The organism is Pseudomonas sp. BF-RE-25 (genome assembly GCF_019956105.1).
Lineage (GTDB): Bacteria > Pseudomonadota > Gammaproteobacteria > Pseudomonadales > Pseudomonadaceae > Aquipseudomonas > Aquipseudomonas migulae.
Genome location: NZ_JAHBDB010000003.1, coordinates 1 through 54,878, shown reverse-complemented (window position 1 = coordinate 54,878; position 54,878 = coordinate 1). Strand labels below are relative to the sequence as shown.

Annotated in this window: 58 protein-coding genes and 1 pseudogene (1 of these 59 running past the window's edge); 35 read left to right on the top strand and 24 right to left on the bottom strand. The window is 59.9% G+C overall.

What is annotated here, in order from left to right:
- From KGB24_RS01550 to hisC, 10 genes are all read left to right on the top strand, one after another.
- Positions 1-508: the 3' portion of an ATP-binding cassette domain-containing protein gene (locus tag KGB24_RS01550; protein ID WP_008026926.1), read on the top strand. 302 nt of this gene lie to the left of the window's left edge; the window shows 508 of its 810 coding nt (coding positions 303-810); its start codon lies off the left edge, out of view; its stop codon occupies positions 506-508.
- Complete coding sequence (gene mlaE / locus KGB24_RS01545; protein ID WP_008026928.1) at positions 508-1,305, top strand: lipid asymmetry maintenance ABC transporter permease subunit MlaE; 798 nt, start codon at positions 508-510, stop codon at positions 1,303-1,305. Before KGB24_RS01550 ends, mlaE begins: the two co-directional genes overlap by 1 nt.
- On the top strand, positions 1,305-1,772 hold the full coding sequence (gene mlaD / locus KGB24_RS01540) for an outer membrane lipid asymmetry maintenance protein MlaD (protein WP_008026930.1): 468 nt from the start codon (positions 1,305-1,307) through the stop codon (positions 1,770-1,772). The genes mlaE and mlaD overlap by 1 nt, the downstream gene beginning before the upstream one ends.
- A gap of 11 nt (positions 1,773-1,783) precedes the next feature.
- On the top strand, positions 1,784-2,440 hold the full coding sequence (locus KGB24_RS01535) for a phospholipid-binding protein MlaC (protein ID WP_008026933.1): 657 nt from the start codon (positions 1,784-1,786) through the stop codon (positions 2,438-2,440).
- On the top strand, positions 2,437-2,742 hold the full coding sequence (locus KGB24_RS01530) for a lipid asymmetry maintenance protein MlaB (protein WP_008026936.1): 306 nt from the start codon (positions 2,437-2,439) through the stop codon (positions 2,740-2,742). The genes KGB24_RS01535 and KGB24_RS01530 overlap by 4 nt, the downstream gene beginning before the upstream one ends.
- Before the next feature lie 113 nt (positions 2,743-2,855).
- Positions 2,856-3,095, top strand: coding sequence for a BolA family protein (locus tag KGB24_RS01525; RefSeq protein ID WP_007901566.1), 240 nt, complete (start codon positions 2,856-2,858; stop codon positions 3,093-3,095).
- A gap of 22 nt (positions 3,096-3,117) precedes the next feature.
- Positions 3,118-4,383 carry a UDP-N-acetylglucosamine 1-carboxyvinyltransferase gene (murA, locus tag KGB24_RS01520; RefSeq protein ID WP_008026938.1) on the top strand — a complete coding sequence of 422 codons (1,266 nt, stop codon included), beginning with the start codon at positions 3,118-3,120 and terminating at the stop codon, positions 4,381-4,383.
- A gap of 127 nt (positions 4,384-4,510) precedes the next feature.
- Positions 4,511-5,146 (top strand): ATP phosphoribosyltransferase, encoded by a 636-nt coding sequence (gene hisG, locus KGB24_RS01515; RefSeq protein WP_008026940.1) that lies wholly within the window; start codon positions 4,511-4,513, stop codon positions 5,144-5,146.
- Between the two features lie 125 nt (positions 5,147-5,271).
- Positions 5,272-6,597, top strand: a complete 1,326-nt coding sequence (gene hisD, locus KGB24_RS01510) for a histidinol dehydrogenase (RefSeq protein ID WP_008026941.1) — start codon at positions 5,272-5,274, stop codon at positions 6,595-6,597.
- Position 6,598: 1 nt separating this feature from the next.
- Positions 6,599-7,651 carry a histidinol-phosphate transaminase gene (gene hisC / locus KGB24_RS01505; RefSeq protein WP_223415024.1) on the top strand — a complete coding sequence of 351 codons (1,053 nt, stop codon included), beginning with the start codon at positions 6,599-6,601 and terminating at the stop codon, positions 7,649-7,651.
- A gap of 123 nt (positions 7,652-7,774) precedes the next feature.
- Here the strand turns inward: hisC and algW are convergent, their stop codons facing one another.
- Positions 7,775-8,935 carry a Do family serine endopeptidase AlgW gene (gene algW / locus KGB24_RS01500; RefSeq protein WP_008026944.1) on the bottom strand — a complete coding sequence of 387 codons (1,161 nt, stop codon included), beginning with the start codon at positions 8,933-8,935 and terminating at the stop codon, positions 7,775-7,777.
- Between the two features lie 102 nt (positions 8,936-9,037).
- Here algW and KGB24_RS01495 point away from each other — a divergent pair, with 102 nt between their 5' ends.
- From KGB24_RS01495 to cysN, 3 genes are all read left to right on the top strand, one after another.
- Positions 9,038-9,796 (top strand): Nif3-like dinuclear metal center hexameric protein, encoded by a 759-nt coding sequence (locus KGB24_RS01495; protein WP_008037366.1) that lies wholly within the window; start codon positions 9,038-9,040, stop codon positions 9,794-9,796.
- Positions 9,797-10,046: 250 nt separating this feature from the next.
- Complete coding sequence (gene cysD, locus KGB24_RS01490) at positions 10,047-10,964, top strand: sulfate adenylyltransferase subunit CysD (protein WP_008026947.1); 918 nt, start codon at positions 10,047-10,049, stop codon at positions 10,962-10,964.
- A 9-nt stretch (positions 10,965-10,973) separates the two neighbouring features.
- On the top strand, positions 10,974-12,872 hold the full coding sequence (gene cysN / locus KGB24_RS01485; protein ID WP_223415026.1) for a sulfate adenylyltransferase subunit CysN: 1,899 nt from the start codon (positions 10,974-10,976) through the stop codon (positions 12,870-12,872).
- A gap of 165 nt (positions 12,873-13,037) precedes the next feature.
- Here the strand turns inward: cysN and KGB24_RS01480 are convergent, their stop codons facing one another.
- Genes KGB24_RS01480 through KGB24_RS01470 form a run of 3 tightly spaced genes read right to left on the bottom strand, consistent with a single transcriptional unit; the run spans position 13,038 to position 16,439 of the window.
- The gene (locus KGB24_RS01480; protein ID WP_223415028.1) at positions 13,038-13,940 is read right to left on the bottom strand and encodes an acyltransferase; all 903 of its coding nucleotides are present in this window, start codon (positions 13,938-13,940) and stop codon (positions 13,038-13,040) included.
- A complete protein-coding gene (pta, locus tag KGB24_RS01475) occupies positions 13,941-16,040 on the bottom strand; it encodes a phosphate acetyltransferase (protein WP_008026952.1) in 2,100 nt (699 codons plus the stop codon). It lies immediately after the preceding gene.
- Between the two features lie 60 nt (positions 16,041-16,100).
- Positions 16,101-16,439, bottom strand: a complete 339-nt coding sequence (locus KGB24_RS01470) for a DUF3565 domain-containing protein (protein ID WP_081500182.1) — start codon at positions 16,437-16,439, stop codon at positions 16,101-16,103.
- Here KGB24_RS01470 and KGB24_RS01465 point away from each other — a divergent pair.
- The 3 genes from KGB24_RS01465 to KGB24_RS01455 all read left to right on the top strand — a co-directional run bounded on the left by KGB24_RS01465 (position 16,408) and on the right by KGB24_RS01455 (position 18,818).
- Entirely contained in the window at positions 16,408-16,893 is a 486-nt protein-coding gene (locus tag KGB24_RS01465) for a peptidylprolyl isomerase (RefSeq protein ID WP_008026954.1), read from the top strand. The genes KGB24_RS01470 and KGB24_RS01465 overlap by 32 nt on opposite strands.
- 122 nt (positions 16,894-17,015) lie before the next feature.
- The gene (locus tag KGB24_RS01460) at positions 17,016-17,498 is read left to right on the top strand and encodes a glutathione peroxidase (protein ID WP_008026956.1); all 483 of its coding nucleotides are present in this window, start codon (positions 17,016-17,018) and stop codon (positions 17,496-17,498) included.
- A gap of 216 nt (positions 17,499-17,714) precedes the next feature.
- Positions 17,715-18,818 carry an NADH:flavin oxidoreductase gene (locus tag KGB24_RS01455; protein ID WP_008026958.1) on the top strand — a complete coding sequence of 368 codons (1,104 nt, stop codon included), beginning with the start codon at positions 17,715-17,717 and terminating at the stop codon, positions 18,816-18,818.
- 117 nt (positions 18,819-18,935) lie between these two features.
- Here KGB24_RS01455 and KGB24_RS01450 read toward each other — a convergent pair whose 3' ends face one another.
- Positions 18,936-20,135: a glycosyltransferase family 4 protein gene (locus tag KGB24_RS01450; RefSeq protein ID WP_008026959.1), complete on the bottom strand. Its 1,200-nt coding sequence runs from the start codon at positions 20,133-20,135 to the stop codon at positions 18,936-18,938.
- Positions 20,136-20,175: 40 nt separating this feature from the next.
- Entirely contained in the window at positions 20,176-20,928 is a 753-nt protein-coding gene (cysZ, locus tag KGB24_RS01445) for a sulfate transporter CysZ (RefSeq protein ID WP_223415030.1), read from the bottom strand.
- Positions 20,929-21,243: 315 nt separating this feature from the next.
- Here cysZ and trxB point away from each other — a divergent pair, with 315 nt between their 5' ends.
- A complete protein-coding gene (gene trxB / locus KGB24_RS01440) occupies positions 21,244-22,206 on the top strand; it encodes a thioredoxin-disulfide reductase (protein ID WP_008026963.1) in 963 nt (320 codons plus the stop codon).
- Between the two features lie 186 nt (positions 22,207-22,392).
- Here trxB and KGB24_RS01435 read toward each other — a convergent pair whose 3' ends face one another.
- From KGB24_RS01435 to KGB24_RS01405, 7 genes are all read right to left on the bottom strand, one after another.
- Positions 22,393-23,643: an aspartate aminotransferase family protein gene (locus KGB24_RS01435; protein WP_223415032.1), complete on the bottom strand. Its 1,251-nt coding sequence runs from the start codon at positions 23,641-23,643 to the stop codon at positions 22,393-22,395.
- A 255-nt stretch (positions 23,644-23,898) separates the two neighbouring features.
- The gene (locus KGB24_RS01430; RefSeq protein WP_223415034.1) at positions 23,899-24,237 is read right to left on the bottom strand and encodes a HopJ type III effector protein; all 339 of its coding nucleotides are present in this window, start codon (positions 24,235-24,237) and stop codon (positions 23,899-23,901) included.
- On the bottom strand, positions 24,230-24,526 hold the full coding sequence (locus tag KGB24_RS01425) for a DUF1244 domain-containing protein (RefSeq protein WP_008026968.1): 297 nt from the start codon (positions 24,524-24,526) through the stop codon (positions 24,230-24,232). Before KGB24_RS01425 ends, KGB24_RS01430 begins: the two co-directional genes overlap by 8 nt.
- A 68-nt stretch (positions 24,527-24,594) precedes the next feature.
- Positions 24,595-24,966 carry a dihydroneopterin triphosphate 2'-epimerase gene (gene folX / locus KGB24_RS01420; protein WP_008026970.1) on the bottom strand — a complete coding sequence of 124 codons (372 nt, stop codon included), beginning with the start codon at positions 24,964-24,966 and terminating at the stop codon, positions 24,595-24,597.
- A gap of 2 nt (positions 24,967-24,968) precedes the next feature.
- Complete coding sequence (gene folE / locus KGB24_RS01415; RefSeq protein WP_008026971.1) at positions 24,969-25,544, bottom strand: GTP cyclohydrolase I FolE; 576 nt, start codon at positions 25,542-25,544, stop codon at positions 24,969-24,971.
- Between the two features lie 21 nt (positions 25,545-25,565).
- On the bottom strand, positions 25,566-26,276 hold the full coding sequence (folM, locus tag KGB24_RS01410; protein ID WP_223415036.1) for a dihydromonapterin reductase: 711 nt from the start codon (positions 26,274-26,276) through the stop codon (positions 25,566-25,568).
- A 159-nt stretch (positions 26,277-26,435) separates the two neighbouring features.
- Positions 26,436-27,005, bottom strand: coding sequence for an antibiotic biosynthesis monooxygenase (locus KGB24_RS01405; protein WP_223415038.1), 570 nt, complete (start codon positions 27,003-27,005; stop codon positions 26,436-26,438).
- 211 nt (positions 27,006-27,216) lie between these two features.
- Between KGB24_RS01405 and KGB24_RS01400 the strand changes: the two genes are divergently transcribed.
- The gene (locus tag KGB24_RS01400; protein WP_223415040.1) at positions 27,217-28,176 is read left to right on the top strand and encodes a MerR family transcriptional regulator; all 960 of its coding nucleotides are present in this window, start codon (positions 27,217-27,219) and stop codon (positions 28,174-28,176) included.
- A gap of 1 nt (position 28,177) precedes the next feature.
- Here KGB24_RS01400 and KGB24_RS01395 read toward each other — a convergent pair whose 3' ends face one another.
- Together KGB24_RS01395 and KGB24_RS01390 are read right to left on the bottom strand one after the other, a co-directional pair.
- A complete protein-coding gene (locus KGB24_RS01395; protein WP_008026978.1) occupies positions 28,178-28,783 on the bottom strand; it encodes a hypothetical protein in 606 nt (201 codons plus the stop codon).
- A gap of 54 nt (positions 28,784-28,837) precedes the next feature.
- Positions 28,838-29,314, bottom strand: a complete 477-nt coding sequence (locus KGB24_RS01390; RefSeq protein WP_008026981.1) for a PAS domain-containing protein — start codon at positions 29,312-29,314, stop codon at positions 28,838-28,840.
- Positions 29,315-29,457: 143 nt separating this feature from the next.
- On the opposite strand from KGB24_RS01390, the gene KGB24_RS01385 reads away from it, so the two are divergent.
- The 8 genes from KGB24_RS01385 to KGB24_RS01350 all read left to right on the top strand — a co-directional run bounded on the left by KGB24_RS01385 (position 29,458) and on the right by KGB24_RS01350 (position 39,870).
- Positions 29,458-29,913 (top strand): flavodoxin, encoded by a 456-nt coding sequence (locus KGB24_RS01385; protein ID WP_223415042.1) that lies wholly within the window; start codon positions 29,458-29,460, stop codon positions 29,911-29,913.
- A gap of 222 nt (positions 29,914-30,135) precedes the next feature.
- A complete protein-coding gene (locus KGB24_RS01380) occupies positions 30,136-30,918 on the top strand; it encodes a class II aldolase/adducin family protein (protein ID WP_008026984.1) in 783 nt (260 codons plus the stop codon).
- Positions 30,918-31,820: an alpha/beta fold hydrolase gene (locus tag KGB24_RS01375; protein WP_223415044.1), complete on the top strand. Its 903-nt coding sequence runs from the start codon at positions 30,918-30,920 to the stop codon at positions 31,818-31,820. The genes KGB24_RS01380 and KGB24_RS01375 overlap by 1 nt, the downstream gene beginning before the upstream one ends.
- Positions 31,821-32,109: 289 nt before the next feature.
- On the top strand, positions 32,110-33,021 hold the full coding sequence (locus KGB24_RS01370) for an SDR family oxidoreductase (RefSeq protein ID WP_223415046.1): 912 nt from the start codon (positions 32,110-32,112) through the stop codon (positions 33,019-33,021).
- 492 nt (positions 33,022-33,513) lie between these two features.
- On the top strand, positions 33,514-35,307 hold the full coding sequence (locus tag KGB24_RS01365; protein ID WP_223415048.1) for a DUF1302 domain-containing protein: 1,794 nt from the start codon (positions 33,514-33,516) through the stop codon (positions 35,305-35,307).
- Between the two features lie 23 nt (positions 35,308-35,330).
- Positions 35,331-36,698 (top strand): DUF1329 domain-containing protein, encoded by a 1,368-nt coding sequence (locus KGB24_RS01360; RefSeq protein WP_008026993.1) that lies wholly within the window; start codon positions 35,331-35,333, stop codon positions 36,696-36,698.
- Positions 36,699-36,838: 140 nt separating this feature from the next.
- A complete protein-coding gene (locus KGB24_RS01355) occupies positions 36,839-39,394 on the top strand; it encodes a LuxR C-terminal-related transcriptional regulator (RefSeq protein WP_223415050.1) in 2,556 nt (851 codons plus the stop codon).
- Between the two features lie 140 nt (positions 39,395-39,534).
- Positions 39,535-39,870 (top strand): hypothetical protein, encoded by a 336-nt coding sequence (locus tag KGB24_RS01350; protein ID WP_223415053.1) that lies wholly within the window; start codon positions 39,535-39,537, stop codon positions 39,868-39,870.
- A 25-nt stretch (positions 39,871-39,895) separates the two neighbouring features.
- Here KGB24_RS01350 and KGB24_RS01345 read toward each other — a convergent pair whose 3' ends face one another.
- On the bottom strand, positions 39,896-40,690 hold the full coding sequence (locus KGB24_RS01345) for an IclR family transcriptional regulator (RefSeq protein ID WP_008026998.1): 795 nt from the start codon (positions 40,688-40,690) through the stop codon (positions 39,896-39,898).
- A 165-nt stretch (positions 40,691-40,855) separates the two neighbouring features.
- Here KGB24_RS01345 and hmgA point away from each other — a divergent pair, with 165 nt between their 5' ends.
- The 3 genes from hmgA to maiA are packed head-to-tail and all read left to right on the top strand — an operon-like array spanning position 40,856 to position 44,116.
- Positions 40,856-42,160 (top strand): homogentisate 1,2-dioxygenase, encoded by a 1,305-nt coding sequence (gene hmgA / locus KGB24_RS01340; protein WP_223415055.1) that lies wholly within the window; start codon positions 40,856-40,858, stop codon positions 42,158-42,160.
- 3 nt (positions 42,161-42,163) lie between these two features.
- Positions 42,164-43,468 carry a fumarylacetoacetase gene (gene fahA, locus KGB24_RS01335; protein WP_223415057.1) on the top strand — a complete coding sequence of 435 codons (1,305 nt, stop codon included), beginning with the start codon at positions 42,164-42,166 and terminating at the stop codon, positions 43,466-43,468.
- A 12-nt stretch (positions 43,469-43,480) separates the two neighbouring features.
- Positions 43,481-44,116: a maleylacetoacetate isomerase gene (gene maiA / locus KGB24_RS01330; RefSeq protein ID WP_008037321.1), complete on the top strand. Its 636-nt coding sequence runs from the start codon at positions 43,481-43,483 to the stop codon at positions 44,114-44,116.
- A gap of 109 nt (positions 44,117-44,225) precedes the next feature.
- On the opposite strand, the gene KGB24_RS01325 is transcribed toward maiA, so the two are convergent.
- Genes KGB24_RS01325 through KGB24_RS01315 form a run of 3 tightly spaced genes read right to left on the bottom strand, consistent with a single transcriptional unit; the run spans position 44,226 to position 45,697 of the window.
- Positions 44,226-44,543 carry a hypothetical protein gene (locus KGB24_RS01325; RefSeq protein ID WP_223415060.1) on the bottom strand — a complete coding sequence of 106 codons (318 nt, stop codon included), beginning with the start codon at positions 44,541-44,543 and terminating at the stop codon, positions 44,226-44,228.
- 16 nt (positions 44,544-44,559) lie between these two features.
- Positions 44,560-44,877, bottom strand: a complete 318-nt coding sequence (locus tag KGB24_RS01320; protein ID WP_223415062.1) for a hypothetical protein — start codon at positions 44,875-44,877, stop codon at positions 44,560-44,562.
- Positions 44,878-44,893: 16 nt separating this feature from the next.
- Positions 44,894-45,697: a SirB1 family protein gene (locus KGB24_RS01315; protein ID WP_008025317.1), complete on the bottom strand. Its 804-nt coding sequence runs from the start codon at positions 45,695-45,697 to the stop codon at positions 44,894-44,896.
- A gap of 172 nt (positions 45,698-45,869) precedes the next feature.
- Here KGB24_RS01315 and KGB24_RS01310 point away from each other — a divergent pair, with 172 nt between their 5' ends.
- The 3 genes from KGB24_RS01310 to KGB24_RS01300 all read left to right on the top strand — a co-directional run bounded on the left by KGB24_RS01310 (position 45,870) and on the right by KGB24_RS01300 (position 48,250).
- Complete coding sequence (locus KGB24_RS01310; protein WP_008025318.1) at positions 45,870-46,889, top strand: Glu/Leu/Phe/Val dehydrogenase family protein; 1,020 nt, start codon at positions 45,870-45,872, stop codon at positions 46,887-46,889.
- Positions 46,890-47,006: 117 nt separating this feature from the next.
- Entirely contained in the window at positions 47,007-47,822 is an 816-nt protein-coding gene (locus KGB24_RS01305) for a hypothetical protein (protein WP_223415063.1), read from the top strand.
- A complete protein-coding gene (locus tag KGB24_RS01300) occupies positions 47,819-48,250 on the top strand; it encodes a hypothetical protein (RefSeq protein WP_008025320.1) in 432 nt (143 codons plus the stop codon). Before KGB24_RS01305 ends, KGB24_RS01300 begins: the two co-directional genes overlap by 4 nt.
- A 164-nt stretch (positions 48,251-48,414) precedes the next feature.
- On the opposite strand, the pseudogene KGB24_RS01295 reads toward KGB24_RS01300, so the two are convergent.
- A pseudogene (locus KGB24_RS01295) lies at positions 48,415-48,654 on the bottom strand (YebG family protein); the annotation flags it as partial.
- 371 nt (positions 48,655-49,025) lie between these two features.
- Here KGB24_RS01295 and KGB24_RS01290 point away from each other — a divergent pair.
- Positions 49,026-49,526 (top strand): phosphate-starvation-inducible protein PsiE, encoded by a 501-nt coding sequence (locus KGB24_RS01290; protein WP_008025322.1) that lies wholly within the window; start codon positions 49,026-49,028, stop codon positions 49,524-49,526.
- On the opposite strand, the gene KGB24_RS01285 is transcribed toward KGB24_RS01290, so the two are convergent.
- The 3 genes from KGB24_RS01285 to KGB24_RS01275 all read right to left on the bottom strand — a co-directional run bounded on the left by KGB24_RS01285 (position 49,523) and on the right by KGB24_RS01275 (position 52,856).
- Positions 49,523-49,840, bottom strand: a complete 318-nt coding sequence (locus KGB24_RS01285) for a DUF3509 domain-containing protein (RefSeq protein ID WP_192417341.1) — start codon at positions 49,838-49,840, stop codon at positions 49,523-49,525. The two genes, KGB24_RS01290 and KGB24_RS01285, sit on opposite strands and share 4 nt — an antisense overlap.
- A gap of 274 nt (positions 49,841-50,114) precedes the next feature.
- Positions 50,115-51,416: an HAAAP family serine/threonine permease gene (locus KGB24_RS01280; protein WP_223415065.1), complete on the bottom strand. Its 1,302-nt coding sequence runs from the start codon at positions 51,414-51,416 to the stop codon at positions 50,115-50,117.
- Positions 51,417-51,479: 63 nt separating this feature from the next.
- Positions 51,480-52,856, bottom strand: a complete 1,377-nt coding sequence (locus KGB24_RS01275; RefSeq protein ID WP_223415067.1) for an L-serine ammonia-lyase — start codon at positions 52,854-52,856, stop codon at positions 51,480-51,482.
- A 135-nt stretch (positions 52,857-52,991) separates the two neighbouring features.
- On the opposite strand from KGB24_RS01275, the gene KGB24_RS01270 reads away from it, so the two are divergent.
- Complete coding sequence (locus KGB24_RS01270; RefSeq protein WP_008025326.1) at positions 52,992-53,939, top strand: LysR substrate-binding domain-containing protein; 948 nt, start codon at positions 52,992-52,994, stop codon at positions 53,937-53,939.
- A 213-nt stretch (positions 53,940-54,152) separates the two neighbouring features.
- The gene (locus KGB24_RS01265; protein WP_008025327.1) at positions 54,153-54,560 is read left to right on the top strand and encodes an HPF/RaiA family ribosome-associated protein; all 408 of its coding nucleotides are present in this window, start codon (positions 54,153-54,155) and stop codon (positions 54,558-54,560) included.
- A 204-nt stretch (positions 54,561-54,764) separates the two neighbouring features.
- On the opposite strand, the gene KGB24_RS29330 is transcribed toward KGB24_RS01265, so the two are convergent.
- Positions 54,765-54,878 (bottom strand): hypothetical protein (locus KGB24_RS29330; protein WP_411741941.1); only part of this gene is annotated, 114 nt, incomplete at its 5' end.

The following is a 54,878-nucleotide window of genomic DNA, read 5'->3' as shown; positions in this document are numbered from 1 at the left end:
TGTGTTCGAGAATGTCGCCTTTCCGCTTCGCGTTCATACCGAGCTTCCGGAAGAAATGATCCGGGACATCGTCCTGCTCAAATTGCAGGCGGTGGGCCTGCGTGGCGCCATCGACCTGATGCCCGAGGAGCTGTCCGGCGGCATGAAGCGTCGTGTGGCGCTGGCCCGGGCAATTGCTCTCGATCCGCAGATTCTCATGTATGACGAACCCTTCGTCGGTCAGGACCCGATCGCCATGGGCGTCCTGGTGCGCCTGATCCGCCTGCTCAACGACGCGCTGGGCATCACCAGCATCGTGGTCTCCCACGATCTGGCCGAGACGGCGAGCATCGCCGACTACATCTATGTGGTCGGCGAAGGCCAGGTGTTGGGGCAGGGCACGCCTGAGGAACTGATGAACTCGCAGGAGCCGCGAATTCGCCAATTCATGACCGGTGAACCCGACGGCCCGGTGGCGTACCACTTTCCAGCGACGGATTACCGCGCAGATCTTCTGGGGAAGCGTTGATGCGCAAGATTTCACTATTGGAGCGCGTGCGCCGGTTCGGCCACTCCGGCATCGATGTGCTGGCGGTGTTCGGTCGTTCGACGATCTTCCTGTTTCATGCCTTGCTCGGCCGTGGCGGTATCGGCGGCGGGTTCGGGCTGCTCATCAAGCAATTGCATTCGGTGGGCGTGATGTCCCTGGTGATCATCGTGGTCTCCGGGGTGTTCATCGGCATGGTGCTGGCACTGCAGGGGTTCAACATCCTGTCCAGCTATGGTTCGGAGCAGGCGGTCGGGCAGATGGTTGCGCTGACGTTGCTGCGTGAACTGGGCCCCGTGGTCACGGCGTTGTTGTTCGCCGGGCGCGCCGGTTCGGCCCTGACGGCTGAAATCGGCAACATGAAGTCCACCGAGCAGTTGTCCAGTCTGGAAATGATTGGTGTCGACCCGCTCAAGTACATCATTGCCCCGCGCCTGTGGGCCGGCTTCATTTCCCTGCCGGTGCTGGCGATGATTTTCAGCGTGGTGGGTATCTGGGGCGGTTCGTGGGTGGCCGTCGACTGGCTGGGTGTCTATGAAGGTTCCTACTGGTCGAACATGCAAAACAGCGTGACCTTTGCCGACGATGTGCTGAACGGCATCATCAAAAGCATTGTCTTCGCTTTTGTCGTGACCTGGATCGCCGTATTCCAAGGCTATGACTGCGAGCCCACATCCGAGGGGATCAGTCGTGCCACTACCAAGACCGTTGTGTACGCCTCGTTGGCGGTACTCGGCCTGGACTTTATTCTGACCGCCTTGATGTTTGGAGATTTCTGATGCAAAACCGCACCCTGGAAATCGGTGTCGGCCTTTTCTTGCTGGCTGGCATCCTGGCTTTGCTGTTGCTGGCGTTGCGGGTGAGTGGCCTGTCCCCGAGCGCAACCAACGATACTTATAAACTTTATGCGTATTTCGACAATATCGCCGGTTTGACAGTCAGAGCTAAAGTGACCATGGCCGGTGTGACCATCGGCAAGGTCACGGCGATCGATCTGGACCGCGACAGTTTCACCGGTCGAGTGACGATGCAGCTGGAAAAGCGCGTAGATAACCTGCCGAATGACTCCACTGCATCTATCCTGACTGCTGGCCTGTTGGGCGAGAAGTACATCGGTATCAGCGTGGGCGGCGAAGAAGCCCTGCTCAAGGATGGTGGAACCATCCATGACACCCAGTCGTCGCTGGTGCTCGAGGACCTGATCGGTAAATTCCTGCTCAATACCGTTAGCAAAGACGCCAAATGAGGAGCTTTTGAATGATCTCTACCTTGCGACGTGGCCTGTTGGTATTACTCGCGGCCCTGCCGTTGATGGCTAACGCCGTGGCGGCGCCTTCCGCGCACGAACTGGTACAAGACACCACGACCCGGTTGCTGGCGGATCTGTCGGCCAACAAAGAGAAATACAAGCAGGACCCGCAGGACTTTTACACGGCGCTGAACACCATCGTCGGGCCTGTGGTAGATGCCGAGGGCATTTCCAAGAGCATCATGACGGTCAAATATTCGCGCAAGGCCACGCCGGCGCAAATGAAGACCTTTGAAGAAAACTTCAAGAAAGGCCTGTTCCAGTTCTATGGCAACGCCTTGCTCGAGTACAACAACCAGGGCATCGTCGTCGACCCTGCCAAGGATGAGTCGGGAGACCGCACCAGCGTTGGCATGACGGTCAAAGGCAGCAACGGCGCGATCTATCCTGTGTCCTACACGCTCGAGAAGATCAACGGCGAGTGGAAGCTGCGTAACGTGATCATCAACGGCATCAACATCGGCAAGCTGTTCCGCGACCAATTCGCCGATGCGATGCAGCGCAATGGCAACGACCTGGACAAGACCATCAATGGTTGGGCCGGTGAAGTCGCCAAGGCCAAGGAAGCCAGCCAGAAGCAATCCACCGAGCAGCAAGCCCAATGAGTGTATCGGCCATTCGCATGAACGAATCCGGTGAACTGATGCTCAGCGGCATGCTGGACTACCTGACCGGTCCGGGCCTGCGCAAGCAGGGCCAGGCGCTGATCAAGGCCAGCAAGGCCACTGCATTGGTGGTGGACTGCTCGGCGGTGTTGAAATCCAGCAGCGTCGGCTTGTCGTTGCTGCTGTGTTTCATGCGGGATGCGCACGAGGCCGGCAAGTCGCTGAGCATCCGCGCGATGCCCGAAGACATGCGCGAAATCGCTCAGGTCAGCGAAATGACCGAGCTGTTGGCGCATCCCTAACCGCATCGACAGAGAAGCCCCCCGTCAGAGTCCTGCTTCGCGGGGTTCGCAGGCGCGGGGCTTTTTTGTATGATGTCCGACCCGCGCGCACAGGGCGCCGATTGAGGTTGAGCATGCAGGCCGTAGAAGTGAAGAGCTTCCTTGAAGGAAAGCTGCCGAACACCAAGGTGGAAGTTGAAGGCGAAGGCTGCAATTTCCAGCTGAATGTGATTAGCGATGAACTGGCGGCGTTGAGCCCGGTGAAGCGTCAGCAGCAGGTCTATGCCCATTTGAACCCATGGATCACCGATGGCAGCATCCATGCGGTCACTATGAAATTTTTCAGCAGCGCGGCCTGGGCCGAGCGCACCTGAGCCCAAGGGCGTCGAGATTCTTATGGATAAATTGATTATTACCGGTGGCGCTCGTCTTGATGGCGAGATCCGCATTTCCGGGGCAAAGAACTCTGCCCTGCCGATCCTGGCTGCAACTTTGCTGTGCGATGGCCCGGTTACCGTTGCCAACCTGCCGCACCTGCACGACATCACCACCATGATCGAGCTGTTCGGTCGCATGGGCATCGAGCCGGTGATCGACGAGAAACTCAGCGTCGAAATCGACCCGCGCACCATCAAGACCCTGATCGCTCCGTACGAACTGGTGAAAACCATGCGTGCGTCGATCCTGGTACTGGGCCCGATGGTTGCCCGTTTCGGTGAAGCCGAAGTCGCACTGCCTGGCGGTTGCGCCATCGGTTCGCGTCCGGTGGACCTGCACATCCGTGGTCTTGAAGCCATGGGCGCGGTCATCGATGTCGAAGGCGGCTACATCAAGGCCAAGGCGCCTGAAGGCGGCCTGCGTGGCGCGCACTTCTTCTTCGACACCGTCAGTGTGACCGGTACCGAAAACATCATGATGGCCGCTGCCCTGGCCAAGGGCCGCAGCGTGCTGGCCAACGCCGCGCGTGAGCCTGAAGTGGTCGACCTGGCGAACTTCTTGATCGCCATGGGCGCCAAGATCTCTGGCGCCGGCACCGACACCATCACCATCGATGGCGTCGAGCGTCTGCACACCACCACTTACAAAGTGATGCCGGACCGTATCGAAACCGGTACCTACCTGGTTGCCGCCGCCGTGACCGGCGGTCGTGTGAAGGTCAAGGACACCGATCCGACCATCCTCGAAGCCGTCCTGGAAAAACTCCGTGAGTCGGGTGCCGAAATCAACTGCGGCGAAGACTGGATCGAGCTGAACATGCACGGCAAGCGGCCAAAAGCCGTCAACGTGCGCACCGCTCCATACCCGGCGTTCCCGACTGACATGCAGGCGCAGTTCATCTCGCTCAACGCCATTGCCGAAGGCACCGGTGCCGTGATCGAGACGATCTTCGAAAACCGCTTCATGCACGTTTACGAACTGCACCGCATGGGCGCCAAGATCCAGGTCGAAGGCAACACCGCCATTGTCACCGGTACCGAGAAGCTGAAAGGCGCGCCAGTGATGGCCACCGACCTGCGTGCTTCGGCCAGCCTGGTGATCTCGGCGCTGATCGCTGAAGGTGACACCCTGATCGACCGCATCTACCACATCGACCGTGGTTACGAGTGCATCGAAGAGAAACTGCAGATGCTCGGCGCCAAGATCCGCCGCGTACCGGGCTAGTTTTTTGCTACATGGGCATAAGGATGTGCCCGTTGAATTCGTTTCAAGTCGAGGGTACTTCACCCTCGATGTGTGTCCGGCGCCGTTTGTGACCGGGCACGTACCTTGATAAGGACTGACGTTTCCCATGTTGACCATCGCACTGTCCAAGGGCCGCATCCTTGACGACACCCTGCCGCTTCTGGCTGAAGCGGGCATCGTGCCGACCGAGAATCCGGACAAGAGCCGCAAGCTGATCATCCCCACGACCCAGGAAGATGTACGCCTGCTGATCGTGCGCGCCACCGATGTGCCGACCTATGTCGAGCATGGTGCCGCTGACCTGGGCGTCGCCGGTAAAGATGTGTTGATGGAATATGGCGGCCAGGGCTTGTACGAGCCACTGGACCTGCGTATTGCCCTCTGCAAGCTGATGACCGCTGGCCGAGTCGGTGACGTCGAGCCCAAGGGCCGTTTGCGGGTGGCGACCAAGTTCGTCAACGTTGCCAAGCGTTACTACGCCGAGCAGGGCCGTCAGGTCGACATCATCAAGCTGTACGGCTCGATGGAACTGGCGCCGCTGATCGGTCTGGCGGACAAGATCATCGACGTGGTCGACACCGGCAACACCCTGCGCGCCAATGGCCTGGAACCCCAGGATTTCATTGCCGACATCAGCTCCCGGCTGATCGTCAACAAAGCTTCGATGAAAATGCAGCACGCCCGTATCCAGGCGTTGATCGACACCCTGCGCAAGGCAGTGGAGTCTCGACACCGCGGCTGATTCACCTGTGCGACCTTGAGTCGCGCCCGTCTATCCGCCTCATAGCCAGAATCTCAGGTGCCCAAGCGGAAACGACTGCTAAGTTAGGGCGCCTGAGTTTTTGCCATTCCTATGAGGCTCTCGCTATGACCGCACCGACTGCAATTCGCCGACTCAACGCTGCTGACCCGGATTTCGCACATCATCTGGATCATCTGCTGAGCTGGGAAAGTGTGTCTGACGACTCGGTCAATCAGCGGGTGCTGGACATCATCAAAGCCGTGCGCGAGCGTGGTGATGCGGCGCTGGTGGAATTCACCCAGAAGTTCGACGGCCTGGAAGTCGCCTCGATGGCCGACCTGATCCTGCCGCGCGAGCGCCTGGAACTGGCGCTGACCCGCATCACCGTGCCGCAACGTGAAGCGCTGGAAAAAGCCGCGGCCCGCGTGCGCAGCTACCACGAAAAGCAGAAACAGGATTCCTGGAGCTACACCGAGGCCGATGGCACCGTGCTGGGCCAGAAGGTCACGCCGCTGGATCGCGCCGGTCTTTATGTCCCGGGCGGCAAAGCGTCGTACCCGTCGTCCGTACTGATGAATGCGATCCCGGCCAAAGTGGCGGGCGTGACCGAAGTGGTCATGGTGGTGCCGACCCCACGTGGTGAAATCAACGAGCTGGTATTGGCCGCAGCGTGCATCGCTGGCGTCGATCGTGTCTTCACTATTGGCGGTGCGCAAGCCGTTGCCGCGTTGGCTTATGGCACCGAAAGCGTGCCGAAGGTCGACAAGGTGGTCGGCCCGGGCAACATCTATGTCGCCACCGCCAAGCGTCACGTGTTCGGCCAGGTCGGCATCGACATGATCGCCGGCCCGTCGGAAATCCTCGTTGTGTGCGACGGCCAGACCGATCCGGACTGGATCGCCATGGACCTGTTCTCCCAGGCCGAGCACGACGAAGACGCCCAGGCGATTCTGGTCAGCCCGGACGCCGGGTTCCTCGACAAGGTCGCCGCCAGCATCGCCAAACTGCTGCCGACCATGGAGCGCGCCGAGATCATCGAAACCTCGATCAATGGCCGTGGGGCGCTGATCCAGGTTCGCGATATGGAACAAGCCATCGAAGTGGCCAACCGCATTGCGCCGGAGCACCTGGAGTTGTCGGTCGCCGATCCACAAGCGTGGTTGCCGCAGATCCGTCACGCCGGCGCAATCTTCATGGGCCGTCACACCTCCGAAGCCTTGGGCGACTACTGCGCCGGCCCGAACCACGTGCTGCCGACCTCCGGCACTGCTCGTTTCTCGTCGCCGCTGGGCGTGTACGACTTCCAGAAACGCTCGTCGATCATCTTCTGCTCCGAGCAGGGTGCGTCGGAACTGGGCAAGACCGCTTCCGTGCTGGCCCGTGGCGAGTCGCTGACCGCCCACGCCCGCAGCGCCGAATACCGCATCATCGACGATAAGCAGGGGAACTGAGATGAGTAAATTCTGGAGCCCGTTCGTCAAGAACCTGGTGCCTTACGTGCCGGGCGAGCAGCCGAAACTGGCGAAACTGGTGAAGCTCAACACCAACGAAAACCCGTACGGCCCATCGCCAAAAGCCCTGGCGGCGATGCAGACCGAGCTCAACGACGACCTGCGTTTGTACCCGGATCCGAACAGCGACTTGTTGAAGAACGCTGTCGCCAAGTACTACGGCGTGCAAAGCAATCAGGTGTTCCTCGGCAACGGTTCCGATGAAGTCCTGGCGCACATCTTTCACGGTTTGCTGCAACACGATCAGCCGGTGCTGTTCCCGGACATCAGCTACAGCTTCTACCCGGTCTACTGCGGGTTGTATGGCATCACGTTCGACGCGGTGCCGCTGGACGAACAGTTCCAGATCAACCCGGCGGATTACGCCAAACCGAACGGCGGGATCATCTTCCCGAACCCGAACGCGCCGACCGGTTGCCTGTTGGCGCTGGACGCGGTTGAGCAGATCCTCAAGGCCAGCCCGGGTTCGGTGGTCGTGGTGGATGAGGCTTACATCGACTTCGGTGGCGAGACGGCGATCAGTCTGGTGGACCGTTATCCGAATTTGCTGGTCACCCAGACGTTGTCCAAGTCCCGTTCGCTGGCCGGCCTGCGGGTCGGTCTGGCGGTGGGGCATCCGGACCTGATCGAGGCGCTGGAGCGGATCAAGAACAGCTTCAACTCTTATCCGCTGGATCGCCTGGCGAACGTCGGCGCAGCCGCCGCGTTCGAAGACCGCGAGTACTTCGACAAGACCTGCGGGTTGGTGATCGAGAATCGCGAGAAGGTCGTTGCGCAACTGCAAGCCAAGGGCTTTGAAGTGCTGCCGTCAGCGGCGAACTTCATCTTCGCCCGGCATCCGCAACACGATGCGGCGGGGCTGGCAGCGAAGTTGCGCGAGCAAGGCGTGATCGTCCGGCACTTCAAGCAGGAGCGCATTGCGCAGTTCCTGCGGATTTCGATTGGCACGCCTGAACAGAATCAGGCACTGATCGACGGCCTCGGCGAGCTCTGAAACATCCACCAATCCTGTGGGAGCGGGCTTGCTCGCGAATACGGTTTTCCATTCAGCAGAGATGTTGGCTGATGAACCGCTTTCGCGAGCAAGCCCGCTCCCACAGTGGTTTTGTGTTGCGGTTTACTGTTCTTCTTTCTCTTTGACCGGCGCCGGTGGCGGGCGCAAGCCGATTTCTGCGGTGAGCTTCAGTTCCTTGCCGTTGCGCATCACCTGAACCGTGACTTTGTCGGTTGGTTTGATCCGCGCGACCTGGTTCATCGAGCGGCGACCATCACCGGCCGGTTCGCCGTCGATGGTGAGAATCACATCACCCAATTGCAGGCCGGCCTTCTGCGCCGGGCCGTCACGGAAAATCCCCGCGACCACAATGCCCGGACGTCCCGACAGACCATACGACTCCGCCAGTTCCTGGCTCAACGGCTGCACTTCGATACCGAGCCAGCCGCGAATCACCTGGCCGTGTTCGATGATCGACTTCATCACTTCCATCGCCAGTTTGACCGGGATCGCGAAACCGATGCCTTGCGAACCGCCGGACTTGGAGAAGATCGCCGTGTTGATCCCGGTCAGGTTGCCATTGGCATCCACCAGCGCACCGCCGGAGTTGCCGGGGTTGATCGCGGCGTCGGTCTGGATGAAATCTTCGTAGTTGTTCAGGCCCAGCTGGTTACGGCCGGTGGCGCTGATGATGCCCATGGTCACGGTCTGGCCGACGCCGAACGGGTTGCCGATGGCCAGCGCGACGTCGCCGATGCGGATGTTGTCGGAGCGGCCGACGGTGATCGACGGCAGGTTTTTCAGATCGATCTTCAGGACCGCGAGGTCGGTTTCCGGGTCGCTGCCGATGACGCGGGCCAGGGTTTCACGCCCGTCCTTCAGCGCGACGACAATCTGGTCGGCACCGCTGGTCACGTGGTTGTTGGTCAGCAGGTAGCCTTCCGGGCTCATGATCACGCCGGAGCCGAGGCTCGATTCCATGCGTTTCTGCTTGGGCGCGTTGTCGCCGAAGAAGCGGCGGAACTGCGGGTCTTCGAACAGCGGATGGTTCGGCTTGTTGATGACTTTGGTGGTGTACAGGTTCACCACCGACGGCGCAGCGGTGGTGACTGCGTCGGCATAGGACACCGGACCTTGCTGCATGGTGGTGGTTTGCGGGGCTTGCTGCAGGTTGACGTCGAGGCTTGGAAGCCCGACCCACTGCGGGTAACGCTGGATGATCAATAGAGCGATAAGCACGCCGGCCAACAGCGGCCAGCCGGAAAAACGCAGCGCCTTGAGCATTAAGCACGTCCTGAGAGGTTGCAGGCGGTTAGAGACCGCCCATAATGTTGCGCATTATACGAGGCCGCGCGTGCCTCTGAACGGGATATTTAGGAGTCTTTTATGGCCGTCGCCCTGAGCACCCTGGTCGAAGAAGCCGACCGTTATCTGAACAGTGCAAAGATTGCCGATTATTGCCCCAACGGGTTACAGGTCGAAGGCCGGCCGCAGGTGATGCGCATCGTCAGTGGCGTCACGGCCAGTCAGGCGTTGCTGGATGCCGCCGTCGAAGCGCAGGCCGATCTGGTGCTGGTGCATCACGGTTACTTCTGGAAGGGCGAGAACCCGTGCATCACCGGCATGAAGCAGCGTCGGTTGAAAACCCTGCTCAAGCACGACATCAGCCTGCTGTCCTATCACTTGCCGCTGGACCTGCACCCGGAAGTCGGTAACAACGTGCAGCTCGCCCGTCAGTTGGACATCACCGTCGAAGGGCCGTTGGATCCGGATAACCTGAAGATTGTCGGTCTGGTCGGCTCGTTGAACGAACCGGTGACGCCGCGTGATTTCGCTCGCCGCGTGCAGGAAGTCATGGGCCGCGAGCCGTTGCTGATTGAAGGCAGCGAGATGATTCGTCGGGTCGGCTGGTGCACCGGTGGCGGCCAGGGGTATATCGATCAGGCGGTCTTGGCGGGCGTCGATCTGTACCTCAGCGGCGAGGCGTCCGAGCAAACCTTCCACAGCGCCCGGGAAAACGACATCAGTTTCATCGCCGCCGGTCACCACGCCACCGAGCGTTATGGTGTGCAGGCGCTGGGGGATTACCTGGCGCGACGGTTTGCGCTGGAGCACATCTTCATCGATTGCCCGAATCCCATCTGAATCACCGCTTATCAAATGTGGGAGCGGGCTTGCTCGCGAAGGCGTACTGACATTCAACATTAACATCGACAGGCACACCGCTTTCGCGAGCAAGCCCGCTCCCACAATGTCCGTGTTGCCCAAACGAGGGGGTATATTCATATACCCTTTCGATCTAGCTCGCGTCCTGATTAGAAGAGGTCGCTGTGCTAGGATTCCCCGCTCGAACACGGCCCGCTGGCCGTCCATAAGATCGTTTTCGTGAGTAGCCATGGTCGACAAACTGACGCATCTGAAACAGCTGGAGGCCGAAAGCATCCACATCATCCGCGAGGTCGCCGCCGAGTTCGATAACCCGGTGATGCTGTACTCCGTCGGTAAAGATTCCGCCGTGATGCTGCACCTTGCGCGCAAGGCATTCTTCCCGGGCAAATTGCCGTTCCCGGTGATGCACGTCGACACCCGGTGGAAGTTCAAGGAAATGTACGAATTCCGCGACCGCATGGTCGAAGAACTCGGCCTGGACCTGCTGGTGCACGTGAACCCTGATGGCGTGGCCCAGGGCATCAACCCGCTGACCCACGGTAGCGCCAAGCATACCGACATCATGAAAACCGAGGGCCTGAAACAGGCGCTCGACAAGTACGGTTTCGACGCCGCTTTCGGTGGCGCTCGCCGCGACGAAGAGAAGTCCCGCGCCAAAGAGCGCGTGTATTCCTTCCGCGACACCAAGCACCGCTGGGACCCGAAAAACCAGCGTCCAGAGCTGTGGAACGTCTACAACGGCAACGTCAACAAGGGCGAATCGATCCGCGTTTTCCCATTGTCGAACTGGACCGAACTGGACATCTGGCAGTACATCTACCTCGAAGGCATCCCGATTGTGCCGCTGTATTTCGCCGCCGAACGCGACGTCATCGAGATGAATGGCACCTGGATCATGATCGACGACGAACGCCTGCTCAATCACCTGAGCGACGAAGACAAGGCGCGCATCGTCAAGAAGAAAGTCCGTTTCCGTACACTGGGTGACTACCCGCTGACCGGTGCGGTCGAGTCCGAGGCCACCAGCCTGACCGACATCATTCAGGAAATGCTCCTGACGCGAACTTCCGAACGCCAGGGCCGGGTCATCGATCACGATGGCGCAGGCTCGATGGAAGAAAAGAAACGTCAGGGTTATTTCTAAGGGGTTGTCATGTCGCACGCATCTGATTTGATCAGCGAGGACATCCTCGCCTACCTGGGCCAGCACGAACGCAAGGAAATGCTGCGCTTTCTGACCTGTGGCAACGTCGACGACGGCAAGAGCACCCTGATCGGGCGCCTGCTACACGACTCCAAGATGATCTACGAAGATCACCTGGAAGCCATTACCCGCGACTCGAAAAAAGTCGGCACCACCGGCGAAGACATCGACCTGGCATTGCTGGTCGACGGCCTGCAGGCCGAGCGTGAGCAGGGCATCACCATCGATGTCGCTTACCGCTACTTCTCCACCGCCAAGCGCAAATTCATCATCGCCGACACCCCTGGCCATGAGCAGTACACCCGCAACATGGCCACCGGTGCATCCACCTGTGACCTGGCGATCATCCTGGTCGACGCGCGCTACGGCGTGCAGACCCAGACCCGTCGCCACAGCTTCATCGCCTCGTTGCTGGGCATCAAGCACATCGTGGTCGCCATCAACAAGATGGACCTCAATGGCTTCGACGAAAGCGTGTTCGAGTCGATCAAGGCCGATTACCTGAAGTTCGCCGAAGGCATCGCGTTCAAGCCGACCACCATGGCCTTCGTGCCGATGTCGGCGCTGAAGGGCGACAACGTGGTGAACAAGTCCGAGCGCTCGCCGTGGTACACCGGCCAGTCGCTGATGGAAATTCTCGAAACCGTCGAAATCGCCAGCGACCGCAACTACACCGACCTGCGTTTCCCGGTGCAGTACGTCAACCGTCCGAACCTGAACTTCCGTGGTTTCGCCGGCACCCTGGCCAGCGGCATCGTGCACAAGGGCGATGAAGTCGTTGTGCTGCCGTCGGGCAAGAGCAGCCGCGTGAAATCCATCGTCACCTTCGAAGGTGAGCTGGAGCATGCCGGTCCTGGTCAAGCAGTGACGCTGACCATGGAAGACGAGATCGATATCTCTCGCGGCGACTTGCTGGTGCACGCCGACAACCTGCCGCAAGTGACTGACGCCTTCGACGCCATGCTGGTGTGGATGGCCGAAGAGCCGATGCTGCCGGGCAAGAAGTACGACATCAAGCGCGCCACGACGTACGTGCCGGGTTCGATTACCAGCATCGTCAACCGCGTTGACGTGAACACCCTGGAAGAAGGTCCTGCCAGCGCGTTGCAGTTGAACGAGATCGGTCGCGTCAAGATCAGCCTCGACGCCGCCATCGCGCTGGACGGTTACGCGAGCAACCGCACCACCGGTTCGTTCATCGTCATCGACCGTTTGACCAACGGCACCGTCGCCGCCGGCATGATCATCGCTCAGCCGTTGGCGCATGGCAGCAGCACGCACCACGGCAAACTGGCGCACGTTGCCACCGAAGAACGCGCTCAGCGTTTCGGCCAACAGCCGGCCACCGTGTTGTTCAGCGGTTTGTCGGGCGCGGGCAAAAGCACCCTGGCTTACGCCGTTGAACGCAAGTTGTTCGACCTTGGCCGTGCGGTGTTTGTGCTCGATGGCCAGAACCTGCGTCACGACCTGAATAAAGGTCTGCCACAGGATCGCGCCGGACGCACCGAGAACTGGCGTCGTGCCGCGCACGTTGCGCGTCAGTTCAACGAAGCCGGTCTGCTGACCCTCGCTGCCTTCGTTGCGCCGAGTGCAGAAGGGCGTGAGCAGGCCAAGGACCTGATCGGCAAGGAGCGTCTGCTGACGGTCTACGTCCAGGCCTCGCCTACGGTCTGTGCCGAGCGTGATCCGCAAGGCTTGTACGCAGCGGCCGGGGATAACATTCCGGGCGATTCCTTCCCGTACGACGTGCCGCTGGACGCCGACCTCGTGGTCGACACCCAGTCGCTGTCGCTGGAAGAAAGCGTCAAGCAAGTGCTGGATCTGCTGCGCAAGCATGGCGCGATCTAAGCGTTAGCCGCTAATGAAAAACCCGCCGATGAGTGATCATCGGCGGGTTTTTTTGTATCCCTGAAACCGCCATCGCGAGCAGGCTCGCTCCCACAAGGCCAGTGTTCACTGAAGATCAACTGTGGGAGTGAGCCTGCTCGCGATGAGGCCGGTGCAGACGTTAGATTACTTCCCGGGATACTCGCGATGCATCTGCGTCAACAACGCATCCTTGTCTAACCAAAGCTGATTGATCCACCCCTGAAACTGCAACCGATACTCCCCATCCTGGTCGTAGTTCTTGCCAATAAACTGCGGCGGAATCTTCAACTCCTGAAAGTGCACCACAACATCTTCAACGTTCCCGCATAACAGATCCCAATACCCCGGACGCCCGCCCGGATAGTGAATCGTCACGTTGACGATCGACTCCAACTGCTCACCCATGGCGTCCAGCACAAACGCAATGCCACCGGCCTTGGGTTTGAGCAGGTACTTGAACGGGGATTTCTGCTGCGCATGCTTGCCTTCGGTGAAGCGCGTGCCTTCGACGAAATTGAAAATCCCCACCGGGTTATCACGAAACTTCGCGCAGGTCTTGCGCGTGGTTTCCAGGTCTTTGCCTTTCTTCTCCGGGTGCTTTTCCAGGTAAGCCTTGGAATAGCGCTTCATGAACGGAAAGCCCAGTGTCCACCAGGCCAGGCCAATCACCGGCACCCAGATCAGCTCTTGCTTGAGAAAGAACTTCAGCGGCTGGATACGACGGTTGAGCACGTACTGCAACACCATGATGTCGACCCAGCTCTGGTGGTTGCTGGTGATCAGGTACGAGTGCTGATAGTCCAGCCCTTCAAGGCCGCTGAGGTGCCAGCGGGTGCGGCGGACCAGGTTCATCCAGGCCTTGTTGTTGCTGATCCAGGCTTCATGGGTATGGTTCATCAGCCAGCGGGTGAACCGCTGGGTGAGGGCGAACGGCAACACCTTGAAAATCGCCACGCAGAACAGAAACGAGCAGAGCAGAATCGTATTCAGTGCCAGCAACAACGATGCAATCACGCCGCGAGCGGCGGCAGGCAGGAAATCCAGCATTTAAACATCCAGAGGTCGGTTGGCAGCTTGAATCGCGGTCAACGCGATGGTGTACACGATGTCGTCGACTTGCGCGCCACGCGGCAGGTCGTTCACCGGTTTGCGCAGGCCTTGCAGCATCGGGCCGAGGCTGACGCAGTCGGCGCTGCGCTGCACGGCTTTGTGCGTGGTATTGCCGGTATTCAGGTCGGGGAACACGAACACCGTGGCGCGACCGGCGACCTGACTGTTCGGCGCCAGTTGCCGGGCAACGGTTTCGTTGGCGGCGGCGTCGTACTGCAACGGGCCGTCGATCAGCAGCGAATGTTGTTGTTCGTGGGCGAGCAACGTCGCCTCGCGGACCTTCTCGACCTCTTCGCCGCTGGCCGATTCACCGCTGGAGTAGCTGATCATCGCCACGCGCGGCGTAATGCCGAACGCTGCTGCCGAGTCCGCACTTTGCAGGGCGATCTCGGCCAGTTCCGTGGCGCTCGGGTGCGGGTTCATCACGCAGTCGCCGTAGACCAGCACCTCTTCGGGAAACAGCATGAAGAACACCGACGACACCAGGGTGCAGCCCGGCGCGGTCTTGATCAACTGCAAGGCCGGGCGGATGGTGTTGGCGGTGGAGTGAATGACACCGGACACCAGGCCGTCGACTTCATCCAGCGCCAGCATCATCGTGCCGATCACCACGGTGTCTTCCAGTTGCTGCTCGGCCATCGGCGCGTTGAGGCTTTTGGTCTTGCGCAGCGCAACCATCGGCTCGACGTAGCGTTCGCGAATCAGGTCCGGATCAAGAATCTCCAGGCCTGGCGGCAGCTCGATATCGTGGGCACGCGCCACGGCTTCGACATCCGCCGGTTTCGCCAGCAACACGCAACGGGCAATGCCGCGCGCCTGGCAGATTGCCGCGGCTTGCACGGTCAGCGGCTCACTGCCTTCGGGCAGCACGATGCGTTTGTTGGCGGCCTGGGCGCGCTGGATCAATTGATAACGGAACACCGCAGGCGACAGGCGCATTTCCCGTGGCGTGCCGCAACGCTGGTGCAGCCAGTTGGCGTCGAGGTGGCTGGCGACGAAGTCGGTGATGATCTCCGCACGCTCGCGGTCGTCGATCGGGATTTCCTTGTTCAAACCGTTCAGCTGGTTCGCGGTGTCGTAGGAGCCGGTGCTCACCGACAACACCGGCAAGCCGGCCTGCAAGGCGCCACGGCACAGGTCCATGATGCGCGGGTCGGGCAGGGTGTCGCTGGTCAGCAGCAGGCCGGCCAGCGGCACACCGTTCATGGCAGCGAGGCTGACGGCGAGGATGATGTCGTCGCGATCACCGGGCGTCACCACCAGCACGCCGGGCTTGAGCAGCTCCACGGTGTTGCGCATGGTGCGCGCACAAATGATGATTTTGGTCATGCGCCGGGTTTCGTAGTCGCCGGCATTGAGGATTTGCGCGCCCATCAGATCGGCCACGTCGCGGGTGCGCGGCGCGTTCAGTTCCGGCTGGTACGGGATGCAACCGAGCAAGCGGAAATCACCGCTGCGCAGCAACGGCGAATGCTCCTTGAGGCGCGAGGCGAAGGCCTCCATGCTCTCGTCGGTCTTGACCTTGTTGAGGATCACGCCGAGGACTTTCGGGTCTTTCGGCCCGCCGAACAATTGCGCCTGCAACTCCACGCGACCGGAGAGCTCAGTCAGCACCTCGTTTTCCGGTGCCGAAACCAGAATCACGTCGGCATCCAGACTCTTGGCCAAATGCAGATTGACCCGCGCGGCGTAACTGGCGCTGCGGGTCGGGACCATGCCTTCGACGATCAGCACGTCCTTGCCGATGGCTGCTTGCTGATAGAGCGTGATGATTTCTTCGAGCAACTCATCGAGCTGGCCGTCGCCGAGCATGCGCTCGACGTGCGCCAGGCCCAGCGGTTGCGGCGGTTTCAAACCGTGGGTTCGCGCCACCAGTTCGGTGGAGCGCTCCGGCCCGGTATCACCCGGATGCGGCTGGGCAATCGGTTTGAAAAAGCCGACTTTGAGGCCGGCCCGCTCGAGGGTGCGCACCAGCCCGAGGCTGATGGAGGTCAGACCCACACCAAAATCGGTGGGCGCGATAAAAAAAGTTTGCATGCGGATTCTCTAAGGGAGCATGACAAAGGTGATCATCTATAGCTGACGATCTACCGAAATTCAGTCGCCAAGGTTATCGCTAACCGAGCCTTGTGCGCACCAACCGCATTCAAAGGGCTGGCCTATTTTTTCAATACGTTGCGCCGGGTCCATGACCCAGGCGCGCGATTGCCACGGCGGCTGGTGGCGCAGGTGCTGCGTGTGGCCACAGGACAGCTCGGCCACCCAATGCCCGTCCTCGTCCTGATGAAAACCTGTGACCGTCGAGCCTGGCGCCGCATTCCGTCTGTCCGGGTTGTGTTCGCTTTCGGACGATTGCTTCGCTAAACTTGGCCTTTCTAAATTCTTATGCAAAAGGTCTCGCCCCATGCTGATCGCCGCCAATAAGGCTGTCTCCATCGACTATACCCTGACCAACGACGCTGGTGAGGTCATCGACAGCTCCGCCGGCGGCGCGCCGCTGGTCTACCTGCAAGGCGCAGGTAACATCATTCCGGGCCTGGAAAAGGCTCTGGAAGGCAAAGCAGTCGGCGACGAGCTGACCGTGGCCGTTGAACCTGAAGACGCTTACGGCGAATACGCTGCCGAACTGGTCAGCACCTTGAGCCGCAGCATGTTCGAAGGCGTCGACGAGCTGGAAGTGGGCATGCAGTTCCACGCTTCCGCACCAGACGGCCAAATGCAGATCGTGACCATTCGCGATCTGGACGGCGACGATGTCACCGTCGACGGCAACCACCCGTTGGCCGGTCAGCGCCTGAACTTCCAGGTCAAGATCATCGCCATCCGTGACGCCAGCCAGGAAGAAATCGCTCATGGTCACGTCCATGGCGAAGGTGGCCATCACCACTGATTTTCTGCGCTAAGCTCAGAGAACTGGAGAGGCGCCCGAGGGCGCCTTTTTAGTCCGCGGCTGTCCTTGGTGGCCTCACCAAGAGGCTGTTTCGAGAAGAACACGGGAATCTGGAGTACGTCATGAGTGCTTTTCACGACCTTAAATTGACAGCCCTGGATGGTCAGGAGCTTCCGCTGGCGCCCTTCAAGGGGAACGTCGTGCTGGTGGTCAACGTTGCCTCCAAATGTGGCTTGACCCCACAGTACGCGGCGCTGGAAAACCTCTATCAACAGTACAAAGGCAAGGGCTTCAGCGTGCTGGGCCTGCCGTGCAACCAGTTTGCCGGGCAGGAGCCGGGCACCGAGAAAGAGATCCAGGAGTTCTGCAGCCTCAACTATGGCGTGACCTTCCCGTTGTCCAGCAAGCTGGAAGTCAACGGTCATGAGCGTCATCAGTTGTACCGCCTGCTGGCGGGCGAGGGGGCTGAATTTCCGGGTGATATCACCTGGAATTTCGAAAAATTCCTGCTCGGCAAGGACGGTCGTGTACTGGCACGGTTCTCACCGCGTACGGCGCCGGATGATCCCACTGTCATTCAGGCAATCGAAAAAGCCCTGAGCTGACACCTCCCCTGTAGGAGCGAGCTTGCTCGCGATGGACTGGAGAACGCCGCGGGCTGTCAGGGCCCCAGCGTCATCGTTGACGACCATCGCGAGCAAGCTTGCTCCTACAGTTTCGTGTGACTTTTGGATCTTAATCACTGCAATGAATAGTGCTGTTCATCGCGTGGGACTCTCCATATTATCGCCGTCATAAAGTCTATTCCCGTGGAGCGTCCCATGCCTGTCAAAGCCCTGTTCAAACCGTTCCACCTCGGCACCCTCGAACTGCCGACCCGTGTCGTCATGGCGCCGATGACCCGCTCGTTTTCGCCGGGTGGCGTACCCAATTCCAAAGTGATCGAGTACTACCGTCGTCGCGCCGCTGCAGGCGTAGGCTTGATCATCACCGAAGGCACCACCGTCGGCCACAAGGCCTCCAACGGCTACCCGAACGTGCCGCATTTCTACGGTGAAGCCGCGCTGGCCGGCTGGAAGAAAGTTGTCGACGCGGTGCATGCCGAAGGCGGCAAGATCGTTCCGCAGCTTTGGCATGTCGGCAGCGTGCGTCGCATCGGCACCGAGCCTGACGCCAGCGTGCCGGGTTACGGTCCGTCGGAAAAACTGAAGGATGGTCAGGTCGTGGTTCACGGCATGACTAAACAGGATATCCAGGACGTGATCGCCGCGTTCGCTCAAGCTGCCAAAGACGCGCAAAGCATCGGCATGGACGGCGTGGAAATCCACGGCGCCCATGGCTATCTGGTGGACCAGTTCTTCTGGGAAGGCAGCAATCAGCGCACCGATGAATACGGTGGTGACCTGGCGAACCGTTCGCGTTTCGCCATTGAGCTGATTCAGGCGGTGCGTGCGGCAGTCGGTGAAGGCTTCCCGATCATCTTCCGTTTCTCTCAGTGGAAGCAGCAGGATTACACCGCGCGTCTGGTACAAACTCCGGAAGCGCTGGGCGAGTTTCTCAAGCCGTTGTCCGACGCAGGCGTGGACATTTTCCACTGCTCGACGCGCCGTTTCTGGGAGCCGGAGTTCGACGGTTCCGAGCTGAACCTGGCAGGCTGGACGCGTAAACTGACCGGCAAGCCGACCATCACCGTGGGCAGCGTCGGCCTGGATGGCGAGTTCCTGCAATTCATGGTCAACACCGACAAGATCGCGCAGCCGGCCAGTCTGGAAAAACTGCTGGAGCGTTTGAACAATGACGAATTCGATCTGGTGGCGGTGGGGCGTGCGCTGTTGGTGGACCCGGACTGGGCGCAGAAAGTGCGTGACGGGCGTGAGGGAGACATCCTGCCGTTCAGCCGTGAGGCGTTGATGACGCTGGTTTAAGCGGCGACTGCGCTGACGCCATCGCGAGCAGGCTCGCTCCCACAGGTTTTGTGCACGACACACAACCACTGTAGGAGCGAGCCTGCTCGCGATGGCTGACTGAAAATCACCGAAGATTCAGGGGACGGTCGGTGCATTCGGCACCACCAACTCCCCGACACAAGCCCCCCGCAACTGCCCCTCGAACTGCTCGATAATCGCTGCCCAACCCTGCCGACTCGCATGCTGGCGCGCATTCAGCCTTACGCATCGCAAGTTCTCGTGCTTCTCCAGCAGCCAAGCCGCGGCATCGCTGAACGCTTCCTCATCTCCCGGCATCGCCAGCACGCCGTTGTAGCCATGGCGAATATGCTGAGCCGCCGCAGCCTGATCGTAGGCCACCACGCCCAACCCTGACGCTAGTGCCTCAAGCACCACATTGCCGAACGTTTCGGTCATGCTCGGAAACAAAAACACATCCCCTGACGCATAGTGGCTGGCCAGGGCCTCGCCGCGCTGAGTGCCACAGAAAATCGCTTCGGGCAGTTCCTGTTCCAGCGCCACTCGTTGCGGACCGTCACCGACGATGATCAGCTTTAGGATTCGCTGTGGATAAGTCGCTTTCAACGTATCGAAACAACGCTTGAGCAAACCAAGGTTTTTCTCCGGTGCCAGGCGTCCTACATGGATGACTGCGATGTCCTTCTCGCCCAAGCCCCATTGCTCACGCAACGATTGCAGCCGTTTGGTTGGGTGGAACAACTGACTGTCGACCCCGCGGGACAGCAATGCCAGCCGCTCGAAATGCCGACGCTCCAGCTCCAGCCGCTGGCTGACACTCGGCACCAGCGTCAGGGTCGAGCGATTGTGAAACCAGCGCAGGTAGTGGGTCAGCAGGCGCGTGAGTAAACCGAGCCCGTACTGATTGGAGTACTGCTGGAAGTTGGTGTGAAAACCGCTGACCACCGAAATCCCCAGACGCCGTGCTGCGCGCAATGCGGACAGGCCCAGCGGTCCTTCCGTGGCGATGTACAGCACGTCCGGGCGCTGGCGCTTCCAGCGTCGCAGCAGCTTGTGCATCGACGACTGACCCCATTGCAAACCCGGATACCCCGGCAGCGGCCAGCCCCGGCACAGCAGCAATTCATCGTCGCTGCCCAGTTGTTGATCACAACCCTGGCGTGGCCGCACCAGTTCAACCTGGTGTCCACGCGCGCGCAAACCGTCGCACAAGCGGCCAAGGGTATTGGCCACGCCGTTGATTTCGGGAGGGAAGGTTTCGGTAATCAGGGTGATATGCAGAGCTGTCGTCATGACCTCAGTGTCGGCTGAGGCCATGTCGTCGTTGTGGCGTTTTGATGATGGATTTGTGACTGGCTTAGCGTTGCGTCACCAGATTCTCGGCACCGCGTTCGCGCACCCAGAACAGGGTTGCCCCGGCCACTGCAGCCGGCATCATCAGAATATTGACCACCGGAATCAGCAGCACCAGGTAAACACTCCCGCCGAAACTCATGCTCTGCCAGCGCTTCTCGCGCAGCCAGGCGAGCATCTCGTTCCAGCCCAGCTTGTGGTTGTCCGCCGGGTAGTCGATGTACTGGATCGCCATCATCCATACGCCGAACAGTAGCCACAGCGGCGCGGCGATGATGTTCACCACCGGGATGAACGAGAGGATGAACAGCCCGATCGCCCGCGGCAGGAAGTAGCCGAGTTTGCGCATTTCCCGGGCGAGGGTGCGCGGGATCATGGCGATCAGTTCACTCCAGCTGAAAGCCGGGAAGTCGTCGGTGCCGCGCACCACCACTTCGACTTTCTCCGCGAGAAAACCGTTGAACGGCGCAGCGATGACGTTGGCGAGCATGGTGAAGGTGAAGAACACCATCAACACCACCAGCACCACGAAAATCGGCCAGAGGATGTAACTGAGAAAACTCAGCCAGTCGGGCAGGGACGGCATCAGCGTATCGACCCACAGACTGAATTGATGGCCGGCCAGATAAATCAATCCGACGAACAGCACCAGATTGATTGCCAGCGGCAGCAACACGAACAAACGCAGGCTGGGGCTCAGGACCAGCTTGAGGCCTTCGCGCAGGTATTGCGGGCCGGACAGAACAGGGGCAGGCATATCGTGCTCCGAGCAGAGGGGAAACGCGCCGACCTTACCGGCTTTGCCTGACGGGCGAAAGCGCGGTCGCAGCATCGACATCAACTGTAACAAAGGCGCCTATATATAAGCGGTAACCGGATAGAGACCGCCTATGAGCTGGATTGTTAAACCGTATTTCCTTAATCTTCGCCCCCTCGATACGCTGCACCCAATCTTTTTACAGGACTGTCGAGTTCAAGCCTTCCCCAAGTGCTTTCAACGGTCCTTTTTTATTCCCGCCGGCAATCCGGCGTTCCGCGCCAGGTATTCCGGGCCGGTCAACAGGAGCAGGTCATGTCTGAAGTCCGTCATTCGCGAGTGATTATTCTCGGTTCCGGCCCTGCCGGTTACAGCGCCGCGGTGTATGCCGCCCGTGCCAACCTCAAGCCACTGCTGATCACCGGCATGCAGGCCGGCGGTCAACTGACCACCACCACCGAAGTCGACAACTGGCCTGGCGATGTCCACGGTCTGACCGGCCCGGCGTTGATGGAGCGGATGCGTGAGCACGCCGAGCGCTTTGAAACCGAGATCGTTTTCGATCACATCAATGCCGTGGACTTCGCCGCCAAGCCTTACACCCTGACCGGCGACAGCGCGACTTACACCTGCGACGCCCTGATCATCGCCACCGGCGCCAGCGCTCGTTACCTGGGCCTGCCATCGGAAGAAGCGTTCATGGGCAAAGGCGTTTCGGCCTGCGCGACCTGCGACGGTTTCTTCTACCGCAACAAGCCAGTGGCCGTGGTCGGTGGCGGTAACACCGCTGTCGAAGAAGCCCTGTACCTGGCCAACATCGCCAGCACCGTGACCCTGATCCACCGTCGCGAAACCTTCCGCGCCGAGAAGATCCTGATCGACAAGCTCAACGCTCGCGTTGCCGAAGGCAAGATCATCCTGAAGTTGAACTCGAACCTGGACGAAGTCCTGGGCGACAACATGGGCGTGACCGGTGCTCGCCTGAAGAACAACGACGGCAGCTTCGACGAGCTGAAAGTCGACGGCGTGTTCATCGCCATCGGCCACACCCCGAACACTTCGTTGTTCGAAGGCCAGCTGACGTTGAAAGACGGTTACCTGGTGGTGCACGGCGGCCGTGAAGGCAATGCGACCGCGACCAACGTTGAAGGCATCTTTGCTGCCGGTGACGTGGCTGACCACGTTTACCGTCAAGCGATCACCTCGGCCGGCGCTGGTTGCATGGCGGCACTGGACACCGAGCGTTACCTCGACGGTCTGCAGAACGCTTCGTTCTGATTCTGTTGAAATGAAAAAAACCGGCTTCGGCCGGTTTTTTTTTGTCCACGATTCCATGGCTGATCACATTTCATTGTGGGAGCGAGCCTGCTCGCGAAGGACGTCAACGATAACGCTGGCAACCTGACGCCACGCGGTGCCCTGTCTTCCATCGCGAGCAGGCTCGCTCCCACATGGGTTCAGTGATCAGGTCAGCTTTTTCAGGCACGCTTCCAGGATGTCGAGGCCTTCTTCCAGCACGGCGGGCTCGGTGGTCAACGGCGCCAGCAGCCGGATGATGTGCCGCGACTTGCCGCTAGGCATCAGCAGCAACCCCGCTTCACGGGCCAGGGCCAACAGTTGCGTCAGTTGCGCCGGGGCGGGTGTGCCGTCGGCGTTGGCCAGTTCGATGCCGCGCATGGCGCCGACACCGGTCAGGCGTCCGAGATAAGGGGAAACCTTGTTGGCGCGCCAGGCTTCGTAGCGGCTGACGATCGCTTCTTCCTGTTGCGAACCCCAGGCGTGCAGGTTGGCATCGGTCATTTCATCCAGCGTCGCCAACGCAGCGGCGCAGGCGATCGGATTGCCCGAATAAGTGCCGCCCAGTCCGCCCTTGGGCAAAGTGTCGAGCAACGACTTGCGCCCGACCACCGCTCCCAGCGGCATACCGCCGGCAATGCTCTTGGCCAGCAGGATCAGGTCCGGCTCGATGCCCAGTCGCGAGAACGCAAACCGCTGGCCGGTGCGGCCGAAGCCGGACTGAATTTCATCGGCGATCAGCAGGATGTTCTTTTCATCACAGAACTTGCGCAAGGCCTGAGCGAACTCGACATCCATCGCCAGGAAACCGGCTTCACCCTGCACAGGCTCGACGATAAAGCACGCCACGTCGTCGACATCGATCTCGACGCTGAACAGCCGATCCATCGCCTTCAACGCTTCGGCGCAGGTCACGCCGTTGTCCTTGCTCGGGTAGGGCAAGTGGAACACCGGACCGGGCAACACGCCGACCTTCTGTTTGTAAGGCGCGACTTTGCCATTGAGGTTGAGGGTGGCGAGGGTGCGTCCGTGGAAGGCGCCGTCGAAAGCGATGACGGCCGTGCGACCGGTCGCGCCCCGGACGATTTTCAGGGCGTTTTCCGCCGCTTCCGCACCGCTGTTGGTGAGCATGCCGCTGACCGGGTAATCCACCGGGATGAACGCGGCCAGACGCTCCATGAGTTCGAGGTAAGGCACGTGCGGGGCGGCGTTGAACGCGTAATGCGTCAACCGGGTGGCTTGTTCGCGAATGGCCTCGACGATGCGCGGGTGGCAATGGCCGAGGTTCAACACGCCGATGCCGCCGACAAAGTCGATGTAGCGTTTGCCCTCGGTGTCCCAGACCTCGGCGTTTTTGCCGTGGCTGAGCGTGACAGGGTGCACGATGTTGATCGACCGGCTGATGGTTTCGCTGCTCATGGATGACCGACTCTGAAGAAGGGATGCTTCTTTTTATCTAAGCCGTGAGCAGTGCTGCCCGGCAAACGAAATAAAGTTGCCGGGTCAATCTTAAAAGTCGGGATGTGGTTTGAGCGTTGTGCAAATTTTTTCGAAACAACGCAAAACCATTGTAGGAGCCGGCTTGCTGGCGATGGGGCCCTTAAGTCTTGCATCGACATTGAGGACGCCATCGCCAGCAAGCCGGCTCCTACAGTGGGAGGTGTTGCTCAGAAATCAGCGGCGGGTCAGGGGTTGCTGGGTGAACTTCACACCGGCCAATCCATGGGCAATCAACGCGCGGATGTTGCCGTGATCGCTGCCGTCAGGCGTGGCTACGACGGAGCGGTAATGCTCGCCGAATGCCAACAGCGCTTCTTCATCGCTCAACCCTTCCAGCAGCGCCAGGCCCAGGGTCTTGCACGAACCTTCGTTTTGCCCGGCGGCGTTTTCCACGCCGCCGTTGTTGAACGGCTGTGGCTGGTAGTCATAACCGGCGGCGATGAAGGCCAGGGTGTCGGCAAAAACGTGTTCGCCGCTCTTGAGGCTGGCGCGCAGGGTGTTCAAATCACTCATTGGGTTTTCCTTTGGCGAACGCCGCTTGTTGCTCGGCGCTGGCTTCTTGCTGATATTGGGCTTTCCACTCGGCGTACGGCATGCCGTAGACGACTTCACGGGCGTCGTCGAGGCTGACCTCGATCTGACGTTCGTCAGCCGCGGCCTTGTACCATTTGGACAGGCAGTTGCGGCAGAAACCCGAGAGGTTCATCAGGTCGATGTTCTGCACATCCTTGCGGCTGTCCAGGTGCGCGACCAGCCGGCGGAAGGCGGCGGCTTCAAGTTCGAGGCGTTGTTGGTCAGTCATGATGGGCTCTGTGCTGTTCAGTCGTGCGCGAGATAATAAAAGTCTGGCGAGCAATGCGCCAGACGCGGTCAGCGGCTCGCGGCCAGGGTGATCGACACTGACTCGGCGAAACGCAGGGCGTGGGGCTTGTCGACTTCGACCTCGGCGTACAGCACCGACTCATTGGCCATGACCAGATCGAGAATTTCCTGGGTCAGGCGTTCGAGCAGGGCAAAGCGATTGCCTTCCACGTGAGCGATGATCGCTTTGGTGATGGTCCGGTAATTCAGCGCGTGATCGATGTCGTTGTCACGCACCGCTTCCTGGGCTGCATACAGGATCGTCAGGTTGATCAGCACGTCCTGCTTGTTGAGGATTTCATCCTCGTTGATCCCGATGAACGTCCGCAGGCACAGGTCCTTGACCCGGATGCGTGCCATTCCTGGTTGAAGTTGTGGCATTGCTACTTGCTCCGTCCAATCAATTGCAGGAACTCCTGGCGGGTGTTGCTCGACTCGCGGAAGGCGCCGAGCATCACCGAGGTGTTCATGGTCGAATTCTGTTTCTCGACGCCGCGCATCATCATGCACATGTGCTGTGCCTCGATGACCACCGCGACACCGGCGGCACCGGTCACTTGTTGCACCGCGTCGGCGATTTGCCGGGTGAGGTTTTCCTGGATTTGCAGGCGACGCGCAAACATGTCCACCAGCCGCGCAATCTTCGACAGGCCCAGCACTTTACCCGTTGGAATATAAGCCACATGCGCCTTGCCGATGAAGGGCAGCAGGTGATGTTCGCAGAGTGAATACAGCTCGATGTTGTCGACAATGATCATTTCATCGTTGTCGGAGGCGAACAACGCGCCGTTGACGATTTCTTCGACACATTGCTCGTAACCATGACACAGGTACTGCATGGCTTTGGCTGCGCGCGCCGGCGTATCGAGCAGGCCTTCGCGATCGGGATTTTCACCGAGGCCGATGAGGATTTCGCGGTAGTTCTGGGACAGGGCGTTCTGGGGCCGGGATAACGTCATGAAATATCCTCGCGGGGCACCTTACTTGAGGTGCCGTCCGCCGTTGACGGTCAGGGTCGTGCCGGTGACATAAGGGTTGTCGAGCAAATAACGCAGGCTTTGGTAGATCACGTCGCTACCGGGTTCGATACCCAATGCGGATTTGGCCAGAGCCTTGGCGCGGTACGCCGCGTCGTCGTCAGGGTTGAACAGTAGCAGGGCGGGCGCGATGCCGTTGACCTTGATGTGCGGCGCGTACTTCGCCGCGAAGGACAGGGTCAGGCTGTCGAGCCCGGCTTTGCTGGCGCAGTAGCCGATGTGCTTGCTGCTGCCCTTGCGCGTGACGTCATCGCTGATGTGCACGATGTCCGCCGGGGTCGAGCGTTGCAACAAGTCGGCACAGTGCAGGTTGATCAGGTAGGGCGCCAGCATGTGCACGCTGAACATGCGGGTAAACGCTGCGGCGTCGGTGTCCGGCGTTTCGGCCAGCCATTCGGATGCGTTATGGATGATCGCCCGCAGGCAGTCGGTGTGGGTTTTCAGTTCGCTGATGAAGGCGAGAATCCCGCCCTCGCTGGAAAAGTCGGCGAGGATTGCCGTCGCCCCCAGATCACGCAATGCCTGTACGCCTGGGCGTTCAGTACGATAGCTGAAGATCAGCGCATGGCCGTCTTCGAGCAATCGCTGCGCGCAGTGCAGGCCGACACGCTGGCCGGCACCGGTGATGAGGATCGGGGCGGATGAAGAGGTCATGAACGGCTCGCGTCGCGGTAAGAGCAAAACTATACCAGCGACGAGCCGTGAGGTGGCTTTTGTAGGAGCGAGGCTTGCCCGCGAAGAACGATGACGCGGTCCAGGCATTCAACCGCGTAATCGTTCTTCGCGGGCAAGCCTTGCTCCTACAGGTGGCGGTCAGTGATTCTGGGTGGTGGGTTCAACAGGCAATCGCCGTGTTGGCGCGCTGTTCAACCAACCTGCCAACAAACGGGTCGACAGCGGAATAAAGAAATAGACCATCAACGGCGTCAGACACAGCGTGCTGATGAACACCCGAGGCAGCAGGCTCATTTCGCCGAGCAACGGCCCGAGCACGAAGTTGAACAGCAACGACACCGGAAAAAACGCCAGCCAGATCGCCACGGCCTGTTTCCAGCGTGGCGGACGCGCGCCGGCTGCGCCGAACCAGCCTTCGATGCCGCTCACGCGATGTTCTGTCTTATGCGCAAACAAGTCGCTGCCGCGCGCGAGCCAGGCGGTACGCGAAGCCGAATGCTCCCAGGCGTGCATGGTCTGCGCGTTGGCGAAGCGGAAAATGATCTGGAATTCGTCATCGTCGGGCGGCGGGGCGAGCACGCCTGAGCCGAGATAACCCTGGAAGTCGGTGGCCAGTTGTTCGCCTTCGCGCAACCAGGCCATCAGGTCCTGATAACGCCCATCGGCGACGCGGCGCGCAACCATCAGCGTGACGGGGGAGGTAGACATTTTGTATCTCCGGATGACAATCGCGTTACTCCGGATAGGAGTTTCGCCAGGCGCAGCGCCGGGGTGATGGGCTGCGACTTGGAACAAGCAAGGATTATTCCGGATTCTACAGGTTATGGCCGCGACAATCGTCGTCCATCAAGGTATTGAATGCTGATGGGGCAAGAGAGGTAGAATGGGATCCAATTTATGCGCGGACGTTGACTGCCCTATGCCTGTCTTGACCGAAGATGTCGCTGGTTTGCCGCGTGCTCTTTCCATAGAAAAGGAAGAACTGTTTCCGATCCGTGAAGTGTCAAGGCTGACGGGCGTCAACCCGGTCACCTTGCGGGCGTGGGAGCGACGTTATGGTCTGATTCAGCCAATGCGCACCGAAAGCGGGCATCGCTTGTACGCAATGACCGATATCGAGCGGGTCCGCAGCATCCTGGGCTGGATCGAACGTGGCGTCGCCGTCAGCAAGGTCGGCAAGATACTGGCCAAGACTGCCCCGCTTCAAGCGTTGTCCCACATCATCCCCAACGAACTGGTGCAGGCTGACTACGCGCAGTGGCAGGAACAAGTCAAAGCGGCGGTGAGCGTGTTCGATGAGGTGCAGCTGGAGCAGGTCTATGGGCAGATCTTTTCCAGTTACCCCCTGACCGTGGCGTTTCAGGACATTCTGATGCCACTCTGGAAGCAATTCCTGCAACGTCAGGAAGTGTTCGGCCAAGCCAGCGAGTGGCTATTCTTGGACGGTTTTTTGCGTTCACGGGTATTACAGCGGCTGCTGCTGGTGCGCGTCATGCAGCCACGACGGGTGATTGTCTGTCCCCTGAACGAACAATGTCGCGAACTCGAACTGTTGGTCACGGCGTTGTTTTTGAGCAGTGTCGATTCGGCCATTCAATTGCTGGCGATCGGTCAGCCCTTCGATGAGCTGGCGCTGGTCTGCGAAAGGGTCAAGCCCCAGGCGTTGGTGCTGTTTTCCAATCACGCGCCGACCAGTGATTTACCGCGACGTTTGAATCGTCTGGCGATGAGCCTGGATTGCCAGTTGATGCTGGCCGGTGACGCGTCGGAACTGGCGCAGGAGAGCCTGGACGGATCGTCCATTGGCTGCCTGGGTAACGAAGGAGTGGTGATGCGTCAGCGCCTGAAACAGTTCCTGGCAGGCAACCTGGACACCTGAATCACAGATGCAGGGTCGGATGGGTCAGTCGATGCTGCTGAAGAATGTACTGGCGCAGGCGCTCGGTTTCATCCTTGTCGCTCTGACTCAACTGATAGGCATAGAAGCCGTTCTCGGTTTCTCTCTCGAAGGTGCCGCGCAACGCTATACGTTCGTAGCCTGACGGGCTGAACCACAACGCGAAATGCTTGGGCGGTTTGGTCTTGTTGCGAACTTCCAGCAAAACCCCTTTGAACGACACTTCATGCACCCACATCGTGCCGGGTTGGCCGACGGCATTCTCCAGGGCGACCGGTTCTTCGAGGACCAGGCGCCATGGCCGGACCAGCGGTCCGTCTTCATAAATGCTGGGAACGCCGAGACGTAAATGCAGCGCGTGAAATTCGTCTTCCACCAGGTGCAGCGGGAAGGTCATTTGCTGATTTTCGAAGTTGGCCTGGATCGTGACTTGCTCATGAGCAGCAAGGCGCGTGAGCAAGTCACGAATTTGCGAACCACCATTTACAAGCAGACTCGACGTCGCATCCCGCACATTGAGTTGCGGGTTGTGTTGCATGGTCTGGATAAAATCCAGCTCATCCTGGGTCAGGAGTGCGTCGCGCTGCATGATTGGCTCGAAAGGAAAAGTAACAAAGTCATCGGTGATTGTAGTTAATGACAATCAATTATCGGTTTTGTTTGCGCCGTTCGTCGGTTTGAGCGCGGCGAGCTCGGCCTGAAGCTCTGCCACTTGCGCTTCAAGCTGCGCTACCCGCTGCTGCGCCTTGACCTGCACGGTGACGTCCTTTTGCACGCCGACAAAATACGTCTGACCGTCACTCGGGTTTTTCACCGTCGAAAGCGACAGCTCATTCCAGAAGGGCGTGCCGTCCTTGCGGTAGTTTCGCAGGATTTCCCGGCAGGAGCCGCCACTGCTCAACGCATTGCGAATCAAGGGCAGCGCTTCCTGGTCGCGGTCACCTGATTGCAGAAAGCGGCAATCCTGGTAGAGGATTTCTTCGCTGGTGTAACCGGTCAGCCGTTCAAATGCAGGGTTGACGTAAATCAGGATGTTGTCGTGTTCACCTTCTTTTTCGGCAATCACGATGCCGTCGTTGGACGCGTTAATCACCATTTGCAGCAATTGTGCGTTGATCATCGGAGAATCCTTTCCAGATTGATTGAGCGCAGCATTCTAAAAGAACTCTAGCGGCCTTCAATGCTTAATGAGAGCTAATCGCAGCTTTTTTGCTGTGGCTGTTAATATCCCTCATCTTTTTACTCAGCTTCAGGATCAGATTGATGAAAGTCGCCATCTTTTCGGGCTCGGTGTACGGCACGGCTGAAGAAGTCGCTCGCCACGCTGCGAATATTTTGAAAGCCGCGGGCTTCGAAACCTTTCACAACCCGCGCGCAAGCCTTGCCGATGTACAGGCGTTTGGCCCGCAAGCCTTTCTGGCAGTGACTTCGACCACGGGCATGGGCGAACTGCCGGACAACCTGCAACCGTTGTATTTCGCCATTCGTGACCAATTGCCGGCCGCCTGGCGTGGTTTGCCGGGCGCGGTGATCGGCCTGGGCGATGCGAGCTACGGCGATACGTTCTGTGGCGGCGGTGAACTGATGCGCGAGCTGTTCGGCGAACTGGGCATCCGCGAAGTGCTGCCAATGCTGCGCCTGGATGCCAGCGAAAGCGTCACCCCGGAAACCGATGCCGAACCCTGGCTGGCGGAACTCGTCACCGCTCTGCAGGGCTGAGTGGCCATTCGTGCCGCAAGGCGAGCCAGGATTGTGCCGCTTCGTGGCTGCTGACCGGTTCGCTGACCCCTTGTTGGCGGCGGTACTTTGACATGGATCCAAGCTGTCTGGCGCAGTGACTCGCTAGGTCATCAAGCTGGCTGCCAATGCAACTACATGAACCCCGGGGGCTGACTAGACTGCTAAACGTGAGCAAAACAATAAGAACAGGAGTTCCTTGTCGTGAGCGTAGCCCCCGTCCAATCGCCCCACAGTGTCAAAGACCAGGTCAGTGCCGCCGAGTGGCAGACCCGTGTCGATCTGGCCGCCTGTTATCGTCTGGTCGCCCTGCATGGCTGGGATGATCTGATCTTCACGCACATTTCCGCCAAGGTGCCGGGCACTGAAGATTTCCTGATCAACCCGTTCGGGTTGATGTTCCACGAGATTACCGCGTCGAGCCTGGTCAAGGTCGATCAGGCCGGCAATAAGCTGATGGACAGCCCCTACGAGATCAACCCGGCGGGCTACACCATCCACAGCGCCGTGCACGAAGTGCGGCACGATGTCGTCTGTGTATTGCACACGCACACGGCGGCCGGCGTTGCGGTGTCGGCGCAGAAGCAAGGCGTTTTGCCGATCAGCCAACAGTCGCTGTTTGTTCTGTCGAGCCTGGCGTATCACGCCTATGAAGGCGTTGCGCTGAACCACGAAGAGAAGGCGCGGCTGCAGGCCGACCTCGGTGAAAACAATTTCCTGATGCTGCACAACCACGGGTTGCTGACCTGCGGCGGCACCATCGCTGACACGTTCCTGATGATGTTCACCTTCCAGCGCGCCTGCGAAATCCAGGTGCTGGCACAGAACGGTGGTGCGGAACTCATCGCCATCGAACCGCAGATTCTGGCGGGCGCCAAGGCGATGATCGCCGGCGTCACCAAAAGTGCACAAGGGATGGGCGGCGCACTGGCCTGGCCGGCGCTGCTGCGCAAACTCGATAAACAAGACGCGGGATATAAACTCTGATGCCTCTCGCCGAGATCCCCCTGTGTGTCTGGCGCAAGCGCAGCCAGACGTTCGTCTTTCGTGATCAGACGGTGCGTTACTGGACGGCGGGGCAGGGTGAGCCGCTGTTGCTCATTCATGGCTTCCCGACCGCCAGCTGGGACTGGCATTACCTGTGGCAGCCGCTGGCCCAGCGTTATCGGGTGATTGCCTGCGACATGCTCGGTTTCGGCGATTCAGACAAACCGGTGGATCATGAATACAGCCTCTTGGCGCAAGCCGATCTGCAACAGGCGTTGCTGGAACATTTGAACGTCGAGCAGCCGGTGCACGTGCTCGCCCACGATTATGGCGACAGCGTGGCTCAGGAACTGTTGGCCCGGCATTACGAGGCGCGCATTCACCTCGCCAGTTGCGTGTTCCTCAATGGGGGGCTGTTTCCTGAAACCCATCGTCCGGTACTGATGCAAAAACTGTTGCTCAGCCCGGTGGGCTGGATGATCGGTCGCGCGTTTTCCCGTGATGCGCTGGTGAAGAGTTTCCGCCAGATTTTCGGACCGCAGAGCCGTCCTACCGAGAGTGAGATGGATGATTTCTGGAGCCTGATCGACAGCAATCACGGGCCACGGATCATGCACAAGCTGATTGCCTACATCCCCGAACGTCGGGTTCAGCGCGAGCGTTGGGTGAGTGCCATGCAGCGCGGCGAAGTGCCGTTGCGGGTGATCGATGGCGAGGTCGATCCGATCTCTGGCGGGCACATGGTTGAACGCTATCGGGAGCTGATCCCGAACCCGGATACGGTCCTGCTGCCCGGCATCGGCCATTACCCGCAAACCGAAGCACCGGCTCAGGTGCTCAAGCATTATCTGGCGTTTCGCGACCGGCTGATTTCAACGCCGCTGAAAGTGGCCTGTTCGTAGACATCACCGCAACCTTGCCGGCGAATGCGTCCTTGAGGGTTGTGGTGCCTGTCGGATTGCCATCGCCGGCAAGCCGGCTCCTACAGGGTTTTTGTGGTGTCTGATGAGTTTGGGGCACCCCGGTCCTGTAGGAGCCGGCTTGCTGGCGATGGCCCGTGACTCGGTCCACGCGCTCATCATCCCCCGGCCTTATCGAGCACCATTCAGCCTACCCCGTGTTCATTGTGACCCGCGGCGCCTTGCCTGAGACTCGGACTTATTGTCCCTCGGCCTGCTGGAGTCCCCCCTAATGAATGAGCCTGTGCGCTTCGAAGATAAAGTCGTGATCATCACCGGAGCCGGTGGTGGCCTGGGCCGCGCTCATGCGCTGTTGTTCGCGAAACAGGGCGCCAGGGTGCTGGTCAACGATCTCGGAGGCTCGGCGCAAGGTGAAGGTGCAAACGCTTCGGCAGCAGACCGCGTAGTCGCGGAAATCCGTGAGGCCGGCGGCATTGCCGAGGCCAACCATGACTCCGTCACCGACGGCGACAAAATCGTCCAGAACGCCCTCGACGTTTTCGGCCGTGTCGACGTGGTGGTCAACAACGCCGGGATTCTGCGGGACAAGACTTTCCACAAAATGGACGATGCCGATTGGGACCTGGTCTATCGCGTCCACGTCGAAGGCGCCTACAAAGTTACCCGTGCCGCCTGGCCTCATATGCGCGAGCAAAATTACGGTCGCGTGATCTTCACCGCATCGACTTCGGGGATTTACGGCAACTTCGGCCAGTCCAACTACGGCATGGCCAAACTCGGCCTCTACGGCCTGACCCGCACCCTGGCCATCGAAGGCCGCAAAAACAACATCCTGGTCAACGCCATTGCGCCTACCGGCGGCACCCGCATGACCGAAGGCCTGATCCCGCCGCAAGTGTTCGAACAACTCAAGCCGGAACTGGTCAGCCCGCTGGTGGTGTACCTCGCCAGCGAAAACTGCCAGGAAACCTCGGGGTTGTTTGAGGTCGGTGGCGGCTGGATGGGCAAGGTGCGTTGGGAGCGCAGCCTCGGCGCCGGGTTCGATCCACGGGCCGGGTTTTCACCGGAAGATGTGGCGGCGCACTGGCAGCAGATCTGCGACTTCGAAGGCGCAGCGCATCCGAAGGACAACATCGAAGCACTGAAGGAAATGATGGGCAACTTGCAGAAGTATTCCCTCTGATTCCTTCGCCTCGCGCAGGGCTCGCCTGAGTCCTGCCTCCCCAAAACCATCGCCCATAAAAAAGGCCGCTGCAAACGCAGCGGCCAAAGTAAGACGTTGGATCAAGGAGCTACAAATCAACGTCAGTGAACACGGGGCGATGAGTCGAAACCTTCGACACATCTGAAATCTGTCGCCAATGGCGCGGACTGATCACACGCCATCGCTGTGTGCTGTCAGGCTGTTGCCGTGAAAGCCCGACAAGAATAAGCGCTTGAGTCCAAAGGAAAAATAGCGATTCCAGACATGCAGTATTGCAGCCTGGGCAATAGTCTCGCGCTCATGCATCCGGCTGATGAACCTCCATCCACTTCATCCATACCTCGCGCAACTCCCCGCGCCGCAAGGCCATTCATCCTTTAGAGCGACACAACGAATACCTCCTTGGTGCGCTTATCGCTCCCGACCTGCGGCAGTAGGGTGTGGCCTTCTGTCACTCACCGGGGAAGACGCATGACAAAAACAACAATGCGCGCCATCTTCACACCGCAGGCGCTGGCCGCTGCGGTGGCCTTGGGTTGCTGTGCCCAGGCGCAGGCCGTTTCATTCAACATTGGCGAAATCGAGGGGACATTCGACTCCTCGCTGTCCGTCGGCGCGAGTTGGGGCATGCGCGATGCCGATAAATCGCTGGTGGGCATCGTCAACGGCGGGACCGGCCAGGCGTCGACCGGTGACGACGGGCGTCTGAACTTCAAGAAGGGCGAAACCTACTCCAAGATCTTCAAGGGTATTCACGACCTCGAACTGAAGTACGGCGACACCGGCATGTTCGTCCGTGGCAAGTATTGGTACGACTTCGAACTGAAGGACGAAGACCGCGAGTTCAAGCCGATCAGCGATCACAATCGCAAAGAAGGTTCCAAGTCTGCCGGCGCGCAGATCCTCGATGCGTTCGTCTATCACAACTACTCCATCGCCGATCTGCCGGGCACCTTTCGCGCAGGCAAACAGGTGGTCAGTTGGGGCGAAAGTACCTTCATCGGCAACTCGATCAACAGCATCAACCCGGTCGACGTTTCAGCGTTCCGCCGTCCTGGCGCGGAAATCAAGGAAGGCCTGATTCCGGTGAACATGCTGTTCGCCTCCCAGGGCCTGACCGACAGACTGACGGTGGAAGGCTTCTATCAACTGGAGTGGGACCAGACCGTTCTCGACAACTGCGGCACCTTCTTCGGCGGGGACGTGGCGGCAGATGGTTGCAACACGGGATACACGGTCGCCAGCCCGGCGATTGCACCGTTGCAACCGATCGCTGCCGCTTTTGGCCAAGGCTTCCAGGTCGGCAAGGAAGGGGTGATCGTGCCCCGTGGCGGCGACCGCGACGCCCGCGACTCCGGGCAATGGGGCACGGCGTTGCGTTGGCTGGGTGATGACACCGAGTACGGCCTGTACTTCATGAACTACCACAGCCGCACGCCGAATGTCGGCACCACCACTGCCGGCGCGGGGACGCTGGCACGGATTCCGGCCATCGTCGGTACCGCCAACGCCATTGCACCCGGCACCGGTTCGGCCTTGGCCCAGAGCGTGATGCTCGGTCGCGGTCAGTACTACCTCGAATACCCGGAAGACATCCGCCTCTACGGCGCGAGTTTCTCCACCACCTTGCCGACCGGCACCGCATGGACCGGCGAGATCAGCTACCGCCCCAACGCACCGGTACAGGTCAACAGCACCGACCTGACACTGGCCTTGCTCAACCCGATTGCCGGCGGCGCGGCCTCGCCAATCGCCACGACCCCCGGGGCGGATAACAAAGGCTATCGCCGCAAGGAAGTGACGCAAATCCAGAGCACCCTGACGCACTTCATCGATCAGATCGCCGGCGCGGACCGTTTGACCCTGGTGGGTGAGGCGGCCGTTGTTCACGTCGGCGGGCTGGAAGACAAAAGCAAGCTGCGTTACGGCCGCGACTCGGTCTACGGACAGTACGGTTTCCGCGGTGATACCGACGGTTTCGTCACCTCGACGTCCTGGGGCTACCGCGCCCGCGCGATCCTTGATTACAACAACGTCATCGCCGGGATCAATTTCAAACCCAACCTGTCGTGGTCCCATGACGTCGCCGGTTACGGCCCCAACGGGCTGTTCAACGAAGGCGCCAAAGCCATCAGCGTCGGCGTCGATGCGGACTATCGCAACACCTACACCGCGAGCTTGAGTTACACCGATTTCTTCGGCGGTGACTACAACACCCTGGAAGATCGCGACTTCCTGGCGCTGAGCTTTGGCGTGAACTTCTGATCTGGCTGAGAAGGATGATTTCAATGCGCAAAATGATTCTGCAATGCAGCGTTCTGGCCCTGAGCCTGTTGGCCGTTGATGTAATGGCCGCGGTGTCGCCGGAAGAAGCCAACAAACTCGGTACCAGCCTGACGCCGTTGGGCGCCGAGAAGGCGGGTAATGCCGATGGCTCGATTCCGGCATGGACCGGCGGCATCCCGAAAAACGCCGGTGCGGTGGACAGTAAAGGGTTCCTTGCCGACCCGTTCGCCAATGAAAAACCGCTGTTTACCATCACGGCGGCAACCGTCGACAAATACAAGGACAAGCTCTCCGACGGCCAGATCGCGATGTTCAAACGCTACCCGGAGACCTACAAGATCCCGGTCTATCCGACCCACCGTACAGTGGCCGTGCCACCGGACATCTACGAGTCGGCCAAGCGCAGCGCGCTGAATGTAACGCCGATCAACGACGGCAATGGCCTGGCCAATTTCACCGGCAATCGCTACTACGCGTTTCCGATTCCGAAGAACGGCGTTGAGGTGATCTGGAACCACGTCACCCGTTATCACGGCGGTAACTTGCGTCGCACCATCACCCAGGCCACGCCGCAGTCCAATGGCGACTTCACGGTGATCCGCTTCAAGGATGAGGTCGCAGTGCCTTCGCTGCTGGGGGACTTGAAACCCGGCAGCGACGACAACGTGCTCAGCTACTTCAAGCAGGAAGTCACGGCGCCGGCGCGGTTGGCGGGCAACGTGTTGCTGGTTCACGAGACCCTCGACCAGGTCAAGGAACCGCGCAAGGCCTGGATCTACAACGCCGGCCAGCGTCGCGTGCGACGTGCACCGCAGGTGGCCTATGACGGCGTCGGCACCTCGTCCGACGGGTTGCGCACCACCGACAACTTCGACATGTTTTCCGGCGCACCGGATCGCTACGACTGGAAGCTGATCGGCAAGAAGGAAATGTACATCCCTTACAACAGCTACAAGCTCGACTCGCCCAACCTCAAGTACACCGATGTGATCAAGGCCGGGCATATCAATCAGGACCTCACACGCTACGAGTTGCACCGGGTCTGGGAGATTGTCGCCACGGTCAAGCCCAACGAACGGCACGTGTACGCCAAGCGTCACATGTACATCGACGAAGACAGCTGGCAGGTGGCACTGGCCGATCACTATGACGGTCGCGGTCAGCTGTGGCGTGTGGCCGAAGGTCATGCCCAGTTCTACTACGATCACCAGGTGCCGGCCTACACCGTTGAAGCGCTGTACGACTTGATCGCCGGTCGCTACATCGCACTGGGGATGAAGAACGAGGAGAAGCGCAGCTTCGAATTCGGTATCGATGCCAAAGCAGGTGACTACACGCCAGCAGCGCTGCGGAGTACAGGGGTGAGGTAATCATTCCTACAGGCTCTACAGAAAAAGGTGACTTCGCGGTCACCTTTTTTATAGGTGTCGATAAGTGTGTTGAATACTTCTTCAACAAGCCGTGTAGAGAGGGCTAGGGTGGCGCCACAATTATAAAAAGGCGCACCACTATGACCGCCATGACCCCGTGTCTGGACCGTCCTGGACTTCTGCCCCGTTTGTCGTCCCACCACCAGTCTCGCGAGCGGCTGATCGAGCCGTTACTGGCCTCGACCGCACGCGTGAAATTGCTCTGTGCGCCGGCTGGCAGTGGCAAGAGTGCGCTGCTGATCGAATGCCTGTTGCAGGCACCGGAGCAGTGTCGGGTCTGTTGGTTGCCGTTGGCGGGGGAGCCGATGGAGGCTGCCGATTTTCGGAAGCGGCTGGCCCACGCGTTGGGATTGGCCACGGCAGACGAATCCGCATTGCTGTCATCGCTGGCTCAATGGCAGACGCCGACCTGGCTGTGCCTCGATGACTATTGCCGCACGCCCAACCCGGAGCTGGACCTGCTGCTCGACCGGTTGCTGGCCATCAGCAGCCCGATGATTACCTGGTGGCTCAGTGGTCGCCGCCGCCCGCAATGCAATTGGCCACGCTTGTTGCTCGCCGATGAGCTGTACGACTGCGAGCGCGCCACGCTGGCCTTCACTCAAACGGAAATTGCCCGACTGCTGCATCACCTGGAGCCGGAGCAGGCAGCGAAACGTGCCGGCAGGATCATCGAACTCAGCGGTGGCTGGTGCGCAGGTGTGCGGATAGCGCTGCTGCAAAAATGCGACTGGTCGCGCAACGAGTCGCTGCACGGTCGGCCGGACACCCTGCACGATTACCTCGAACACGAATTGTTCGGCATGCTGACCCCGGAGCTGGCAGAAGCCTGGCGGGTGCTGGCCCATTTGCAGCGATTCAATGCGCGGTTATGCGACCACCTGTTCGGTGCAGGCGAGGGCGCCCAATGCCTGAGCACGTTGCAGGCGTTGGGCTGCTTCATCGAGCCCTGGCAGGACTCGACCGACTGGCTGCAGATTTTCACCCCCCTCACGCAATTGATGCGCGAAGAGCAATGGCCGGCGGGACGTTCCTGGCATCGCCGCGCTTGTCAGTGGTTCGCCGCCGAACTGGACTGGAAAGCTGCGTTTGAACAAGCCTTGCTGGCCGAAGAGTTCGAGGTCGCGGTCAGCCTGTTGCAGCATTTCAGTTTCGAGCATCTGTTCGAAGAGCAGACCGTGGTGCTGTTGTTGCGTCTGCATGAGCACAAAGGCGACGAGCTGATGCTTGGCTCGCCGCAACTGGTGGGGCTGATCACCGCGGCGTTGCTGTTTGCCGGGCGGTTCGAGCAGGCGGGTGAGTGCATCGGGCATTTGTCACGCTTCGCCCCTCAGCCGTCGGCGTTGCATCAACGGCAGCTGATGGCGCGTTGGCAGGCGATGCAGGGTTGGCTGTTGCATTTGCAGGGGCGCATGGAGCCTTCGCGCGCGCATTTGCTTGAGGCACTCGACGAACTCGACCCCTCGCTCTGGACGGCTCGGCTGATGTGCCTGTCAGCGCTGACCCAGCAAGCCTTGCTCAGGGGCGAGCTCGACGTGGCGCAGGCGACCAACCGTGAGGCGTTGTGCCTGGCGCGTGCGCAAGGTTCGCTGGTGTTCGAAGGGCTGCTGGAGCTCGATCATGCGCAATTGCTCGAGCAGCGTGGAGCGTCCGGCCGGGCTGAAACCCTGCTGGCCAACATGCATGGCTTGCTCGTCCAGCAGCAACCGCTGGCCCAACCGCTGCTGGGGCGGATTGCCTTGCAGCGCGGACGCTTGAGCCTGTGTCAGGGACGAGAGACGCAGGCGGCCGCTTACTTCGAGAGCGGCCTGCAAATCTGCCTACGCAGCCAGGACAAACGCGTGCTGTACGGTTTCCTCGGCCTCGCGCAATTGGCCGCCAATCGCCAGGACTACGCCCAGGCTTTTGTCCTGCTGCGTGACGCCGAACGATTGATGCAACAGCGACGGATTCCAGACACGGTCTACCGCAGTGTTCTGTTGCAATACAGCTGCCATTTCTGGCTACAGCAGGGCCGTCCGGATTTGGCCCATGAAGCCCTGACCCGGGTGCTGCGCCACTATCACGGCGTCCATGCTCGTCAGGCGCCGCCGGCGACGCTGGAGCTGATTCCCGGCCTTGAATACCTGCTGGTGCTGACCGAAGTGTATCGAGGGCAGGCGCCAAACCCTCTGGTGCAGCTCGAGGCTCAGTTGCACTGGGCGCGTCAACGGGGAATGGCGGGGCTGCAAGCGCAATTGCACCTGGCGCTGGCAGAAGTGGCCTGGCTGACGGGCGACATGCCTGCCGCTCGCGAGGCGATGCAGGAAGGTTTGGCACTGGTCGAGCGCTGCAATCTTCAACAGGCCCTGCGCGATCTGCAATTGCGCCAGCCACGCTTGCCGGAGGCGATCGGGCGTACCGAGTCGGGTAACCCTGCTGAACCGTTGGCTTCGGTCCAGAACCGCTTGAGTCAGCGTGAAATAGAAGTGCTTGAGTTAGTCGCTCTGGGTAACTCCAATCAACAGATAGCTGATCAGTTGTTCATATCGTTACATACCGTTAAAACCCACGCGCGGCGGATCAATGGGAAGTTGGGTGTAGAACGAAGGACTCAGGCTGTGGCCAAAGCCAAAGTTCTGGGGATTGTTATTTGAAGTGTTCGGTATGTTTACGTCTGCATACAAGTTGCGGGGTGTACTAAGTTAATTGAGTTGTTTATAAAGTGGGCGTCGCCCCGTCAATCAGTGTTTATCTTTTTTGAATGTGTTTTGGCCGACTTCCATTATTAGTAAGGATGCTATTTGTGAGTAATAAGTTGCTGGAAGAAGTAAGTAAGAAGCTGGCTGAGGTGTTCGGTCATATGGGGTATTCCATCAGCGTCGATGAGACCTACCTGAATTCGGTAGTGGTCAACGACGAGGGGAAACAGGTAGTTGATTACTCCGAGAGTTTGAGCTGGGCTGTCATGGAAAAAGTGCAGGCGGATGAGTTGCCTGCTTTCAATACTGTTTACGCAGGCATCTTTTCCGAACGGTGGACTTTTGATAAAGCTGATCGAGTTGCCGGTTTGGACATCATCGATCTTAATAATGCAGGTCGTGTTGTGGTCGAGTCCTACCGAAGCAAGTAATCACGGCAGTAGGCTGACAACTTAGTTAGCCAGTGAAAGCGGATGGCTCATACCCCATTCGCCAACTTACGGCCCGCGTCGCCGCCAGCAATCGCTGCGCCGCCGGGCCGTTTTCGTCGGCGTGAAACAGTGACGCCGGGCCAACGATAGTCATGACGGCCACCACATTTCCCACCGCGTTGAACACTGGGGCCGACAACGCATCGACGCCGGGCATCAACAAACCATGCACATGGTGCAGGCCGCGCTCGCGGATCTGTTCACACAAGGTCACATAAGCCTGATCGTCCGCCAACGTATGGGAATTGCTTGCCAGCACTTCCTGCTCGCGCAAATCCACCGTTTCACGCTTGGGCAGATAAGCGCCGAACACCAATCCCGTGGATGAACTGAGCAACGGCAACACAGAGCCCAATTGCGTCACCACGGTCACCGCGCGCACCGCCGGTTCGATATGCACCACGGTTGCGCCCTGATTGCCCCACACCGCCAAAAAACACGTTTCATTCAATTCATCGCGCAGTTCGGCCAGGGGCAGGGCGGCGACTTTCAGCACGTCCATACTGTTAAGTGCGGCCAACCCCACGCGCAGCGCTTCGCGGCCCAGGCCGTAATGGTTGGTGGCGGTGTTCTGTTCGGCAAAACCACTGGCGATCAACGCCTGTAGATAGCGGTGAACCTTACTTGCCGGCATCTGCACATGCTCGGCCAGGCGCGACAGTGAAGTCGATGGCGACAACTCGGCCAGTGCCTTGAGGATGTCGGTGCCGACCTCGGCCGAGCGGACTTTCTGTTTGTCGTTGTTGCGCGGCGTTTCCATGGAGGCAGTCTGATCCCGGGACGAATGGGCGTCTTTATAGCTTGACGGTCAATACCAATCAAATTACGTTATGCGTAATTGAATTACGATAAAAATAACCCAGGCGTGCCGAGACCTCTGCAACAGAGCGACAGGCCATTGCCTACTCCCTGTTCAGGAGGCTCCATGAACCTCGATTCAACGGCGCCCGCGCTGGCTTATCAGTCCGGTTTCGGCAATGAGTTCAGCAGTGAAGCGTTGCCTGGCGCACTGCCCGTCGGCCAGAACTCCCCGCAAAAAGCCCCATACGGCCTCTACACTGAGCTGTTCTCCGGCACCGCGTTCACCATGGTTCGCGCCGAAGCGCGGCGGACCTGGATGTACCGCATTCAGCCGTCGGCCAATCACCCGGCGTTCGTCAAACTGGATCGGCAACTGGCCGGCGGACCGTTGGGTGAAGTGACCCCCAATCGCCTGCGCTGGAACCCGTTGGACATCCCGACCGAGCCCACCGATTTCATTGACGGGCTGGTGAGCATGGTTGCCAATTCGGCGGCGGAAAAACCGGCCGGAATCAGCATTTACCATTACCGTGCCAACCGCTCCATGGAGCGCGTGTTCTTCAACGCGGATGGCGAACTGCTGCTGGTGCCGGAGCTGGGCCGCCTGCGCATTGCCACCGAACTGGGCGTGCTGGAACTCGAGCCGCTGGAAATCGCCGTACTGCCGCGTGGTCTGAAATTTCGCGTCGAACTGCTCGACCCGCAGGCGCGTGGCTACATTGCGGAAAACCACGGCGCGCCATTGCGCCTGCCGGACCTCGGACCGATCGGCAGCAACGGTCTGGCCAATCCACGGGACTTCCTGACCCCGGTCGCTCATTACGAAAATCTCAAGCAGCCGACCACCCTGGTGCAGAAATTCCTCGGCCAGTTGTGGGGTTGCGAGCTCGATCATTCGCCGCTGAACGTGGTCGCCTGGCACGGTAATAACGTGCCGTACAAATATGACCTGCGCCGTTTCAACACCATTGGTACGGTCAGCTTCGATCATCCGGATCCTTCGATTTTCACCGTCCTGACTTCGCCGACCAGCGTCCACGGCCTGGCCAATCTCGACTTCGTGATCTTCCCGCCACGCTGGATGGTCGCCGAAAAAACCTTCCGTCCACCGTGGTTTCACCGCAACCTGATGAACGAATTCATGGGCCTGATCAAGGGCGAGTACGACGCCAAGGCCGAAGGCTTCGTGCCCGGCGGTGCGTCGCTGCACAGCTGCATGAGCGCCCACGGCCCGGACGGCGAAACCTGCACCAAGGCAATCAACGCGCAGCTTGCACCCGCGAAAATCGACAACACCATGGCCTTCATGTTCGAGACCAGCCAGGTGCTGCGCCCGAGTCGCTTCGCCCTCGACTGCCCACAGCTGCAACCCCATTACGATGCCTGCTGGGCCACGCTGCCCGCCACTTTCGACCCGACCCGGAGATAACCCATGACTCAGACTTCCATCACTCGTAGCTGGGTTGCCTCCGCCAACGGCCATGTCGACTTCCCCCTGCAAAACCTGCCGCTGGGCGTGTTCAGCGTGAAGGGCTCTGCGCCGCGCAGTGGCGTGGCGATTGGCGAACACATCTTTGATCTGCAAGCGGCACTCGACGCCGGCCTGTTCGACGGCGCTGCAAAAGCGGCGGTCGAAGCCTCCCGTGGCGGTCAGCTCAATGCGTTTTTCGAACTCGGCCGCGAGGCTCGTGTTGCCCTGCGTGAGCGCTTGATCGAACTGTTCAAGGAAGGCAGCACCCTGCACGGCAAGATCGAAGCCCAAGGTGCAAAACTGCTGCCGCTGGCGGCGAACTGCGAGATGCACCTGCCGGCAAAAATCAACGATTACACCGACTTCTACGTCGGCATCGAGCACGCGCAAAACGTCGGCAAACTGTTCCGTCCCGACAACCCGCTGCTGCCGAACTACAAGTACGTGCCGATCGGTTACCACGGCCGCGCATCGACCATTCGCCCGTCCGGCACCGACGTTCGCCGGCCGAAAGGCCAGACCCTGCCGGCCGGTCAGACCGAACCGACCTTTGGCCCGTGTGCACGGCTGGATTACGAACTGGAACTGGGCATCTGGATCGGCCAGGGCAACGACATGGGCGACTCGATTGCCATCGGCGACGCCGCCGATCACATCGCCGGTTTCTGCCTGCTCAACGACTGGTCGGCGCGGGATATCCAGGCGTGGGAATACCAGCCTTTGGGGCCGTTCCTGTCGAAGAGTTTCATTACCAGCATCTCGCCATGGGTGGTGACGGCCGAAGCGCTGGAGCCGTTCCGTCGTGCGCAACCGGCGCGTCCGGAAGGCGATCCGCAGCCGCTGCCTTACCTGTTCGACAAACGTGACCAGGCCGCGGGTGCCTTCGACATCGAACTGGAAGTGCTGCTGCTCACCGAAGGCATGCGCGAGCAGAACCTGCCGGCCCATCGACTGACCCTGAGCAACACCCGGCACATGTACTGGACCGTGGCGCAAATGGTCGCGCACCACAGCGTCAACGGCTGCCAGTTGCAGGCCGGCGATCTGTTCGGTTCGGGCACTTTGTCGGGGCCGGAAAACGGTCAGTTCGGCAGCCTGCTGGAAATCACCGAGGGCGGTAAAAAGCCGATCGAACTGGCTTCCGGCGAAGTGCGTAAATTCCTTGAGGACGGCGACGAAATCATCCTGCGCGCCCGTTGCAGCCGCGACGGTTTTGCCTCCATCGGTTTCGGCGAATGCCGCGGCAAAGTGCTGCCGGCGCGTTAAGAGGAACGGGTCATGGAACTCTATACCTACTACCGTTCGACCTCGTCTTACCGGGTGCGTATCGCCTTGGCGTTGAAGGGCCTGGATTACCGGGCGCTGCCGATCAACCTGATCGCGCCGCCGGGCGGTGAGCATCGCCAGCCACCGTATCTGGCGATCAATCCGCAAGGCCGGGTGCCGGCCTTGCGCACCGACGAAGGCGAGTTGCTGATCCAGTCTCCGGCGATCATCGAGTACCTGGAGGAACGTTATCCACAGGTGCCGCTGCTGTCCAAAGACCTCGCCGCTCGCGCGCATGAGCGCGGTGTGGCGGCGGTGATTGGCTGCGACGTGCATCCGCTGCACAACGTCAGCGTGCTCAACAGGCTGCGGCAGTTGGGCCACGACGAACCGCAGGTGGTCGAGTGGATCGGGCACTGGATCAGCCAAGGGCTGGCGACGGTGGAACAGTTGATTGGTGATGAAGGTTATTGCTTCGGCGCTGAACCGGGGCTGGCGGATGTGTACCTGATTCCGCAGCTGTACGCGGCTGAACGTTTCAACATTTCGCTGGAGGCATACCCACGGATTCGTCGAGTGGCGACGCTGGCCGCGACGCATCCAGCGTTCATGAAAGCGCACCCGGCCAATCAGCCAGACACTCCTTGAAAACATCACACCGCCCCCTGTAGGAGCCAGCTTGCTCGCGATGAACGATAACGCGGTGTTCCTGACTGACCGCGGCGTATCAATCGCCAGCAAGCCGGCTCCTACAGGTTCAATTGCCGCACAATTCCCTGTAGGAGCGAAGCTTGCTCGCGAAGAACGATAACGCGGTGTTCCTGATGGACCGCGGCGTTTGAATCGCCAGCAAGCTGGCTCCTACAGGTTCAAATGCCGCGCAGTTTTTTGTAGGAGCCGGCTTGCCGGCGATGAACGATAACGCGGTGTTCCTGACTGACCGCGGCGTCTGAATCGCCAGCAAGCCGGCTCCTACAGGGTCAAATGCCGCGCAGTTTTTTGTAGGAGCCGGCTTGCCGGCGATGAACGATAACGCGGTATTCCTGACTGACCGCGGCGTTTGAATCGCCAGCAAGCTGGCTCCTACAGATTCAAATACCGCGCAATTCCCTGTAGGAGCGAAGCTTGCTCGCGAAGAACGATAACGCGGTGTTCCTGACTGACCGCGGCGTTTGAATCGCCAGCAAGCTGGCTCCTACAGGTTCAAATACCGCGCAGTTTTTTGTAGGAGCCGGCTTGCTGGCGATGAACGATAACGCGGTATTCCTGACTGACCGCGGCGTTTGAATCGCCAGCAAGCTGGCTCCTACAGGTTCAAATACCGCGTAGTTTTTTGTAGGAGCCGGCTTGCCGGCGATGAACGATAACGCGGTATTCCTGACTGACCGTGGTGTTTGAATCGCCAGCAAGCCGGCGCCTGCAGGTTCAGTGGACGATTGAGTTGGGGGGCAGGTGCCCGAGTCGTTCGGTCAGGCGGATCCGCTGGATCGGGTCGTCGCTGAGCAGCAGCGCATGCTCCAGATCGAAACGCTCGGCGTTCGGGCAGTCCAGCCGCTGGTAAAGGCTGGCCCGGGCCAGGTAGTCGGAGGCGCTGGCGTTGCCCAGTTCAAGCACGCGTTCGGCGTCGATCAACGCGCCAATGTAGTCATCGTGGGAAAGGTGCAACTGGCGCAGGTTACGTGATAACCGCTGGAGCATTTGCACCGGCTCGGCCGTCAGCAAATGTTCGGCGCTGAGTTTCATGTTCGGGCCGTACTGGCGTTGCAGCAGTTCCCGGCAATCGTTGGGGTACAACCGACGACCGCCGCAAGGGTCCAGCAAGTGATCGGCCCCCGGAACCCGCAGCAGGAAATGCCCTGGGAAGTTGACCCCGACCAAGGGGATTTCCAGGCCTCTGGCCAGTTCCAGCGCAATCAGGCCCAGGGCCAATGGCTGGCCACGTCGGCGCTCCAGCACTTTGTCGAGCAAGGCCACTTGCGGTCGCAATGGCGTGAAATCGTCCTGGGCGTATCCCAGATCATTCAGGCGTCGCAACAGCGGCTGGGCCAGCTCGCTGACCGGCAACATCGGCAAGCCGTAACTGACGCGCTGTTGCAGGTCCTTGAAATTCGCCAGTACCGCCTGCGGATCCACCTCTTTATCGTGCTCGACGGCAATCCACAGCGCCGCTTCGAACAGCGCGGGCGGTGATCGTTGCAGGCAGTCGAAAAAGCGTTGGCGGGGCGTCATCAAAATCTCCGGGACATGCCTCGTTTTAGCCTCCCCTGCGGCATTCGTCCAGTGCCGCGCAGGTTATGTCCGAAAGCCTGAATGGCGGCACCGCTTATTCCGGTGCGCTTCTGCAAATTTTGGGCGCAAGCCTATACTGGCGACTACAAGAAGTGATTCGGGAGCCCCTACGATGTTCGCTCTCATGCAAAGCACTCGCCTTGAATCGCTGCATCTGAGCGTCGACTCGGTTACCGGGTTGAAGGCGGTCATTGCTATTCATAACAGCCGTCTGGGGCCTGCCCTGGGCGGGTGTCGTTACCTTGCCTATCCAAGCGACGAGTCCGCGGTCGAGGATGCCATTCGTCTGGCTCAAGGCATGAGTTACAAGGCGGCACTGGCCGGCCTGGCTCAGGGTGGCGGCGTGGCGGTGATTGTTCGACCGGTCCATGTGGAAAACCGCGCCGCGCTGTTCGAAGCGTTCGGGCGCTGCATCAATCAGCTCGACGGGCGCTATATCACGGCCATCGACAGCGGTACCTCAGTGGCGGACATGGATTGCATCGCCCAACAGACCCAGCACGTCACCAGCACCACTTCGGCGGGCGACCCGGCGCCTCACGCGGCGATGGGCGTATTCACCGGCATTCGTGCCACCGCCATGGCTCGCTTGGGCAGCGACAACCTCGAAGGCCTGCGCGTGGCCATACAAGGCCTGGGTAATGTCGGTTATGCCTTGGCCGAGCAGTTACACGCCGCCGGTGCCGAACTGCTGGTCAGCGACATCGATCACGGCAAGGTGCAACTGGCGATGGAGCAACTCGGGGCTCACCCGATTGCCAACGAGGCGTTGCTCAGCACGCCTTGCGACATTCTCGCGCCGTGCGGCCTCGGCGGCGTGCTCAACAGCAACACCGTCACGCAACTGCGATGCTCGGCGGTGGCCGGTTCGGCGAATAACCAACTGACTCATCTGGATGTCGCGGATCAACTGGAACGGCGAGGCATTCTTTATGCGCCGGATTATGTGATCAATGCCGGCGGACTGATCTACGTGTCGCTCAAACACCGAGGCGAAGAGCTGACGACCATCACTGCACACTTGTCGAAAATCAGCTCACGGCTGACCGAAGTGTTCGCCCATGCCCAGGCTGAGAAACGTTCCCCCGCCCGTGTGGCGGATGAGTTGGCGGAGAAAGTCTTGTACCGGTGAAGGCTCGCCGCGTCCTTCACCTCGCTGGCAAATTCTAAAGACCTGACTACGCTGCAAGCGGGATGGCGCAACGCCACCCGCCCGGTTGATGAGGGCCTGCCAGCGTCTGGGGCAATCATGACTGGCGCACTGCTTTTTCGTGATTTCAAGGAGCGAATCATGTCTTCCAGTTCTTCTCTCACCTGCAATTTCACGATCAACTCCAGCCTTGATATTGGCGTGTCGTTTGTCAGCGACGATAACGGCGCCAATTACGGCGGGCAGATCACTATTTTCACCCCCGGCACCGCAGGTCCGGTGAGCACCGGTTTATGGGACAACGACGGCAACGTCTTCTTCACCCTCTACCAGTCTGAAAACCCGGCCATCAACTGCGTTATCAATTCGGGATCGACGCCCGGTTCCTGGGACCCCTACGTGGAGGTCGCCCAGCAAAATGGCCTGATCTGCACCATTACCGGCCCGGTGCCGCAGCCCGGTGAAAACACGTTTGGTTATACCCTCAATGTCACGCAGGGCACGGGCGTTGGTCAGGGCGCCGTAACGGCTCAGGCAGCAGGATCGCCGACGCCGCAATACGTTGCGCGAATGATGCTTCCTGCGGGCGGCAAAGAGGCGTGGACGCTGATCATGCAGGGCAATACCCCGGTGCCCGATGAAATCAGTGTTGGCTCGCCGGTCGTCATGGCGTGGGCGCGATTTGACGACGGGACGCAAGTCGCCGGCGGTGTCTACAAATCCGCCACCCCGACAGACTACAACGTCAAGTTCATGTGGGTGCTGGACGCCAGCGGTAATCAGTACCCCGGTTGGCCCATCGATGTCAGCGATCACGAGGACTTCCTCAACAATGGCTATCTGTTTTCACTGACGCCTGACAGTGAAGAGGTCTACCTGTTGAACGTCGTTGAACGGCCATGGGTGAAATCATGAGCACTTCTTACACCTTCTCCGTCAGCCTGTTCGACGCGAGCGCCAACCCGAACGGGTTGCAGGTTTGGCAGAGCGGCACGTTGACGCTCGACACCGATTCGGTGACGGGCGCATTGGCGCTACCGGATTTTTACCAGGATCCGATCCCGTACGAGGGGAGCACCGCATCGCCATCAACGTCGGCAGGCACCACCATCAAGGCTTCGGGCAAAAGTGCCGAGGCACAGATCACCTTCACGGTGACCTATAACTTTGATGGTTTCCTTTACAACGGTAGCTATGTCGGCGGTTTGATCAGCGTGCTCGACTACGCAGCGCAAGAAACGTATCTCTACGTCATCCAGGGACTTTCTCCGCAGTCGCCATGGGGGGCGTCAGTACGTGGAGGCTCGACAGCTGCAGACGAGCGAACGCCGCGAACGGTTTGAGCCGCGTTTTTCGCAGGCATGAAAAAGGCCCTGAGTCATTCGACTCAGGGCCTGTTCAATTCGGCTGTTGCTTACTTCGGCGTTTTAGCGGCTTTGGCTGGCTTGGTCGGCTCAGCTGTTTCTGCCACTTCAACCTGTTCCGCGACTTCAACAGGCGCGCTCAGCAGCTCGGACAACGCATCCGGCTGGCTCTTGAACGCCTTGGCGAACACATCGCGGTTCTTCGCCATGTAGATCCCGGCTTCTTCCACTTGCTGCTCGGTCAGGGACGGAACGGCTTTTTGCAACACTTCAGCCAGCAATTCGGCCAGTTCGAGCATTTTGTCATGACGGTCAGCTTCGGCTTTATCCATGAACAAGCGCTCCAGATCTCGGCTGCTGCGGTATACCACTTCGACGGCCATTCACCACCTCACATGCCTTCACGATAGTTGTCTGTTTCGACCACTGTGTTTTTATACAGCGAAAAGGATAAGCGAATCCCTGCGCTTTGGGTAGTGGCTTTTTAATGTAGACCGAAATCAGCGTTTGTCAGGTAGACCGCGTTGCTCCATTCGCGGGCAAGCCTCGCTCCTACTGGCAATACCGGCCCTGTAGGAGCGAGCGGTGCGGCGGTCCGACTTGCCCGCGAAGGCGCCCGTCCAGACACCACAAAAGTGTCCACTGGCAGCCTATCGCCATCTCACCATCAACCTCTGGCCTTTTTTCTGCATGCAGAACAACCGTCACGTCCAACCGGCATCATCCGCTCGAACCGAGCTAAGGAAGAATCATCGTGAAAATCAACTGGGCCGAGAACCTGCGGCAGAACGTGCACCAACTGGCCGAATCCCTGGGCAATCTGTTCGTCGAGACCTTTCACTACCTGGCGTTGTTCGCCATCGGTGCGGTGACCGCGTGGGCGGCGGTGATGGAGTTTCTGGGGATGATCGAAGCGGGGCACATCAAGATCGATGACATCTTGCTGCTGTTCATCTACCTCGAACTGGGCGCGATGGTCGGAATTTACTTCAAGACCAATCACATGCCGGTGCGCTTCCTGATCTACGTGGCGATCACCGCGCTGACGCGGCTGCTGATCTCCAACGTCTCGCACCACAATCCGCCGGACCTGGGCATCATTTACCTGTGCGGCGGGATTCTGCTGCTGGCGTTTGCGATTCTGGTGGTGCGTTACGCCTCGTCGCAATTCCCTTCGGTGAAGATCGAACACCCGCAACGCAAGACCGGTGCGGGTTCCAGTGAGCATCCCGAAGTGGAGAAGGGCGAGATTTAAAGCCGCATGGCGGGGCGCGGGTGGGCTTTGGTCGATGGCGGCGGTGGGGTGCGATTGTCGCTGTCGGTCATGGCTTCGAGGATGGTCATTGCGCTGTGACCCTGCTCGATGGCGATGCCGAATTGAATACTTTGCACCAGGCGTTTGAGGCGCTTGGGGTCATTGCGTTGTTCGGCGCTGATCATTCGCTTGGCCACGACGCGGCCGCTGTTGGAGAGGGTCAGCATGATGCTGCCGTCCAGCCCCTGAATGCTCAGGTTGATCTGGTAATCCGGTGCAAAGGCATCGGTAATGAGCTGAAAAGGGTTGTCCATGATGCGTCACCGCCTGATTGAACGTGCAGTTGTTGACCGGCCATGATCGGGTTGGTTCGCAACACCGGACCATTGGCATGTCGCTCGCTGAGGTTTTCAAAAATCCTTTTTGCCTCGTCAGGGATGTAGCAAGGGGCATGCCGGAAAGATTGTCGGACAATGTAGGAGCGAGCTTGCTCGCGATGGTCGTCAACGATTACGCGTGTTTATCGGTAAACGCGGCGCTCTGAAGTCCATCGCGAGCAGGCTCGCTCCTACAAGAACGTTGCCCGTTTCAGGGCATGAATGAGTAGATGATCGCAGACAGTGCAATCAGACCGATCAACACCACAAACACGTTCGACGCCTGGCCCGAATACTGGCGCAAAGCTGGCACGCGACGGATGGCGTACATCGGCATCAGGAACAACAGGCACGCAATGATCGGCCCGCCGAGGGTTTCGATCATGCGCAGGATGCTCGGGTTGAAAGTGGCCACGGCCCAGCAGCTGAGGATCATGAACAGCGCAGTGATGCGGTTCAGCCAGCTCGCCGACATCACCTGGCCACGACCACGCAGACTTTTCACGATCAGGCCCTGAAAGCCTTCGCTGGCGCCGATGTAATGGCCGAGGAAGGATTTGGTGATCGCCACCAGCGCAATCAGCGGCGCGGCGTAGGCAATGACCGGGGTCTGGAAGTGGTTGGCCAGGTACGACAGGATCGAGATGTTCTGTGCCTTCGCAGCCGCCAGATCAGCCGGGGAAAGGGCCAACACGCAGCTGAAACAGAAGAACATCACCGTCACCACCATCATCCCGTGGGCGATGGCGAGGATGCCGCTGCTCTTGCGCTCGGCCTGCTCGCCGTACCGCTGCTTCTGATCGACAGCGAAGGCGGAGATGATCGGCGAATGGTTGAACGAAAACACCATCACCGGGATCGCCAGCCACAGCGTTTTGAAGAACAGCGGCATCGGCATGCCTTCACCGGCGGTGGCGAAGAACGCACCGTTCCAGTTCGGAATCAGACTGATGCCGAGCAGCAGTAACGCCGCGACGAACGGGTAAACCAGCACGCTCATGCATTTGACGATGACGCCCTGGCCGCAGCGGACAATCGCCATCAAACCAAGGATCAGCCCCAGCGACAGCACCGCCCGAGGTGGCGGGGCGATGTGCAACTGGTGCTCCATGAAACTGCTGAGGGTGTTGGTCAGCGCCACGCTGTACACCAGCAGAATCGGGAAGATCGCGAAAAAATACAGCAGCGTGATCAGCTTGCCGGCACCGATGCCGAAGTGTTCTTCCACCACTTCGGTGATGTCCCCGGAGCGTCCCGACAGCACGAAGCGAGTCAGGCCGCGGTGGGCAAAGAAGGTCATCGGAAACGCCAGCACCGCCAGGATCAGCAGTGGCCAGAAGCCGCCCACGCCGGCGTTGATCGGCAGGAACAGCGTGCCGGCGCCAATCGCCGTGCCGTAGAGGCCGAGCATCCAGGTGGTGTCGTGTTTGCTCCAGCCCTTGTGGGCTGTTTCGGTATTGCGTGTCAGGTCTACAGCAGGATTATCGGCAGCAGGTGTACGTACATCGGTCATCGTTATTGGCCTCGTTATTATTCTTGCTCGGGCTCACGTGTTGCGGACGGTCGGGAATGCTCCTCAGCACTCCACCCAGCTGACAGCCAGGCCGCCCCGTGAAGTCTCTTTGTATTTGTCGTGCATGTCGGCGCCGGTATCGCGCATGGTGCGGATCACCCGGTCCAGGGAAATGAAGTGTTTGCCGTCGCCGCGCAGGGCCATTTGCGTGGCGTTGATCGCCTTCACGGCCGCGATGGCGTTGCGCTCGATACACGGCACTTGGACCAGGCCGCCAACCGGGTCGCAGGTCAGGCCCAGGTTGTGTTCCAGGCCGATTTCGGCGGCGTTTTCCAGTTGCTCGGGCGTGGCGCCCAGTACGTCGGCCAGACCGGCGGCGGCCATGGCGCACGCCGACCCGACTTCGCCCTGACAGCCGACTTCGGCGCCGGAGATCGAAGCGTTTTTCTTACAGAGAATGCCTACGGCCGCGGCGCCCAAAAAGAACGCAACGACGTCATCGTCCGACGCGTCCGGGTTGAATTTCATGTAGTAGTGCAGGACGGCGGGAATGATCCCGGCCGCGCCGTTGGTAGGCGCGGTGACCATCCGTCCGCCGGCGGCGTTTTCTTCGTTCACGGCAAGGGCAAACAGGTTCACCCATTCCATCGCCGACAGCGTCGAAGTGATGACGTTCGGCTTGCCGATTTCCAACAGGCTGCGGTGCAATTTCGCTGCGCGGCGCGGAACATTCAGACCGCCGGGCAGGATGCCTTCGTGGCGTAAACCCTGCTCGACGCACTCGCGCATCACCGACCAGATGTGCAGCAAGCCCTGACGGATTTCGGTTTCGCTGCGCCAGGCCCGTTCGTTGGCCATCATCAACTCGGAAACCCGCAGGCCATGCTGATTGCAGAGCTTGAGCAATTCGGCGGCGCTGGAAAAATCATACGGCAGCACCACGTCGCTGGTCGGTGCGATGCCTGACTCGGCTTCGGCGGCTTCGATGATGAAACCGCCGCCGATCGAGTAGTACGTTTGCTCTGCCAATTCGCCGGTGTCGCCGAAAGCTGTCAGCGACATGGCGTTGGGGTGGTAGGGCAGGCTCTCGTCGAGCAGCAGGAGATCGCTTTGCCAGTTGAAGGCGATGGTGGTTTTACCGGCCAGACTCAGTTCGCCGGTCTCGAGCAGGGTTTTGATGCGGCTGTCGATGCAGGTCGGGTCGATGCTGTCCGGCCATTCGCCCATCAGGCCCATGACGCAGGCGCGGTCGGTGGCGTGGCCGACGCCGGTGGCGGAAAGGGAGCCATACAGGCGGATTTCCACTCGGCGTACGGCGTCCAGCAAATGCTGGTCAATCAGTGCCTGGGCAAAGGTCGCGGCGGCGCGCATCGGGCCGACGGTGTGAGAACTGGACGGACCGATGCCGACTTTGAAAAGATCAAAAACACTGATAGCCATGCTAAAGCCTATACAAGCAATGGAAGAGAAATCGCTGCCATTTTTGTAGGACAAGCGCAATGTCGGCGATACTGCCTACCTCGGTCCTACGTGACCAACGAAACTTCCTAAGACAGCCTTTAGCAGGACTAAACAATGAGTCGCCAATTGCACGCCCAGACTTACGTCTGGCTGCACGTGTTTTCCTGTGCCGCACGGCACTTGTCATTCACCCGCTGCGCCGAAGAACTGCACATCACGCCGGGGGCGGTCAGTCAGCAGATCCGACAATTGGAAGAACGGCTGGGGTTTCGACTGTTCCACCGGCGTGCCCGGGGCGTGGAGTTGAGCGCACAAGGCCAGCGACTGGCCATTACGGTCAACGAGGCTTACGGCAGCATCGACGCGGAATTGCGACGACTGGACGCGGGAATGATCAGCGGAATTCTGCGGGTACGGTCGATTCCATCGTTCCTGAGCAAATGGCTGACCCCGCGCCTGCCGCGCTTGCAGCAGCGTTTTCCGGACATTCAGTTGCGCCTGGTGGCCGAGGACAGCAGCGTGCCGTTGCACGAGGGCGACTTTGACCTGGCCATCGACCTGAACGACGGCAGCTATCCTGGCTTGTTATCCACAACCTTGCTCGACGAGCAGATCTTCCCGGTGTGCGCGCCGAGCCTGTTGCGCGGGCGGCCGCCGTTGCATGGCCCGGCAGACCTGTCGCACTTTCCGCTGTTGCACGACATTACGGCCTGGCGCGGCAGTTACGAGTACGCGGAGTGGGAGTTCTATCTCAACGCCATCGGCTTCGAAGGTGCGGACGTGCGGCGCGGGCACACGTTCAATCGCAATCACCTGACCATCGAAGCGGCGATTGCCGGCATGGGCGTGGCGATTGCGCGGCGAACGCTGTTGAACGATGAGCTGGAGCGCGGGACGTTGATTGTGCCGTTCGGGCTGGCGGTACCCAATCACAAACGTTATGTGCTGCTTTACGCGCCGGGGGCGCTGAGCCATCCGGGCGTGCGCGCGGTACATGACTGGCTGGTAGAGGAGGCGGGAGTTTTTCGCAGCCTGCACCCGCTGGCGGAGCGGCAGATGTGAGTAATTATGACAAAGAAGTGAAGCGACCCAACTCCCGACCTTAACAGTGCTTTTGCTCCTTGTCCGGCTTTTTTTGCGTATGAAAATTTATCTTTTTTCAGGGGTTGAATTGTTCGGCGTACAGACCGATTGTGTAACCAAGAGGTCACGGTGATGACGCCCAAGGGCCAGCCGAGGGGCCTCTCGCGAGCTAGCTGAAATAAGGGATGAACTATGCAAATCCAAGTCAACAGCGATAACCATATTCAAAGCAGCATCCGACTGGAGGAGTGGGTACGTACTACCATTGAGAGCACGCTCGAACGTTATGAAGAGGACCTGACACGCGTCGAGGTCCATCTGCGGGACGAGAACGGCGACAAGCCCGGTCCCCATGATTTGCGCTGCCAGCTGGAAGCGCGGCCAAAAGGCCACCAACCGATTTCTGTCACCCATAAAGCCGAAAACCTGGAACTGGCGATCGACGGTGCGGCTGAAAAACTCGAACATGCACTGGAACATCTGTTCGGCAAACTGCGGGGCAAACCACGTGCCGCTGTGGTGCCGTTCGAGAGGCGTGCAGCCGATGCGCTGCTGGAAGACGAGTTTCTCGAGAACGAACAGGCTGCACAAAACGGCTGACGCCTGATTTACATTTTTATCTTTCCACCACTGAAAACGGGCCTGCTTATGCAGGCCCGTTGTTGTTTGTGCCGATCGCTGGCCCCTGTGGGAGCGAGCCTGCTCGCGATGGTCGTAAACGATAACGCTGGCTGTCTGGATAAACGCGTAGTTCTGTAGCCCATCGCGAGCAGGCTCGCTCCCACAGTGGAGAGCGGCTTCAGATCAGAACGCTACCGACGTCTGCACATACACCGTCCGCGGTTCCCCGACGTACTTGCCCTTGTTGTTGTCATCGAACGAGCGTGTGAAGTACTGGTGGTTGAAGATGTTTTTCAC

Excerpts from the sequence above, each read along its gene's own strand:
- KGB24_RS01495 (WP_008037366.1), top strand. The coding sequence starts at position 9,038 with ATGGCCGTCGCCCTGAGCACCCTGGTCGAAGAAGCCGACCGTTATCTG.
- trxB (WP_008026963.1), top strand. The coding sequence starts at position 21,244 with ATGTCTGAAGTCCGTCATTCGCGAGTGATTATTCTCGGTTCCGGCCCT.
- hisD (WP_008026941.1), top strand. The coding sequence starts at position 5,272 with ATGACCGCACCGACTGCAATTCGCCGACTCAACGCTGCTGACCCGGAT.
- KGB24_RS01460 (WP_008026956.1), top strand. The coding sequence starts at position 17,016 with ATGAGTGCTTTTCACGACCTTAAATTGACAGCCCTGGATGGTCAGGAG.
- KGB24_RS01465 (WP_008026954.1), top strand. The coding sequence starts at position 16,408 with ATGCTGATCGCCGCCAATAAGGCTGTCTCCATCGACTATACCCTGACC.
- KGB24_RS01430 (WP_223415034.1), bottom strand. The coding sequence starts at position 24,237 with ATGAGTGATTTGAACACCCTGCGCGCCAGCCTCAAGAGCGGCGAACAC.
- KGB24_RS01535 (WP_008026933.1), top strand. The coding sequence starts at position 1,784 with ATGATCTCTACCTTGCGACGTGGCCTGTTGGTATTACTCGCGGCCCTG.
- murA (WP_008026938.1), top strand. The coding sequence starts at position 3,118 with ATGGATAAATTGATTATTACCGGTGGCGCTCGTCTTGATGGCGAGATC.
- KGB24_RS01435 (WP_223415032.1), bottom strand. The coding sequence starts at position 23,643 with ATGAGCAGCGAAACCATCAGCCGGTCGATCAACATCGTGCACCCTGTC.
- KGB24_RS01395 (WP_008026978.1), bottom strand. The coding sequence starts at position 28,783 with ATGCAGCGCGACGCACTCCTGACCCAGGATGAGCTGGATTTTATCCAG.
- folM (WP_223415036.1), bottom strand. The coding sequence starts at position 26,276 with ATGACCTCTTCATCCGCCCCGATCCTCATCACCGGTGCCGGCCAGCGT.
- KGB24_RS01425 (WP_008026968.1), bottom strand. The coding sequence starts at position 24,526 with ATGACTGACCAACAACGCCTCGAACTTGAAGCCGCCGCCTTCCGCCGG.
- KGB24_RS01525 (WP_007901566.1), top strand. The coding sequence starts at position 2,856 with ATGCAGGCCGTAGAAGTGAAGAGCTTCCTTGAAGGAAAGCTGCCGAAC.
- KGB24_RS01315 (WP_008025317.1), bottom strand. The coding sequence starts at position 45,697 with ATGACGCCCCGCCAACGCTTTTTCGACTGCCTGCAACGATCACCGCCC.
- KGB24_RS01390 (WP_008026981.1), bottom strand. The coding sequence starts at position 29,314 with ATGATCAACGCACAATTGCTGCAAATGGTGATTAACGCGTCCAACGAC.
- KGB24_RS01480 (WP_223415028.1), bottom strand. The coding sequence starts at position 13,940 with ATGCTGGATTTCCTGCCTGCCGCCGCTCGCGGCGTGATTGCATCGTTG.
- KGB24_RS01375 (WP_223415044.1), top strand. The coding sequence starts at position 30,918 with ATGCCTCTCGCCGAGATCCCCCTGTGTGTCTGGCGCAAGCGCAGCCAG.
- algW (WP_008026944.1), bottom strand. The coding sequence starts at position 8,935 with ATGCTCAAGGCGCTGCGTTTTTCCGGCTGGCCGCTGTTGGCCGGCGTG.
- hisG (WP_008026940.1), top strand. The coding sequence starts at position 4,511 with ATGTTGACCATCGCACTGTCCAAGGGCCGCATCCTTGACGACACCCTG.
- KGB24_RS01365 (WP_223415048.1), top strand. The coding sequence starts at position 33,514 with ATGACAAAAACAACAATGCGCGCCATCTTCACACCGCAGGCGCTGGCC.
- KGB24_RS01360 (WP_008026993.1), top strand. The coding sequence starts at position 35,331 with ATGCGCAAAATGATTCTGCAATGCAGCGTTCTGGCCCTGAGCCTGTTG.
- KGB24_RS01280 (WP_223415065.1), bottom strand. The coding sequence starts at position 51,416 with ATGACCGATGTACGTACACCTGCTGCCGATAATCCTGCTGTAGACCTG.
- KGB24_RS01350 (WP_223415053.1), top strand. The coding sequence starts at position 39,535 with ATGCTATTTGTGAGTAATAAGTTGCTGGAAGAAGTAAGTAAGAAGCTG.
- KGB24_RS01310 (WP_008025318.1), top strand. The coding sequence starts at position 45,870 with ATGTTCGCTCTCATGCAAAGCACTCGCCTTGAATCGCTGCATCTGAGC.
- cysD (WP_008026947.1), top strand. The coding sequence starts at position 10,047 with ATGGTCGACAAACTGACGCATCTGAAACAGCTGGAGGCCGAAAGCATC.
- KGB24_RS01270 (WP_008025326.1), top strand. The coding sequence starts at position 52,992 with ATGAGTCGCCAATTGCACGCCCAGACTTACGTCTGGCTGCACGTGTTT.
- KGB24_RS01355 (WP_223415050.1), top strand. The coding sequence starts at position 36,839 with ATGACCGCCATGACCCCGTGTCTGGACCGTCCTGGACTTCTGCCCCGT.
- KGB24_RS01455 (WP_008026958.1), top strand. The coding sequence starts at position 17,715 with ATGCCTGTCAAAGCCCTGTTCAAACCGTTCCACCTCGGCACCCTCGAA.
- KGB24_RS01345 (WP_008026998.1), bottom strand. The coding sequence starts at position 40,690 with ATGGAAACGCCGCGCAACAACGACAAACAGAAAGTCCGCTCGGCCGAG.
- KGB24_RS01305 (WP_223415063.1), top strand. The coding sequence starts at position 47,007 with ATGACTGGCGCACTGCTTTTTCGTGATTTCAAGGAGCGAATCATGTCT.
- hisC (WP_223415024.1), top strand. The coding sequence starts at position 6,599 with ATGAGTAAATTCTGGAGCCCGTTCGTCAAGAACCTGGTGCCTTACGTG.
- KGB24_RS01300 (WP_008025320.1), top strand. The coding sequence starts at position 47,819 with ATGAGCACTTCTTACACCTTCTCCGTCAGCCTGTTCGACGCGAGCGCC.
- hmgA (WP_223415055.1), top strand. The coding sequence starts at position 40,856 with ATGAACCTCGATTCAACGGCGCCCGCGCTGGCTTATCAGTCCGGTTTC.
- KGB24_RS01470 (WP_081500182.1), bottom strand. The coding sequence starts at position 16,439 with ATGGAGACAGCCTTATTGGCGGCGATCAGCATGGGGCGAGACCTTTTG.
- folE (WP_008026971.1), bottom strand. The coding sequence starts at position 25,544 with ATGACGTTATCCCGGCCCCAGAACGCCCTGTCCCAGAACTACCGCGAA.
- KGB24_RS01275 (WP_223415067.1), bottom strand. The coding sequence starts at position 52,856 with ATGGCTATCAGTGTTTTTGATCTTTTCAAAGTCGGCATCGGTCCGTCC.
- mlaD (WP_008026930.1), top strand. The coding sequence starts at position 1,305 with ATGCAAAACCGCACCCTGGAAATCGGTGTCGGCCTTTTCTTGCTGGCT.
- KGB24_RS01370 (WP_223415046.1), top strand. The coding sequence starts at position 32,110 with ATGAATGAGCCTGTGCGCTTCGAAGATAAAGTCGTGATCATCACCGGA.
- cysN (WP_223415026.1), top strand. The coding sequence starts at position 10,974 with ATGTCGCACGCATCTGATTTGATCAGCGAGGACATCCTCGCCTACCTG.
- pta (WP_008026952.1), bottom strand. The coding sequence starts at position 16,040 with ATGCAAACTTTTTTTATCGCGCCCACCGATTTTGGTGTGGGTCTGACC.
- mlaE (WP_008026928.1), top strand. The coding sequence starts at position 508 with ATGCGCAAGATTTCACTATTGGAGCGCGTGCGCCGGTTCGGCCACTCC.
- fahA (WP_223415057.1), top strand. The coding sequence starts at position 42,164 with ATGACTCAGACTTCCATCACTCGTAGCTGGGTTGCCTCCGCCAACGGC.
- maiA (WP_008037321.1), top strand. The coding sequence starts at position 43,481 with ATGGAACTCTATACCTACTACCGTTCGACCTCGTCTTACCGGGTGCGT.
- KGB24_RS01450 (WP_008026959.1), bottom strand. The coding sequence starts at position 20,135 with ATGGCCTCAGCCGACACTGAGGTCATGACGACAGCTCTGCATATCACC.
- cysZ (WP_223415030.1), bottom strand. The coding sequence starts at position 20,928 with ATGCCTGCCCCTGTTCTGTCCGGCCCGCAATACCTGCGCGAAGGCCTC.
- KGB24_RS01530 (WP_008026936.1), top strand. The coding sequence starts at position 2,437 with ATGAGTGTATCGGCCATTCGCATGAACGAATCCGGTGAACTGATGCTC.
- KGB24_RS01400 (WP_223415040.1), top strand. The coding sequence starts at position 27,217 with ATGCCTGTCTTGACCGAAGATGTCGCTGGTTTGCCGCGTGCTCTTTCC.
- KGB24_RS01265 (WP_008025327.1), top strand. The coding sequence starts at position 54,153 with ATGCAAATCCAAGTCAACAGCGATAACCATATTCAAAGCAGCATCCGA.
- KGB24_RS01405 (WP_223415038.1), bottom strand. The coding sequence starts at position 27,005 with ATGTCTACCTCCCCCGTCACGCTGATGGTTGCGCGCCGCGTCGCCGAT.
- KGB24_RS01385 (WP_223415042.1), top strand. The coding sequence starts at position 29,458 with ATGAAAGTCGCCATCTTTTCGGGCTCGGTGTACGGCACGGCTGAAGAA.
- KGB24_RS01285 (WP_192417341.1), bottom strand. The coding sequence starts at position 49,840 with ATGGACAACCCTTTTCAGCTCATTACCGATGCCTTTGCACCGGATTAC.
- folX (WP_008026970.1), bottom strand. The coding sequence starts at position 24,966 with ATGCCACAACTTCAACCAGGAATGGCACGCATCCGGGTCAAGGACCTG.